Source organism: Palleronia marisminoris (genome assembly GCF_900172315.1).
Taxonomy (GTDB): domain Bacteria; phylum Pseudomonadota; class Alphaproteobacteria; order Rhodobacterales; family Rhodobacteraceae; genus Palleronia; species Palleronia marisminoris.
In genome coordinates this window covers 54918-110359 of record NZ_FWFV01000009.1, presented here as the reverse complement: position 1 = coordinate 110359, position 55442 = coordinate 54918, and the positions used below count along the sequence as shown (strand labels likewise).

At 67.2% G+C, this 55442-nt stretch carries 53 protein-coding genes and 1 tRNA gene (2 of these 54 cut by a window edge); 30 read left to right on the top strand and 24 right to left on the bottom strand.

Annotated elements, in window-relative coordinates; genetic code table 11:
- The 3 genes in view from PAM7066_RS14780 to PAM7066_RS14770 are tightly spaced (at most 43 nt apart) and all read right to left on the bottom strand, a layout consistent with a single transcriptional unit that may run on beyond the window.
- Positions 1-2382, bottom strand: the 5' portion of a protein-coding gene (locus PAM7066_RS14780) for a sarcosine oxidase subunit alpha family protein (RefSeq protein WP_085855005.1). It extends 570 nt beyond the left edge of the window; 2382 of the gene's 2952 nt are visible here — the first part of the coding sequence; the start codon lies at positions 2380-2382; its stop codon lies beyond the left edge, outside the window.
- Positions 2379-2726, bottom strand: coding sequence for a sarcosine oxidase subunit delta (locus PAM7066_RS14775; RefSeq protein ID WP_085855004.1), 348 nt, complete (start codon positions 2724-2726; stop codon positions 2379-2381). The genes PAM7066_RS14780 and PAM7066_RS14775 overlap by 4 nt, the downstream gene beginning before the upstream one ends.
- A gap of 43 nt (positions 2727-2769) precedes the next feature.
- Complete coding sequence (locus PAM7066_RS14770; RefSeq protein WP_085855067.1) at positions 2770-4014, bottom strand: sarcosine oxidase subunit beta family protein; 1245 nt, start codon at positions 4012-4014, stop codon at positions 2770-2772.
- 176 nt (positions 4015-4190) lie between these two features.
- On the opposite strand from PAM7066_RS14770, the gene ccmI reads away from it, so the two are divergent.
- From ccmI to PAM7066_RS14755, 3 genes are read left to right on the top strand one after another with little or no spacing between them, the layout of a single operon-like run.
- Positions 4191-5408 (top strand): c-type cytochrome biogenesis protein CcmI, encoded by a 1218-nt coding sequence (ccmI, locus tag PAM7066_RS14765; RefSeq protein ID WP_090929467.1) that lies wholly within the window; start codon positions 4191-4193, stop codon positions 5406-5408.
- Positions 5405-5872: a Holliday junction resolvase RuvX gene (ruvX, locus tag PAM7066_RS14760; RefSeq protein WP_085855002.1), complete on the top strand. Its 468-nt coding sequence runs from the start codon at positions 5405-5407 to the stop codon at positions 5870-5872. Before ccmI ends, ruvX begins: the two co-directional genes overlap by 4 nt.
- Positions 5869-6096, top strand: coding sequence for a DUF1289 domain-containing protein (locus PAM7066_RS14755; RefSeq protein WP_085855001.1), 228 nt, complete (start codon positions 5869-5871; stop codon positions 6094-6096). Before ruvX ends, PAM7066_RS14755 begins: the two co-directional genes overlap by 4 nt.
- Positions 6097-6100: 4 nt before the next feature.
- Here PAM7066_RS14755 and dusA read toward each other — a convergent pair whose 3' ends face one another.
- From dusA to PAM7066_RS14740, 3 genes are all read right to left on the bottom strand, one after another.
- Positions 6101-7102 carry a tRNA dihydrouridine(20/20a) synthase DusA gene (dusA, locus tag PAM7066_RS14750; RefSeq protein ID WP_085855000.1) on the bottom strand — a complete coding sequence of 334 codons (1002 nt, stop codon included), beginning with the start codon at positions 7100-7102 and terminating at the stop codon, positions 6101-6103.
- Positions 7103-7180: 78 nt separating this feature from the next.
- Positions 7181-8203 (bottom strand): patatin-like phospholipase family protein, encoded by a 1023-nt coding sequence (locus PAM7066_RS14745; RefSeq protein ID WP_085854999.1) that lies wholly within the window; start codon positions 8201-8203, stop codon positions 7181-7183.
- A gap of 39 nt (positions 8204-8242) precedes the next feature.
- Positions 8243-9016 (bottom strand): 3-hydroxybutyrate dehydrogenase, encoded by a 774-nt coding sequence (locus tag PAM7066_RS14740; protein ID WP_085854998.1) that lies wholly within the window; start codon positions 9014-9016, stop codon positions 8243-8245.
- Positions 9017-9333: 317 nt separating this feature from the next.
- Between PAM7066_RS14740 and PAM7066_RS14735 the strand changes: the two genes are divergently transcribed.
- From PAM7066_RS14735 to PAM7066_RS14725, 4 genes are all read left to right on the top strand, one after another.
- Entirely contained in the window at positions 9334-11166 is a 1833-nt protein-coding gene (locus PAM7066_RS14735) for an extracellular solute-binding protein (RefSeq protein WP_085854997.1), read from the top strand.
- Entirely contained in the window at positions 11153-11317 is a 165-nt protein-coding gene (locus PAM7066_RS19030) for a hypothetical protein (protein ID WP_175484684.1), read from the top strand. The genes PAM7066_RS14735 and PAM7066_RS19030 overlap by 14 nt, the downstream gene beginning before the upstream one ends.
- A 58-nt stretch (positions 11318-11375) precedes the next feature.
- On the top strand, positions 11376-11729 hold the full coding sequence (locus tag PAM7066_RS14730; RefSeq protein WP_085854996.1) for a CsbD family protein: 354 nt from the start codon (positions 11376-11378) through the stop codon (positions 11727-11729).
- 135 nt (positions 11730-11864) lie between these two features.
- Positions 11865-12491, top strand: a complete 627-nt coding sequence (locus tag PAM7066_RS14725) for a DsbA family oxidoreductase (RefSeq protein WP_085854995.1) — start codon at positions 11865-11867, stop codon at positions 12489-12491.
- Positions 12492-12494: 3 nt separating this feature from the next.
- Here PAM7066_RS14725 and PAM7066_RS19375 read toward each other — a convergent pair whose 3' ends face one another.
- Together PAM7066_RS19375 and mfd are read right to left on the bottom strand one after the other, a co-directional pair.
- Positions 12495-12740, bottom strand: a complete 246-nt coding sequence (locus PAM7066_RS19375) for an excalibur calcium-binding domain-containing protein (RefSeq protein ID WP_085854994.1) — start codon at positions 12738-12740, stop codon at positions 12495-12497.
- 89 nt (positions 12741-12829) lie between these two features.
- Positions 12830-16312 carry a transcription-repair coupling factor gene (gene mfd / locus PAM7066_RS14715; RefSeq protein WP_085854993.1) on the bottom strand — a complete coding sequence of 1161 codons (3483 nt, stop codon included), beginning with the start codon at positions 16310-16312 and terminating at the stop codon, positions 12830-12832.
- 137 nt (positions 16313-16449) lie between these two features.
- On the opposite strand from mfd, the gene PAM7066_RS14710 reads away from it, so the two are divergent.
- From PAM7066_RS14710 to PAM7066_RS14690, 5 genes are read left to right on the top strand one after another with little or no spacing between them, the layout of a single operon-like run.
- Positions 16450-17028 carry a YqaA family protein gene (locus tag PAM7066_RS14710; RefSeq protein ID WP_085854992.1) on the top strand — a complete coding sequence of 193 codons (579 nt, stop codon included), beginning with the start codon at positions 16450-16452 and terminating at the stop codon, positions 17026-17028.
- The gene (locus PAM7066_RS14705) at positions 17025-17489 is read left to right on the top strand and encodes a disulfide bond formation protein B (RefSeq protein WP_085854991.1); all 465 of its coding nucleotides are present in this window, start codon (positions 17025-17027) and stop codon (positions 17487-17489) included. Before PAM7066_RS14710 ends, PAM7066_RS14705 begins: the two co-directional genes overlap by 4 nt.
- A 38-nt stretch (positions 17490-17527) precedes the next feature.
- On the top strand, positions 17528-18472 hold the full coding sequence (rocF, locus tag PAM7066_RS14700; protein ID WP_085854990.1) for an arginase: 945 nt from the start codon (positions 17528-17530) through the stop codon (positions 18470-18472).
- 28 nt (positions 18473-18500) lie between these two features.
- Entirely contained in the window at positions 18501-19151 is a 651-nt protein-coding gene (locus tag PAM7066_RS14695; protein ID WP_175484685.1) for an HAD family hydrolase, read from the top strand.
- A gap of 9 nt (positions 19152-19160) precedes the next feature.
- Positions 19161-19568 carry a PaaI family thioesterase gene (locus PAM7066_RS14690; protein WP_085854988.1) on the top strand — a complete coding sequence of 136 codons (408 nt, stop codon included), beginning with the start codon at positions 19161-19163 and terminating at the stop codon, positions 19566-19568.
- Between the two features lie 60 nt (positions 19569-19628).
- Here PAM7066_RS14690 and lipA read toward each other — a convergent pair whose 3' ends face one another.
- The 3 genes from lipA to PAM7066_RS14675 all read right to left on the bottom strand — a co-directional run bounded on the left by lipA (position 19629) and on the right by PAM7066_RS14675 (position 22712).
- Complete coding sequence (gene lipA / locus PAM7066_RS14685; protein WP_085854987.1) at positions 19629-20579, bottom strand: lipoyl synthase; 951 nt, start codon at positions 20577-20579, stop codon at positions 19629-19631.
- Positions 20580-20669: 90 nt separating this feature from the next.
- Positions 20670-21734, bottom strand: coding sequence for a sensor histidine kinase (locus tag PAM7066_RS14680; protein WP_175484686.1), 1065 nt, complete (start codon positions 21732-21734; stop codon positions 20670-20672).
- Positions 21735-21926: 192 nt separating this feature from the next.
- On the bottom strand, positions 21927-22712 hold the full coding sequence (locus PAM7066_RS14675; RefSeq protein WP_306456081.1) for a DUF6456 domain-containing protein: 786 nt from the start codon (positions 22710-22712) through the stop codon (positions 21927-21929).
- A 487-nt stretch (positions 22713-23199) separates the two neighbouring features.
- Here PAM7066_RS14675 and PAM7066_RS14670 point away from each other — a divergent pair, with 487 nt between their 5' ends.
- On the top strand, positions 23200-23493 hold the full coding sequence (locus PAM7066_RS14670) for a DUF6477 family protein (RefSeq protein WP_085854984.1): 294 nt from the start codon (positions 23200-23202) through the stop codon (positions 23491-23493).
- Here PAM7066_RS14670 and PAM7066_RS14665 read toward each other — a convergent pair.
- The gene (locus PAM7066_RS14665; RefSeq protein ID WP_085854983.1) at positions 23486-25033 is read right to left on the bottom strand and encodes a trimethylamine methyltransferase family protein; all 1548 of its coding nucleotides are present in this window, start codon (positions 25031-25033) and stop codon (positions 23486-23488) included. The genes PAM7066_RS14670 and PAM7066_RS14665 overlap by 8 nt on opposite strands.
- Before the next feature lie 215 nt (positions 25034-25248).
- Between PAM7066_RS14665 and PAM7066_RS14660 the strand changes: the two genes are divergently transcribed.
- Positions 25249-25659: a DoxX family protein gene (locus tag PAM7066_RS14660; RefSeq protein ID WP_085854982.1), complete on the top strand. Its 411-nt coding sequence runs from the start codon at positions 25249-25251 to the stop codon at positions 25657-25659.
- Between the two features lie 39 nt (positions 25660-25698).
- On the opposite strand, the gene PAM7066_RS14655 is transcribed toward PAM7066_RS14660, so the two are convergent.
- On the bottom strand, positions 25699-26136 hold the full coding sequence (locus PAM7066_RS14655) for a hypothetical protein (RefSeq protein WP_085854981.1): 438 nt from the start codon (positions 26134-26136) through the stop codon (positions 25699-25701).
- 84 nt (positions 26137-26220) lie between these two features.
- On the opposite strand from PAM7066_RS14655, the gene moaA reads away from it, so the two are divergent.
- The 3 genes from moaA to PAM7066_RS14640 are packed head-to-tail and all read left to right on the top strand — an operon-like array spanning position 26221 to position 29576.
- Positions 26221-27225 (top strand): GTP 3',8-cyclase MoaA, encoded by a 1005-nt coding sequence (moaA, locus tag PAM7066_RS14650; RefSeq protein ID WP_085854980.1) that lies wholly within the window; start codon positions 26221-26223, stop codon positions 27223-27225.
- A gap of 7 nt (positions 27226-27232) precedes the next feature.
- The gene (locus PAM7066_RS14645; RefSeq protein WP_085854979.1) at positions 27233-28462 is read left to right on the top strand and encodes a 3-deoxy-D-manno-octulosonic acid transferase; all 1230 of its coding nucleotides are present in this window, start codon (positions 27233-27235) and stop codon (positions 28460-28462) included.
- Between the two features lie 40 nt (positions 28463-28502).
- Complete coding sequence (locus tag PAM7066_RS14640) at positions 28503-29576, top strand: glycosyltransferase family 4 protein (RefSeq protein ID WP_085854978.1); 1074 nt, start codon at positions 28503-28505, stop codon at positions 29574-29576.
- On the opposite strand, the gene PAM7066_RS14635 is transcribed toward PAM7066_RS14640, so the two are convergent.
- Together PAM7066_RS14635 and PAM7066_RS14630 are read right to left on the bottom strand one after the other, a co-directional pair.
- Positions 29573-30733, bottom strand: a complete 1161-nt coding sequence (locus PAM7066_RS14635; protein WP_085854977.1) for a M20 aminoacylase family protein — start codon at positions 30731-30733, stop codon at positions 29573-29575. The two genes, PAM7066_RS14640 and PAM7066_RS14635, sit on opposite strands and share 4 nt — an antisense overlap.
- Positions 30734-30744: 11 nt before the next feature.
- Positions 30745-32091, bottom strand: a complete 1347-nt coding sequence (locus PAM7066_RS14630) for an NAD(P)/FAD-dependent oxidoreductase (protein ID WP_085854976.1) — start codon at positions 32089-32091, stop codon at positions 30745-30747.
- Between the two features lie 76 nt (positions 32092-32167).
- On the opposite strand from PAM7066_RS14630, the gene PAM7066_RS14625 reads away from it, so the two are divergent.
- Positions 32168-33541 (top strand): MATE family efflux transporter, encoded by a 1374-nt coding sequence (locus tag PAM7066_RS14625; protein WP_085854975.1) that lies wholly within the window; start codon positions 32168-32170, stop codon positions 33539-33541.
- 13 nt (positions 33542-33554) lie between these two features.
- Here the strand turns inward: PAM7066_RS14625 and PAM7066_RS14620 are convergent, their stop codons facing one another.
- From PAM7066_RS14620 to aceE, 4 genes are all read right to left on the bottom strand, one after another.
- Positions 33555-34049 carry a phasin family protein gene (locus PAM7066_RS14620; protein ID WP_085854974.1) on the bottom strand — a complete coding sequence of 165 codons (495 nt, stop codon included), beginning with the start codon at positions 34047-34049 and terminating at the stop codon, positions 33555-33557.
- A gap of 106 nt (positions 34050-34155) precedes the next feature.
- Complete coding sequence (gene lpdA / locus PAM7066_RS14615) at positions 34156-35898, bottom strand: dihydrolipoyl dehydrogenase (RefSeq protein WP_085854973.1); 1743 nt, start codon at positions 35896-35898, stop codon at positions 34156-34158.
- Between the two features lie 10 nt (positions 35899-35908).
- Positions 35909-37237 (bottom strand): 2-oxo acid dehydrogenase subunit E2, encoded by a 1329-nt coding sequence (locus PAM7066_RS14610; protein ID WP_085854972.1) that lies wholly within the window; start codon positions 37235-37237, stop codon positions 35909-35911.
- A gap of 33 nt (positions 37238-37270) precedes the next feature.
- Entirely contained in the window at positions 37271-39925 is a 2655-nt protein-coding gene (aceE, locus tag PAM7066_RS14605; RefSeq protein WP_085854971.1) for a pyruvate dehydrogenase (acetyl-transferring), homodimeric type, read from the bottom strand.
- 309 nt (positions 39926-40234) lie between these two features.
- Between aceE and hisB the strand changes: the two genes are divergently transcribed.
- The 3 genes from hisB to PAM7066_RS14590 are packed head-to-tail and all read left to right on the top strand — an operon-like array spanning position 40235 to position 41894.
- Complete coding sequence (gene hisB, locus PAM7066_RS14600) at positions 40235-40822, top strand: imidazoleglycerol-phosphate dehydratase HisB (RefSeq protein ID WP_085854970.1); 588 nt, start codon at positions 40235-40237, stop codon at positions 40820-40822.
- Complete coding sequence (hisH, locus tag PAM7066_RS14595; RefSeq protein ID WP_085854969.1) at positions 40823-41464, top strand: imidazole glycerol phosphate synthase subunit HisH; 642 nt, start codon at positions 40823-40825, stop codon at positions 41462-41464. It abuts the gene before it with no gap.
- A 52-nt stretch (positions 41465-41516) separates the two neighbouring features.
- Positions 41517-41894 (top strand): HesB/IscA family protein, encoded by a 378-nt coding sequence (locus PAM7066_RS14590; protein ID WP_085854968.1) that lies wholly within the window; start codon positions 41517-41519, stop codon positions 41892-41894.
- Positions 41895-41931: 37 nt separating this feature from the next.
- On the opposite strand, the gene PAM7066_RS14585 is transcribed toward PAM7066_RS14590, so the two are convergent.
- Positions 41932-42015, bottom strand: a tRNA-Leu gene (locus PAM7066_RS14585).
- A 74-nt stretch (positions 42016-42089) separates the two neighbouring features.
- Here PAM7066_RS14585 and PAM7066_RS14580 point away from each other — a divergent pair.
- The gene (locus PAM7066_RS14580; protein WP_085854967.1) at positions 42090-42491 is read left to right on the top strand and encodes an NUDIX hydrolase; all 402 of its coding nucleotides are present in this window, start codon (positions 42090-42092) and stop codon (positions 42489-42491) included.
- Here the strand turns inward: PAM7066_RS14580 and PAM7066_RS14575 are convergent.
- Entirely contained in the window at positions 42485-43012 is a 528-nt protein-coding gene (locus tag PAM7066_RS14575) for a component of SufBCD complex (protein ID WP_085854966.1), read from the bottom strand. The genes PAM7066_RS14580 and PAM7066_RS14575 overlap by 7 nt on opposite strands.
- Before the next feature lie 101 nt (positions 43013-43113).
- Here PAM7066_RS14575 and hemB point away from each other — a divergent pair, with 101 nt between their 5' ends.
- The 4 genes from hemB (at position 43114) to trpE (ending at position 48255) form a co-directional block, all read left to right on the top strand.
- A complete protein-coding gene (hemB, locus tag PAM7066_RS14570; RefSeq protein ID WP_090929469.1) occupies positions 43114-44103 on the top strand; it encodes a porphobilinogen synthase in 990 nt (329 codons plus the stop codon).
- Positions 44104-44245: 142 nt separating this feature from the next.
- A complete protein-coding gene (locus PAM7066_RS14565; protein ID WP_085854964.1) occupies positions 44246-44809 on the top strand; it encodes a lipid-binding SYLF domain-containing protein in 564 nt (187 codons plus the stop codon).
- A 78-nt stretch (positions 44810-44887) separates the two neighbouring features.
- Positions 44888-46741 carry a SurA N-terminal domain-containing protein gene (locus PAM7066_RS14560; RefSeq protein WP_085854963.1) on the top strand — a complete coding sequence of 618 codons (1854 nt, stop codon included), beginning with the start codon at positions 44888-44890 and terminating at the stop codon, positions 46739-46741.
- Complete coding sequence (trpE, locus tag PAM7066_RS14555; protein WP_085854962.1) at positions 46741-48255, top strand: anthranilate synthase component I; 1515 nt, start codon at positions 46741-46743, stop codon at positions 48253-48255. Before PAM7066_RS14560 ends, trpE begins: the two co-directional genes overlap by 1 nt.
- Here the strand turns inward: trpE and PAM7066_RS14550 are convergent.
- Positions 48252-48515 carry an usg protein gene (locus PAM7066_RS14550; RefSeq protein ID WP_085854961.1) on the bottom strand — a complete coding sequence of 88 codons (264 nt, stop codon included), beginning with the start codon at positions 48513-48515 and terminating at the stop codon, positions 48252-48254. The two genes, trpE and PAM7066_RS14550, sit on opposite strands and share 4 nt — an antisense overlap.
- A gap of 184 nt (positions 48516-48699) precedes the next feature.
- Here PAM7066_RS14550 and gyrA point away from each other — a divergent pair, with 184 nt between their 5' ends.
- The 3 genes from gyrA (at position 48700) to gluQRS (ending at position 53697) form a co-directional block, all read left to right on the top strand.
- Positions 48700-51438, top strand: a complete 2739-nt coding sequence (gene gyrA / locus PAM7066_RS14545; RefSeq protein WP_085854960.1) for a DNA gyrase subunit A — start codon at positions 48700-48702, stop codon at positions 51436-51438.
- 64 nt (positions 51439-51502) lie between these two features.
- Positions 51503-52858 carry a methylenetetrahydrofolate--tRNA-(uracil(54)-C(5))-methyltransferase (FADH(2)-oxidizing) TrmFO gene (trmFO, locus tag PAM7066_RS14540; RefSeq protein WP_085854959.1) on the top strand — a complete coding sequence of 452 codons (1356 nt, stop codon included), beginning with the start codon at positions 51503-51505 and terminating at the stop codon, positions 52856-52858.
- Positions 52855-53697, top strand: coding sequence for a tRNA glutamyl-Q(34) synthetase GluQRS (gluQRS, locus tag PAM7066_RS14535; protein WP_085854958.1), 843 nt, complete (start codon positions 52855-52857; stop codon positions 53695-53697). Before trmFO ends, gluQRS begins: the two co-directional genes overlap by 4 nt.
- Here the strand turns inward: gluQRS and hisI are convergent.
- On the bottom strand, positions 53681-54034 hold the full coding sequence (gene hisI / locus PAM7066_RS14530; RefSeq protein WP_085854957.1) for a phosphoribosyl-AMP cyclohydrolase: 354 nt from the start codon (positions 54032-54034) through the stop codon (positions 53681-53683). The genes gluQRS and hisI overlap by 17 nt on opposite strands.
- A gap of 72 nt (positions 54035-54106) precedes the next feature.
- Between hisI and PAM7066_RS14525 the strand changes: the two genes are divergently transcribed.
- A complete protein-coding gene (locus PAM7066_RS14525) occupies positions 54107-54556 on the top strand; it encodes an iron-sulfur cluster assembly scaffold protein (protein WP_085854956.1) in 450 nt (149 codons plus the stop codon).
- Positions 54557-54916: 360 nt separating this feature from the next.
- Here the strand turns inward: PAM7066_RS14525 and recG are convergent, their stop codons facing one another.
- Positions 54917-55442, bottom strand: partial view of an ATP-dependent DNA helicase RecG gene (gene recG, locus PAM7066_RS14520; protein WP_085854955.1) — the 3' end only. Its footprint extends 1559 nt past the window's final position; only the last 526 of its 2085 coding nucleotides appear in the window; its start codon lies off the right edge, out of view; its stop codon occupies positions 54917-54919.

Below are 55442 nucleotides of genomic sequence, written 5' to 3'. Positions count from 1 at the left end.
CGAGATGCGGAAGACTCGCGCCGGAAGCCCGGCGATCTCGCCCTCGGCCCAGGCCATGAAGGGCAGCGCATCCCTTGAAAGGTCCATTCCTCCCAGCTTTTCCAGCACCTTGCGGGCATTTGGCCCCACGACGGCGATCTGCGCCCATTGCTCGGTGATGTTGGCGACATAGACCTGCATGTCCCACCATTCGGTCTGCAGCCATTCCTCCATATGCGCGTGGATGCGGTCCGCCCCGCCGCTGGTCGTGTGGCACAGGAAGGTGTCCTCGGTCAGGCGGGCAACCACGCCGTCATCCATCAGGAAGCCGTTTTCCGAGCACATGAGCCCGTAGCGACAGCGGCCGACCTTCAGGGTACTCATCATGTTCGTGTAGAGCAGATCGAGGAACCGACCCGCATCCGGGCCCTTCACTACGATCTTTCCCAGCGTGGAAGCATCCAGCAATCCAAGGGTTTGCCTTGCGTTCTTCACCTCGCGCATCACCGCCGCGTGGGGATCTTCGCCGGCCCGCGGATAGCAGAAGGGGCGCCGCCAGTGGCCGACCGGTTCCCACCGGGTGCCGCGCGCTTCGTGCCAGTCGTGCAGCGGCGTTCGACGGAGGGGCTGGAAGATGTCGCCGCGGGCCGCTCCCGCGATCGATCCCATCGATATCGGGACGTAGGGAGGCCGGAAGGTGGTGGTCCCGACCTGCGGGATCGAGTTGCCGACTTGTGCCGAAAGCACAGCCAGTCCGTTGATGTTGCTGAGCTTACCCTGATCCGTCGCCATGCCGAGCGTCGTGTAGCGCTTTGCATGCTCCACGCTGACGAAGCCTTCGCGTGCCGCGAGCTGCACGTCAGTGACCTTCACGTCGTTCTGGTAGTCGAGGAACATCTTCGCCCGCAGATCCGGGCCAGCACCCTCCGGCATCACCCAGACGGGCCGCGTCGGCTGTTCCGTGAGGGAGCCCTTGGAGTCCTGTCGAAGACCGGCACGGGAAAGCGTCAGATCCCCCGCAGCCGCCCCCACCGCCGAGACCATGCCCATCCCGTCAGCGCCAAGCGGCGGACGGTCGGGATCGGGGTAGAAGAAGCCTTGCGCGTCATCCCACAGAAGCTTGCCGCCGCAATGGGACCACAGGTGCGGAACCGGCGACCAGCCGCCCGACATGGCGATCGCGTCGCAGCGGACCAGCCGACCGCCCGAGCCGTTCCCGGCGATGTCGACCACCCGGACGCCTGTAACCTCCTTGCCGCCTTCGGCAGTGATGCCGGACGCGGTCGCTATCTCGACGCCGCGGTCCCGGACCTGCCGGGCCAGTTCGCCAGCAGCCTCGTGGCGGGCGTCGACGACAAGCGGGACCGTCACGCCGGCGTCGAGAAGCGCCAGCGCGGTGCGGTAGGCGTCGTCATTGTTCGTGACGATGATCACCCGGCGGCCGGGCGTCACCGCGTAGTCGCTGACATAGTCGCGCACGGCCGAGGCGAGCATGACCCCCGGTATGTCGTTGCCGGCGAACGGCAACGGACGCTCGATCGCGCCGGTGGCGGTGATGATGTGGCCGGCTCGGATGCGCCAGAGGCGGTGACGGGGGGCGTCGGCGCCGGGGCGATCCTCGGCCACCCACTCGTAGGCCGTCAGGTAGCCATGGTCGTAGACGCCCGAGCCCTGCAGGTTCAGGCGCAGGGTGACGTTCTCCATCCCCTCGAGCTCGGCGATGCGTGCGGCGGTCCAGTCGGCGGGCGCCTCGCCTTCCATCATGGTGCCGTCCGTGATGCTGCGCCCGCCCCAGAGCGTGTCCTGCTCCAACAACAGGACACGCTTGCCCTCGCGCGCCGCCTTCAGCGCGGCGGCGATCCCCGCGACACCGCCACCGACGACGGCCAGGTCGCAATGGGCATAGAAGTGCTCGTAGCGGTCCGCGTCCGGCCCTTCGGGCGGGCGGCCGAGGCCGGCGGAGCGACGGATGATGGGCTCGTAGACTTTCTCCCAGAAGGCGGCGGGCCAGGTGAAGGTCTTGTAGTAGAACCCGGCGGGCAGAAAGCGCGAGAGCCGCGAGTTGATCGCGCCGATGTCGTGATCGAGCGTCGGCCAGCGGTTCTGCGAGGTGGCGCGCAGTCCTTCGTGGAGGCGCGTGGTGGTGGCGCGCTGGTTGGGCTCGAACCGGGATCCGGTGCCGGTGCCGACGAGGGCGTTCGGCTCTTCGTGGCCGGCGGTGACGGGGCCGCGGGGGCGGTGGTACTTGAATGACCGACCCATCAGGGTGCGACCGCCCGCCATCAGCGCCGAGGCGATCGTGTCGCCATGCAGCCCCTCGTGCGGCTTGCCGTCGAAGGTGAAGTTCAGGCGGCGGCCGCGCACGATGCGGCGGCCAGGGGTCGTCAGGCGATAGCTGGTCATGCGCGCTGTCCTTCGTCGCCCAGATCGCGCCAGCGCCAACCGGGTTGGGCGGCCGAAATCCGGTCGAGGATCTCCTGCGGGGGCCTCTGGGTCTGCGCGGGATAGGTGCCGAAGACCTGCATGGTGACCGTGTGGCGGGCGGCGTGGAACCACTTGCCGCAGCCCATGGCGTGGCGCCACCGCTCGAATTGGGGACCCTTTGGGTTCTCGCGCATGAAGAGGTAGCTTTCGAAATCGGTGTCGTCCGAGCCCGGTCCGTGGCGCGTCAGGTGCGCCTCGCCGCCGGGGGAAAGCTCGGTCTCGTCGGCATCGACGCCGCAATAGGGGCAGTGGAGGATCAGCATGGAAACCCCTTGGTGGTGAGGCCGTCTTTCGGGCGCAGGGCAGTCAATGCGCCACCCCCGCCGCGACGCTCTCGTCGATGAAGCGGCCTTCGCGGAAGCGGTCCAGCGAGAAGGCGTCGGTCAGGGGGCTTTTCCCGGTGGCCATCAGTTCGGCGAAGGCGAAGCCCGAGCCGGGGGTGGCCTTGAAGCCGCCCGTGCCCCAGCCGCAGTTGATGAAGATGCCGTCCACGGGCGTCTTCGACAGGATGGGCGAGCGGTCGCCGGTCATGTCCACGATGCCGCCCCACTGGCGCAGCATCTTCAGACGCGAGATCATGGGGAAGATCTCGATCAGCGAGCGCACGGTTTCCTCGATATGGTGGAAGCTGCCGCGCTGGGTGTAGGCGTTGTAGGCATCGGTGCCCCCGCCGATCACCATCTCGCCCTTGTCGGACTGGCTGAGATAGCCGTGGACGGTGTTGGCCATCACGACGATATCCATGCAGGGCTTGATCGGCTCGGAGACCAACGCCTGCAGCGGCACGGATTCGATGGGAAGGCGGAAGCCGGCCATTTCGGCCAGGCGACCCGAATGCCCCGCGACGACGATGCCCATCTTGTCGGTGGCGATCCGGCCGCGCGTGGTGTCGACGCCGGTGACCTTGCCGCCGTCGCGGGTGACGCCCGTCACCTCGCACTGTTCGATGATGTCCATGCCCATGTCCGAGCAGGCGCGCGCATAGCCCCAGGCGACGGCGTCGTGGCGGGCGGTGCCGGCGCGCTTTTGCCACAAACCGCCTAGGACCGGATAGCGCGGCCCTTCGGTGTTCATGATCGGGCAGATCTCCTTGACCTCTTTCGGCCCGATGAAACGCGTGTCGATACCCTGCAGCGCGTTGGCGTGGGCGGTGCGCAGGTAGCCGCGCTTTTCATGCTCGGTCTGGGCCAGCATCAGCACGCCACGGGGCGAGAACATGACGTTGTAATTCAGGTCCTGGCTCATCGTCTCGAAGAGGCTGCGCGACTTTTCGTACAGCGCGGCCGACGGGTCCTGCAGATAGTTCGAGCGGATGATCGTGGTGTTGCGGCCCGTGTTGCCGCCACCGAGCCAACCTTTTTCCAGCACCGCCACGTTGGTGATGCCGTGGTTCTTGCCCAGCCAGTAGGCGGTGGCGAGGCCGTGGCCGCCCGCGCCGACGATGACGACGTCGTAGCGCGACTTCGGCGCGGGGCTGCGCCAGGCGCGCGTCCAGCCGGTATGGTGGCGAAACGCCTCGCGGGCGATGGCGAAGGCAGAATAGCGTTTCATCGGCGTCCCTTCCGTCCGGCCCGTGGTACGGCCCGGTGCGTCCGAGTAGATGCGCCGCAGCGGCATGTTCAACGATATTTGCGACATGACCGGCGCGGCGCGATGTCCCATGCGCTTTCCGCCGGGCCGCGATGGGTCTAGAGAGGACGCCGGACCCGCTTTGGGGAAGGACCGAAATGCTGTTCTGGATCGCCGCCGTGCTGATCGCCGCCCTGGGCACCCTGCCCGTCCTGGCGGCGCTGTTCCGATCGGACGGGTCGCGCGAACCGGCGCAGGACATGGCGATCTACCGCGACCAGCTGGCCGAGATCGATCGGGACCTGGCACGCGGTGTCCTGACCGGAGACGAGGCCGAGCGCACGCGCGCCGAAGTCGCGCGCCGCCTGCTTGAGGCGGACCGTCGCGGCGTGCGCCAGGCCCACCAGGCACCCCGCAAAGTGCGGCTCGTGGCCGCGGGCCTCGTCGCGCTGGCAGTTATGGTGGGTGGGGTAGCGATCTACTGGAACCAGGGCGCGCCGGGCTATCCCGACCTGCCGCTGCGCGCTCGGCTGGCCGATGCCGACGCCGCCCGGGCCGAGCGCTTGAGCCAGGCCGACGCCGAGGCGCGCGCGCAAGAGATCGGCGCCCTGCCCGACCCCGTGGAGCCTGCTCCCGAATTCGCGTTGCTGATCGACCGTCTGCGCAGCACCATGCAAGACCGGCCCGACGATCCGCAAGGCCTGCGGCTTCTGGCCGTGAACGAGGCGCGGCTGGGCAATTTCGCCGCGGCCCGCGACGCACAGGAACGGCTCGTGGCGCTTCTGGGCGAGGAGACCACCGCCGAGACCCACGCCTTCCTGGGAGAGTTGATGGTGATGAACGCCGGTGGCTACGTCTCGCCCGAGGCCGAGGCACAGTTCGATGCCGCCCTCGCAATCGACCGGAGTGACACCCGCGCGCTCTATTTCAAGGGGCTGAGCTACCTGCAGACCGGCCGCCCGGACCGCGCCTTCGCCATCTGGCGCCCGCTGCTCGAGACTGCCCCGGCCGACGCGGCCTGGGTCTCGGCGGCCCGCGCCCAGATTGGCGAGGTCGCCGCGCGCGCCGGAATCGACTACCAGGCTCCGTCCGTGGCGCCCGGCCCTACGGCCGAGGACATGGCCGCCGCGGCCGAGATGTCCCCCGAGGCGCGGCAGGAGATGATCGTGGGCATGGTCGCGCGCCTCACCGAGCGCCTTGCCACCGAGGGCGGGCCGGCGCCGGACTGGGCGCGGCTGATCTCGGCGCTGGGGGTGATGGGCGACACCGAGCGCGCGGCGGCCATCTATGGCGAGGCGCAGCAGGTGTTCGGCAACCAGCCCGCCGACCTTGCCCTGATCGAGGAGGCCGCCGCGCAGGCGGGTGTCGCGCGATGATCCATGACCGGATGGAAGAGTTCGCCGCCGACCTGCCGCCCATGCGCGCGCTGATGGGACTCGATTTCGGCACCAAGACGATCGGGGTGGCGGTGTCGGACCGGATGCGGTCCGTGGCGAGCGGGATCGAGACGGTGCGCCGCAAGAAGTTCACGCAGGATGCCGGGCGGCTTGTCGAGATTGCCGAGGGCCGCGAGATCGGCGGCATTGTCATGGGCCTGCCGCGCAACATGGACGGCAGCGAGGGGCCGCGCGCTCAATCCACCCGCGCCTTCGCCCGCAACCTGTCGCGGCTGCTGGACCTGCCGATCGGCTTCTGGGACGAGCGGCTGTCGACGGTGGCGGCCGAGCGTGCGCTGCTCGAAGCCGATACCAGCCGCGCCCGCCGGGCCGAGGTGGTGGACCAGGTCGCGGCCGCCTACATCCTGCAGGGTGCATTGGACAGGCTGACGAGGATCGGATGAGCGACGACGTCTGGAAACGCGACGAGGTTCAGAGCCCGTGCATCAAGGTCTGCGTGATCCATCCTCAGTCCCGGCTGTGCACCGGTTGCCTGCGCTCGATCAACGAGATCTCGGGCTGGAGCATGATGTCCGACGACGAGCGGCGCGAGGTGCTGGCCGAACTGCCGAGCCGTCAGGGCCTGATCGCCCGCCGTCGGGGTGGGCGGGCGCGGACGCGGGAGTAGCGGGTCAGGCAACCTCGCGCGTGACGGCCGACAGCGCCTCTTCGACGAGGCGACCGTCGGCGCCGGGGCGGTTCGCGCCTTCGGACAGGATGCGCCGCCAGTGCCGCGCGCCGGGGCGGCCCGTGAAGAGGCCCAGCATGTGGCGCGTGACCTGGTGCAGGCGACCGCCGGTGACGATGTGCGCCTCGGCGTAGGGGATCATCTCAAGTGCGACATCCTCGGCCGTGGGGCGCGGCGCGTCGTCGCCGAAGATGCGGCGGTCGGCGTCGAGCAGGATATCGGCGGGGCGCTGGTAGGCGGCGCGTCCGATCATCACACCGTCGAGCGCATCCAGATGCGCGGACGCCGCGTCGAGGCTGTCGATCCCCCCGTTTATCGAGATGTGGAGATCGGGGAACGCCGCCTTCATCCGGTGGACGAGCGGGTAGTCGAGCGGCGGGACGTCGCGATTCTCCTTCGGGCTGAGGCCCTGGAGCCAGGCCTTGCGGGCGTGGATCGTCACGCGCCGGACGCCCGCGGCAGAGATCTTCTGCAGGAAGTCGGGCAAGACGGCCTCGGGCTCTTGCTCGTCCACCCCGATGCGGCATTTCACGGTGACCTCGCGCCCTTGGGCGTGGATCATCTCGGCCGCACAGTCGGCAACGAGGTCGGAGTGGCGCATGAGCACCGCGCCGAACGTGCCGGACTGGACGCGGTCGGACGGGCAGCCGCAGTTCAGGTCGATCTGGTCGTAGCCCTCCTCGGCCCCGATCTTGGCGGCCTCGGCCAGCTCGCGCGGGTCGGAGCCGCCCAGTTGCAGGGCGACCGGGTGCTCGCTGTCGTCGAAGGCAATCAGGTGCCGGGCCCCGCCCCGGACCAGCGCGGGGGCGGTGATCATCTCGGTATAGAGTAGCGCATGGCGCGACATCTTGCGGTGGAACACGCGGCAATGCCGGTCCGTCCAGTCCATCATCGGGGCGACGGACAGGCGAGCGGCGGTGTCGAGATCTGCGGGTCGTTCCGTCATCGGTGGCCTGGGCTTCTTCCTGCGCGATCCGTTCAGGTAAAGGCTCCGGCGGCGAATGCCAAGTTGCCCGGGGCCGCGTCAGTCGTACATCTCGGCCAGGTCGACGGTCGAGCGGTGGCCCAGATCCTCGAGATGCGCGTCGAGGAATCGCTCGGCGGCCAAGCGGCCGGCGCGGAACAGGCGGTCGGCCAGAACGGCCGAAGGGATCATCTTCGTCGCGACCGACAGGTCCCGCATGAGCTCGTCATCCGCGATCATGTGCACGAAGACGTATTTCATCGCGCCCTCGGGCATCGTCCCCTCTTCGAGCAGACGTTGCACGAACCGGATGGCCCGCAGGTCGCGCAGGAGCGAGCTGTTGAAGGAGATCTCGTTGATCCGGTTGTGGATTTCTTGGGCGGTATAGGGCAGGTCGTCGCGCAGCAGCGGGTTGATGTTCACGATCACCACGTCGCCCGGCAGCGCGGGGTCATAAAGGGGAAAGAGCGCGGGATTCCCGGTATAGCCGCCGTCCCAATAGGCCTCGCCGTCGATCTCGACCGCCTGGAACATAGAGGGAAGGCAGGACGAGGCCAGAAGCGCCGAAGGGCTCAGCTCGGCCCCCGAGAAGACCCGGATCTTGCCGGTGCGGACATTCGTGGCGCAAACGTGAAGCTCGGGACCCGCCGGGGAACAGATGTCTTCGAAGCGCATGTCCGAGACGATGGGGGCCAGCGGATTGCGGTAGAACGGCCCCAGCGCATAGGGAGAGGTCGCCTGCCCGAGGATGTCCCCCACCGTGTAGAGCGTCGAATACTCGATCGCGCGCGAGATCGCGCCGGTCGCCGGCGCCATCGGTGACAGCCAGGTGGCGAGCTTCAGGTCCCTGACCCTGAGGATTCGCGCCCAAAGCCAGCCGAGCGTCTCGCGCGCAGCGTCCGGTCCGCCCCGCGCAAGCCCCGCCTTCAGCGCCGCCCCGTTCAACGCACCGGCCGATGTCCCCGAGATCGCCGCGATCTCGACCCGGTCGCTTTCCAGGATCCGGTCGAGCACACCCCAGGTGAACGCCCCGTGGGCACCGCCACCTTGCAGCGCGATGTTGATCCGCTTCACGTCGGGCATCCGTTCGCCTTCCTTGGTGTCGCCGCCAGGCGCCGCGCCCTACCGCGCGGTCCAGCCTCCATCGACCGAAATCGTCGTGCCGGTGATCTGCGCCGCCGCGGCCGAGCACAGGAAGGTCGCGACCCCGCCGATCTGTTCGACGGTCGCGAAATCCTTCGAGGGCTGGCGTTCGAGGATGACCTCCTTGATCGCCGTCTCGCGGTCCATGTCGTATTTCTTCATGGTGTCGGGGATCTGGTCCTCGACCAGCGGCGTCATCACGTAGCCGGGGCAGATCGCGTTGGCGGTGATCGGGTCCTGCGCGGTTTCCAGCGCGATCACCTTGGTCAGGCCCACCACCCCGTGCTTGGCCGCGACATATGCGGACTTGTAGGGGGAGGCGCGCAGCCCGTGCGCCGAGGCAAGGTTGATGATCCGGCCCCAGCCCTGCTCGCGCATCATCGGGACCGCCACGGCTGCCGTGTGGAAGGCCGAGGACAGCATGATGGCGATGATCGCGTCCCATCTTTCGGTCGGGAAATCCTCGATGCCGGCGACGTGCTGGATGCCGGCGTTGTTCATCAGGATGTCGCAGCGCCCGGAATCCTCGATCAGCTTGCGAGCCTCGTCCCCCTTCGACAGGTCAGCGCGGATGTAGCGCGCGGTCACGCCGAACTCGTCCCCGATCGCGCGGGCGAGGTCGTGATCCTCGTCGCGGTCGGTGAACGAGTTCAGCACGACGTCGGCACCGGCGCGCGCAAGTTCGCGCACCACGCCAAGCCCGATTCCCGAGTTCGAGCCGGTGACGATGGCGGTCTTGCCCTTGAGATCCATGATGCACTCCCTTCGCGCGGAACGGCCGCGGTTTCACGGCGCAGATAGCTCTCACACCGGCGTGATCCATCGCAAAACGGGGTTGAGCGTCCGGCCCGGATCGCCGATGCGGGTGACCTGTTCCGCGGGCCCAAAAAAAACGCCCGCACGAGGCGGGCGTTAAGTCATTGAGGCAGGTTTCATACAGGCAAGAAACCTATCGAGCAGTGCCCCCTATATACGCCGATTCCCCGGGAAGGCAAAAGGAAAAGCTATATCTCGGGGAGTTACTCCCATAAGTTGATCCTCGATCCGCACCGTCTGGAGTCCCACCCGATATGAGATCGATCGTCCGTTCCGCCCGTCAAATCTGTCGTCTTGCCGCCGTCGGCGCCGCCCTGCTCGGGAGCGCTGCCGTGGCCGAGCCGCAACACGGTGTCGCCATGTTCGGCGAACCCGCCCTGCCGCCGGACTATGCGCACCTTCCCTATGCAAACCCGGACGCACCCAAGGGCGGGCGGCTCGTGACCGGCGAAGTTGGATCATACGACTCTCTCAACCCCATGATCCTGAAGGGCAATCCGCCTTGGCAGCTGCGCTCGCTCGCCTACGAATCGCTGATGGGTCGGTCATATGACGAGCCGTTCACCCTGTACGGACTTCTGGCTGAATCGATCGACGTCGCCGATGATGGCAGCTGGGTGGAGTTCACCCTGCGCCCCGAGGCCAAGTTCTCGGATGGCACGCCGGTCACGGTCGAGGACGTTCTGTGGAGCTACGAGACCCTCGGGACCGAGGGGAACCCCCGCTACCGCGGCGCGTGGTTGAAGGTCGCCGATGCCCGGGCCGTGAACGACCGGACGGTGCGGTTCGAATTCAACGAGAACGATCGTGAACTCGCGCTCATCATGGGGATGCGGCCGATCCTGAAGAAGGCCCAGTGGGAAGGCAAGGATTTCGCCGATTCGAGCCTCGAAACCATCCCGATCACGACCGCGCCCTACGTGATTTCTGACTATGAACCCGGCCGCTACGTCACCCTGGCGCGCGATCCCGATTATTGGGGCAACGACCTGCCGTTCATGGCCGGGCAAGCGAACCTCGACGAGATCCGGATGGAGTTCTACGGCGACCAGGCCGTGATGTTCGAGGCGTTCAAGTCCGGCGCCCTGTCGATCAACCGCGAGACGGACGCGCAGCGGTGGGAGACTCAATACGCCTTCCCGCGCATCGAGTCCGGCGAGGTGGTCAAGTCCGACATCCCGCACGAGCGCCCCTCGGGGATCACCGGCTTCGTGATGAACACCCGCGAGGCGCCCTTCGACGACTGGCGCGTGCGCGAGGCGCTGATCCAGGCGTTCAACTTCGAGTTCGTGAACCAGGTCCTGAACGGCAGCACCCTGCCCCGAATCGAGTCCTACTTCTCGAATTCGCAGCTCGGCATGGATCACGGCCCCGCCGAAGGGCGCGTGGCCGAACTGCTGGCGAAGTACGAGGACGACCTGCTTCCCGGCGCGATGGAGGGGTATTCGCTGCCCGAAAGCGACGGCTCCGAGCGGAACCGCGCCAACACCCGCGCGGCGCTTGGGCTTCTGCAAGAGGCCGGCTGGACCATCGGCGACGGCGGCGCCCTGCGCAACGAGGCGGGCGAGCCGTTCGAGATCGAGATCCTGCTCAGCCAGGGCGGCTACGAGCCCCAGGTGGCGCAGCGGACGGCGGATCTTTACGTCGCGGCGCTCGATCGGCTGGGCATCTCGCCCACGATCACGCTGGTCGACCAGGCCCAGTTCACCGAGCGGACGAACGCCTTCGACTTCGACATGGCGTGGTACACCCGCGGCATGAGCCTGAGCCCCGGCAACGAGCAATACCTCTATTGGGGCAAGGACGCGGCCGACCAGGAGGGCAGCTCGAACTGGATGGGCGTGAAGTCGGACGCCATCGACGGGCTGATCAACGAGATGCTGACCTCGGAAAGCCGCGAGGATTACGTGGCGGCGGTCAAGGCGCTGGACCGGGTGCTGACGACCGGGCGCTACGTTGTGCCGGTGTGGTACAACCCGGTCTCGCACGTGGCCCACGACTCCAACCTGCACTACCCCGAGACGCTGCCGATCTATGGCGACTGGCTCGGCTTCCTGCCGGAAGTGTGGTGGTATGAGGAAGGCTGAGATCGCGCTGGCCTGCGCCCTGCTGGCTCTTGGCGGATGTTCGATCGCGAAGGTGCCGGTCAAGGTGGCCGGCACGGCGGCGGGCGCGACGATGCATGCGGCCGGCAGCGCCGTGATGATCGTCACCCGCGATCGCCACGACCTTCCCTGAGGCGGAACCGCCCCGCGCGGCCCGCATTGGCCTGAGAAAGCACACGAGGAGGACACCGATGCAGTGGACCGCCATCCAGAGAAACTGGCCCGCCTTCACCGAAGCGCTGATGCAGCGTTTCCCCGAGACCGAAGAGAACGATCTTCTGGGGCTCGAAGGGGATCGCGCCGCGCTGGTGAGCTACGTGGCCGAGCGCCAGACCCTCTCCGCCGCAGAAGCCGAACGCCAGGTCAAGGAGTGGGAACAGGGTGCCGTCCCGGCCGACGTGGCGATGGACGAGACCCGTGACGGCGAGAACATCCGCGCCTCGGCCGCACATATCGGCGTGGGCGAAGACGTTTATGCCGATGACAGGAATTTCGGCGACGACATCGAGGCGGACCACCCCGTGGGCCGCAAGCCGTCCTCCTGACGCCAGGGCGTCATTCTGACCGACGGCGAAGGCGCGGCCCGGAAGGGTTCGCGCCTTCTCTGCGTCCGGATCAAGCTTGCGACGCAGCCTTGGCCGGGTAAAAGCGGCCGCACGCCATCAGCGCGAGGAGGCACCATGAAACTCGACATCCTCTCCGACCCGATCTGCCCCTGGTGCTATATCGGCAAGGCTAACCTCGACCGCGCGCTGTCTCGCCGGCCGGACCACCCCTTCGTGATCGAATGGCACCCCTTCCAGCTGAACTACGACATGCCAGCCGAAGGGATCGACCGGCAGACATACCTCGAGGCGAAGTTCGGCGGGCGGGACGGCGCGCTGGCGGCCTATGCCCCCGTGCTCGAAGCCGCGGAAGCGGCAGGCGTGGAAATCGCGTGGGACAAGATGACCCGCGTGCCGAATACCCTGTCGGCGCATTGCCTGATCCACTGGGCGGGGCTGGAGGGGCGGCAGACCGCCGCCGTCTCGGCGTTGTTCGACGCCTATTTCAAGCGCGGCGAGGATATCGGCGCGCCCGAGGTGCTTGTCGAGATCGCCGGGCGGATCGAGATGGACCGGGACCTGGTCGCGCGCCTGCTGGCGGCGGGCGCGGATCGCGACGAGGTGGCCGCGCGCGATTCCCATGCGCGCGAACGAGGTGTCACCGCCGTGCCGACGTTCATCGTAGGCGAGCGGCATGCCGTGCCCGGCGCGCAACCGCCAGAGCTGTGGGACCGGGTGCTGGACGAGGTGATCGGCAGCTAGCGATCAGCAGCGCGCAGAGCAGAGGCTCTCGCAGGGGATGCCGTCATTGTCCCTGTCGCGCGCGCGCTCCCCGCACACCAGGAGGGCGTGACAGGCTTCGGCGCAGGACCCCATCTGGCCGCACGTCTTGCCGCTGCAGGTGAAGGTTTGCGCGATCAGGAACGGCGCGAAGGGCGAATCCCTCACGCTCGGCAGCGGCTCGGCCAGAGCGGGTGATGCGGCGAGAAGGAAGATGAAGACCCGAAGCATGAAAGGCAGCTTACAGCGGCCGGGGCGAAGCGCAATCGCACGTGTCGGTTAACGGGCGACCCGCCCGGTGGAGCGAGTCGCGCGCTTCATCACTTTTCGGCCTCGGCCGCCTTTTTGCCGGCGGCCTTGGCATGGCGCGCCAGATCCTGTGCGACGGCAAAGCTGCCCTTGATCTTCTCGCTGTCCTTGGACCAGTCGCGGCGAATGACGATCTTGTTGTCCTTCACCTTTGCCTGACCGTCTTGATCCTTGATGAAGGATACCAACCCCTCGGGCGAGGCGAACTTGTCGTTGTGGAACTGGACCGTTACGCCCTTTGGACCCGCGTCGAGCTTGGCGATCCCGGCCCGCTTGCACTCGGCCTTGATGCGCACGACCAGAAGCAGGGTGTTCACTTCCTTGGGCAGCTTGCCGAACCGGTCGATCAGCTCGGCCGCGAAGCCTTCGAGTTCGACCTTCGTGGTCAGGTCCGAGAGGCGGCGGTAGAGGCCGAGGCGCACGTCGAGGTCCGGCACGTAATCGTCGGGGATCAGCACGGGGACGCCCATGTTGATCTGGGGCGACCAATCGCTGTCGCCCAGTTCGACGATGCCTTCCAGCTCGCCGGTCTTGAGCTTGGCGATCGTCTCTTCCAGCATCGACTGGTAAAGTTCGTAGCCGACCTCCTTGATCTGGCCGGACTGCTCTTCGCCGACAAGGTTGCCAGCACCCCGGATGTCGAGGTCCTGGCTGGCAAGGTTGAAGCCCGCCCCGAGCGTGTCGAGCGAGCCCAGCACGCGCAGACGCTTCTCGGCCGTGGCGGTCAGCTTCCCGCGCGGTTTCGTCGTCAGGTAGGCGTAGGCGCGGGTCTTGGCGCGGCCGACCCGCCCCCGGATCTGGTAGAGCTGCGCGAGGCCGAACATGTCGGCGCGCCAGACGACCATCGTGTTCGCGGTCGGGATATCGAGGCCGGATTCCACGATCGAGGTGGCCAGCAGCACGTCGTACTTGCCGTCGTAGAAGGCGTTCATCCGGTCGTCTAGTTCGCCCGCCGCCATCTGGCCGGTGGCGGTGACGTACTTGATCTCGGGGACCTCGGTCTTCAGGAACTCCTCCAGCTCGGGCAGGTCCTTGATCCGGGGGGCCACGATGAAGGACTGGCCGCCGCGATAGAATTCGCGCAGCAGCGCCTCGCGTACCGTGATCGCGTCGAACTCCGAGACATAGGTGCGGATCGCGAGGCGATCGACGGGGGGTGTCCCGATGATCGACAGGTCGCGCACGCCGGTCAGCGACAGTTGCAGGGTCCGCGGGATCGGCGTCGCGGTCAGGGTCAGGACGTGGACATCCGTCCGAAGGGACTTCAGCCGTTCCTTGTGGGACACACCGAAATGCTGCTCTTCGTCGATGACGAGCAGGCCCAGGTTCTTGAACTTCACGCTTTTGGCCAGCAGCGCGTGGGTGCCGATGACGATGTCGCAGGTGCCCTCGGCGATGCGCTCGCGCGCCAATTTCGCGTCCCGGTCCGAGACGAAGCGCGACAGCTGGCGCACCTCGATCGGGAAGCCGCGGAAGCGGTCGGCGAAGGACTTGTAGTGCTGGCGGGCCAGCAGCGTGGTGGGGGCGATCACGGCGACCTGCACGCCCGACATGGCGGCGATGAAGGCCGCGCGCATGGCGACCTCGGTCTTGCCGAAGCCCACGTCGCCGACGATGAGGCGGTCCATGGGGACGCCCTTTTCGAGGTCCTCCATCACGTCCTCGATGGCTTTCAGCTGATCCTCGGTCTCTTCGTAGGGGAAGCGGGCGCTGAAATCCTCCCACGCGTGTTCGGGGGGTTCGAGGATCGGGGCGCTGCGGACGAGGCGTTCGGCGGCGATCCGGATCAGGCGGTCCGCGATCTCGCGGATCCGCTCTTTCATGCGGGCCTTCTTGGCCTGCCACGCGCCGCCGCCCAGCTTGTCGAGGATGCCTTCCTCGTGGCCGTAGCGGCTGAGCAGTTCGATGTTCTCGACCGGCAGGTAAAGGCGGTCGCCGCCCTGGTATTCGAGCAGCGCGCATTCGTGCGGCGAGCCTGCGGCGGTGACGACTTCGAGACCCTGGAACCGGCCGACGCCGTGATCCACGTGGACGACGAGGTCGCCCACGCTGAGGGACTGCGCGTCGCTCAGGAAGTTCTCGGCGCGGCGCTTCTTCGGGCCCTTGCGGACGAGGCGGTCGCCCAGCACGTCCTGTTCCGAGATGACGGTCAGGCGGTCCTTGCCGTGGGGGCCTTCGAAGCCGTGTTCGAGCGACCAGACGGCAAGGTAGAGGCCGCCCTTGCTGTCGGGCACGTCGCGGAAGTCGCGAATCTCGGTCGCGCCCTTGACGTCCTCGTCGTCCAGCAGGCCGCGGAGGCGTTCACGCGCGCCCTCGGAATAGCTGGCGACAACCACCGGCCCCTCGCGGCGGCGCTTGCCGATGTGATCGGCCAGCGCCCCGAAGAGGCTGACGCCTTCCTGCTGACGCTCGGGCGAGAAGTTGCGGCCGATCCGTCCGCCGGCATCCGCAACGCCGGGGCCGGAGGCCTGTGCGAGCGGGTGGAACTGGACGATCCGGCGGTCGGCGGTCGTAGCCTCCCACGCTTTGTCCGACAGGTAGAGCAGGTCCGGCGGCGCGGGCTTGTAGACGGTGTCCACGCGCCCCTTCTTCTGCATCGCCTCGCGGCGGTTGTCGTACTGGTCGGCGATGGTCTCCCACCGCGCCAGCCGCGCGGGGGTGGACTGGTCATCCAGCGTGACGGTCACACCCGGAAGGTAGTCGAACACGGTCTCGAGCTTGTCATGGAAGAAGCCAAGCCAATGCTCCGCGCCCTGGTGCTTCTTGCCGGCGCTGACCGCTTCGTAGAGCGGGTCGTCGGTGCCGGCCGCGCCGAACTCGATCCGGTAGCTTTGGCGGAAGCGGGTGATCGCGCCGTCGTCGAGGATGACCTCGGACACGGGGGCAAGCTCGACCTCGGACAGCTTCTCGGTCGTGCGCTGGTTCATCGGGTCGAACCGGCGCGCGCCGTCCAGCGTGTCGCCGAACAGGTCGAGGCGGACGGGTCCCTCGTGACCCGGGGGCCAGACGTCGATGATGCCGCCGCGGACCGCGTAGTCGCCCGGCTCCATCACCGTGGGCGCCTGGGTGAAGCCCATGCGGACGAGGAACTTGCGCAGCCCCTCTTCGTCGATCCGGTTGCCGACGCGGGCGGTGAACGAGCTTTCGCGCACCGTCTCGCGCGGGGGGACCTTTTGCGTCGCGCCGTTGATCGTCGTCAGCAGCGCGAACCGCTTGGGCATCGCGTGGGTCAGCGCGGCGAGCGTGGCCATGCGCGCCGCCGAGATGTCGGCGTTCGGCGAGACGCGGTCGAACGGCAGGCAGTCCCATGCCGGGAACGTGAAGATCGGCAGCGCGGGATCGTAGAAGGCCAGCGCGGCCTGCATCGCCGCAAGCCGCTTGTCGTCGCGGGCCACGTGAAGGACGGCACCGCTCTTGCCGATCTCGTCGAGAACGAGACGGGCGTCGAACCCTTCGGGCGCGCCGCCGAGGGAAATTTTCCGGGGATCAGCCATGGTGCGCGTCGTTAACGGCACCACCGGCGGTGTCAATGGGCCCGGACGCGCGGGTGCGCGGGACGCAATGCGCGGGAAAGCCTGAGCGGCCTTTCATCGGCCCTTGACCGGACCAGCGTGGTGCGAGATGGCAAGCCATGCTGCGCCGCATCTATAACTGGACATTGTCCCTCTCCGCTCATCCGCAGGCCCTCTGGGCGCTTGCAGTGGTGTCTTTCCTCGAAAGTTCGATCTTCCCGATCCCGCCGGACGTGCTGATGATCCCGATGATCATCGCTGCACCGCGGCGGGCGTGGCTGATCGCCGGCGTGGCGACGGTGTCGTCCGTACTGGGGGGGCTTGCGGGATACTGGATCGGCTCGGCCCTGTTCGAGCAGGTCGGGCGACCCATCCTCGAGCTTTACGGCAAGGGCGACAAGTTCGGCGAGTTCAGCGACTGGTACAACCAGTTCGGCGCCTGGGCGGTCCTGGTGGCCGGTGTGACGCCGTTCCCCTTCAAGGTCATCACGATCCTGTCGGGCACCACCGGGCTGTCACTGCCGATCTTCATCGTGGCCTCGATCGCTGCGCGCGGCTTGCGGTTCTTCCTTGTCGCGGGTCTTCTGCGGGCCTTCGGCGAGCCGATCCGGGAATTCATCGAACGCCGGCTCGGCCTCGTGTTCACGCTGTTTTGCGTGGCCCTGATCGGCGGTTTCGTGGTGCTCCACTACTTATGACAGCGCGTTCCCTCATGATCCTCGCCGCCGCCGGTTCGGCGGCCCTTCTGCTCGGGGCCTACACGTTTCAGGCGCTCGGCTACGCGCCCTGCAAGCTTTGCCTTTGGCAGCGTTGGCCGCACGGCGTCGCGATCCTGGTGGGCGTCGTCGCGATCTTCTACGCGCGCGCGGTCACGGCGGTCGTGGGCGCGCTGGCTGCCTTGACCACGGCCGGGTTCGGCATCTACCACACCGGCGTCGAGCGCGGCTGGTGGGAGGGGCCAAGCTCCTGTTCGGGCGGCGGCGATCTGTCGGGGTTGAGCGGGGCGGACATGCTGTCCACCGAAACCCTGGACAAGGTCGTGATGTGCGACGAGGTCGCGTGGGCCTTCGCCGGCCTGTCGATGGCATCGTGGAACGCGGTGGCGTCGTTCGCGCTGGCGTGCATCTGGGCTGCCGCACTGGTCCGGACGTTGCGCTGACGGCTTGCCGCGAGCGCGCGGAGCCCCACCTGTCGGGCATGACAGAGATCACCCTCATTGGTGTGCCGCTGGATAGCGGCCAGACGCGGCCCGGTTGCTTGATGGGGCCGGACGCCTATCGCGTAGCGGGCATCGTCCCCACCCTCACCGGCCTGGGCCACACGGTCCGCGACATCGGCAATGTGTCCCATGGCCCCGTGCCCGAGATGCCGGGGCCCGCGCATCTCGTCCGGCCGGGGGAGGTCGCGGCCTGGACCGAAGCCCTGATCGACGCAGGGCGAAGCGTCGAGGGCATGCCGGTTTTCATGGGCGGTGACCACGCGCTTGCACTTGGCTCGGTCGCCGGGATGGCAGCGCGCGCGGCGGACCGGGATCGGCCGCTATTCGTCCTGTGGCTCGACGCGCATAGCGATTTCCACACGCCGCTGACGACCGAAAGCGGCAATCTGCACGGGACGCCAGTGGCCTACTACACCGGTCAGGACGGGTTCGAGGGCTTCCCGCCCCTGCCCGGCCCGCCGGTTCCGTTCGACAACCTGTGCATGATGGGCCTGCGCTCGGTCGATCCCGGAGAGCGTGACCGCCTGGCCGCCACCGATGCGCAGCTTCACGACATGCGCGCGATCGACGAGACCGGCTTTGCGGCACCCTTGCGAGACTTCCTGGCCAAGGTCGCGGCGGCCGGCGAGGCCGATCTGCATGTCTCGCTGGACGTGGATTTCCTCGACCCCTCGATCGCGCCCGCTGTGGGCACGACGGTTCCCGGTGGCGCCACCTTCCGCGAGGCGCATCTTGTGATGGAGATGCTGTCGGAATCGGAACTCGTGACCTCGTTGGACCTGGTCGAGCTGAACCCGGCAATGGACGAGCGCAGCAGGACCGCCCGTCTGATGGTGGAACTGACGGCCTCGCTGATGGGCAAGCGGATCTTCGACCGTCCGACGCGGGGGTTCGGCTATGGTGTCGGACGCACCGGCGGCTAACCTGTCGCAGGCAGCAAGGAGACCGCCAATGCCAGCCCCCCGCGCCATCGCCTTCGACGTCATCGAAACGCTGTTCCCGCTCGACCCGCTGCGCCCCCTGTTCCCGCGCATCGGCCTGCAGGAAAGCGACCTCGAGCCGTTTTTCGCAAGCCTCCTGCGCGATGCCTTCGCTCTCGATACCTGCGGGTTCTTCAAACCCTTCGCCGAGGTCGCGCGCTCGAGCCTCGCGCAGATGGGTGTGGCCCCCGACGCGGCAGAGACGATCCTCGACGGGTTCACCAACCTCTCCGCGCATCCCGACGTGAGACCCGCCTTCGATCGGCTGGCGGCCGAGGAGGTTCCGGTCATCGCGCTGACGAACGGCAATCCCGACGTGACCCGCACGCTGATGGAGCGGAACGGCCTCGCCGAGCTGGTCTCGCGCGTGATCTCGATCGAGGAGATCGGCATCTGGAAGCCGCGCGCCGGTGTCTATACCCATGCTGCCGAAGCCGCGGGCGTCGCACCGGCCGAAATGGCGCTGGTGGCCTGCCACCCGTGGGACTGCCAGGGCGCCATGAGCGCGGGATTGACCGCCGGTTTCGTCCGGCGCACCCGCCCCTACGGCAGCGCGATGTCCGCGCCACAGGTCACCGGCGAGTCGCTGCCGGCCGTCGTTGCCGACCTGCTGGCCCTCTGAACGGCCGTCATGGACATCCGTGCCCTTCAAAGCTTCCTGGCCGACGCGTTCCCCCAGGTGGCCGAAGATTTCATCGTCGAGGACTTATCCGAAGATGGAATGCGCGTCCGTTTGCACGTGGGCGATCGGCATCTGCGTCCGGGCGGCACGGTGTCGGGGCCATCGATCTTTGCCCTGGCGGATGTAGGGGTCTACCTGATGATCCTGTCCCGCCTCGGGCCGGTCGCGCTGGCGGTGACCACGAATTGTTCCATCGACTTCATGCGCAAACCCGCCGCAGGCGTGGACCTGACCGCCGAGGTGCGGCTGCTGAAGCTCGGTCGGGTTCTCGCCGTGGGGGATGTGTTGATCTACTCGGACGGTGCCGAGGCGCCCGTGGCGCGGGCGTCGGTGACCTACTCGATCCCGCCGCGGTAGCCGCGGGTCTCTGCTACGGCCCCGGAGTATCTTTGGCAGGATGAAGCGAGGGCGCCGGAATCAGGAGGCGAATTTCGCGTCGCGGGCAGCCTTGAGGCGCGCAAAGTCGTCGCCGGCGTGGTAGCTCGACCGGGTCAGGGGCGTGGCCGAGACCATCAGGAAGCCCTTGCCCCAGGCCGCCTTTTCGTAGGCCGCGAATTCCTCGGGGGTGATGTAGCGGTCGACGGCGTGGTGGCGTGAGGTGGGCTGCAGGTACTGCCCTATGGTGATGAAATCGATGTCGGCCGCGCGCATGTCGTCCATGACCTGATGCACCGACTGGCGATCTTCGCCCAGGCCCACCATGATTCCCGACTTGGTGAACATGGTCGGATCGAGTTCTTTCACGCGCTGCAAGAGGCGCAGCGAATGGAAGTAGCGCGCGCCAGGGCGAACCTCGGGATAGAGGCCCGGCACGGTTTCCAGGTTGTGGTTGAAGACATCCGGGCGCGCCTCGACGACCGCTTCGAGGGCCTCGGGACCGCAGCGCAGGAAATCGGGAGTCAGCACCTCGATCGTGGTCCCGGGCGAGCGGTGCCGGGTGGCGCGGATCGTCTGAGCGATGTGATAGGCGCCGCCATCCTCGACATCGTCGCGGTCGACGCTGGTGATGACCACGTGGTTCAGGCCCAGCTTCTTCACCGCATCCGCCACGCGGCCCGGTTCGAACACGTCGAGCGCATCGGGCCGTCCGGTCGCCACGTTGCAGAAGGTGCAGCCGCGGGTGCAGATCTCGCCCATGATCATCATGGTGGCATGACCCTGCGACCAGCACTCGCCCACGTTCGGGCAACCGGCTTCCTCGCACACGGTGGTGAGCTCATGGGTCCGCATGATCTCGCGCGTGGCCTGGTAGCCCTCGCCCGATGGCGCCTTCACCCGGATCCAGTCCGGCTTCTTCAGGCGGGGCGTGACGGGCCGATGCGCCTTTTCAGGGTGGCGTTCGGCGGGAATCTTCAGATCGCGCGGCATGGGGCCCCTCCTCTAGGTCCGAGATAGGCAAACCTGCGCCGGAAGTCCACGGAGAGCCGCCATGCGCCAGCGGCAACCCCCGCGTCTCGTTCAGATGCCGAACTCCACAGCGATGGCGTAGCCCGGACCTTGGATATCCCGCTCGATCTCGCCCGAGAGGCTTTCGACGGCGCTGTCGATGATCGCGATACCCAGGCCCGCGCCCGGGTTCGCGACGCCGACTCCGTCGTCCCGGCAGGTCAGGCTGAAGGTTCCGGGCTCGGTCTGGCGGCCCACGATTTCGATGTGGCCATCGCGGTCGTCGGGGAAAGCGTGCTTGAAACTGTTGGTCGTGAACTCGTTGACCACGATGGCGAGGCTGCCGGCATGCTGAGCCGAGATGTTCACATCCGCGCAGTCGAGCGAGATCGTCACCCTCTCGGGCGCCGAGGCACGGATCAGGTCGATGACCGAGGACAGGAAGCTCTTGAGGCCGATCTTGCGGTCGGTGCCGGTCCGGTAGAGTTCCGAGTTCAGCGCCGCCACCGTGTCGATCCGCCGCGACACCACCTCGAGCGCCTCGCGCGCTTCGGGCGTCTCGACCCGGCGCGATTGCAGGCGGGTCAGCGAGGCGACCGATTGCAGCGAGTTCTTCACCCGGTGATCGACCTCGCGGCGCATCACGTCGGCCCGGCGCAACGCCCGGCGCAGCTCGAGCTGCGCCATGACCTGGCGAGACATGACCCCCAGCATCGTGATCTGGTCTTCCGTCAGGCTGCGCGGCGTGCGGTCCATCACCGACAGGGTGCCGAAGACTCGCCCGCTTCCGGTCAACAGCGGTGCCGCGGCGTAAAAACCCACGGTCCCCTCCACGCAGATCCGAAGCCCGGCGGTGCGGGGGTCGGCACGGGTATCTTCAACGACGGCGACACCCGAGCCGGAGATCACGCGCATGCAGATCGTCTCGTCCAGCGGAAGCTCTTCGACCTCCATGCCCTCGCGGACGACGAACCATTGGCGCTGTTCGTCGAAGAGCGAGATGTTGCCCTGCCCGACACCGCACAGGCGCATCGCCAGCACGACGATTTCACGCATCGAGGTCAGGTCCGAGTCCTTGGACAACCCGTAAGAACGGAGGGTGGCGCGGCGGGCGCGGCGGTGTTCGTGGGTGAGCATTTGCGATGGACCGGTCATTTGTCTTGCGGCGTTAGCAAGAAAGCGCGCGCCCCTCCACCCTTCGTTTCGGAGTTTCGTCACCTCATACGCCACGCTCCGGTCGGGCTGCTGCATGACGCGGACCGTGACACTTCCACAAAAAGGGCCGCCGGGATCACCGGCGGCCGCATTGGTTCGGGAAACTGTGGGTGGTCAGCCGATCAGGCCGCCGCCCTTCACGCCATGTTCGGCATAGTGCCGCTCGAGCCGCTGGAGGCCGATGCGCAGAACGATCTTGCCCGATCTTGCCGCCCAGCCCATGCGCTGTTCGACCGTCTCGAGCCCTTCGAGCTTGCAACAGACCCGCAGCACCACGTCGCCCAGGCCGGGGCCAAGATCCGCAAGCGCCGCGGACACTCGAGCCAAGGCGCCCTCGGAGCCTCGCGCGGTCACGTCGCCCGTGGGCGTGACGACCAGAAGGCTCTCCCATCCGCCCTCGGGAATCCCGGCCATCGCGGCGATCTCGAAATCCTCGCGCAGCCGCTCTCCGGCGCGGACCTGGGCATCTTCCAGGAAACGTTCGCCCGACTTGTCCTTGCGCCGGGCCAGCATCACGAGCGGGCTTTCCGCGGCATAGCGGGTCCGGCGGTCGGGGGTGTCGTCATCATGCGCCGCGCGGGCGGTCGCGTTCTCCGTATGGGCCAAGTATGCCTTCAGCGCCGCACGCCCCGGTCCCGTGATCCGGTAGCGCAGCACGCGGCCTGACGTGCCCGAGGCGATCCAGTCGCGCAGGGCCATCGCCTCGGCCACGGCGCTTTCCACCGTGCCGGTCCGCAGCGTCTCGCCGCCCGCGACTTCGCGGACGATCACCGCCATTTCCATGCCCTCGGCAACCGCGAGGCAGGCGCCTTGCTCGCTCAGGCGACGCAAGACGCGCTCGGCCTCGCGGTCGAATTTCTCTGATGACGGAAAGGCGTCCGCGTGAGTCATCGCATTCATGTCCCGTTTCCCTTCGAGCCGTCCAGCGATCCGCGGAGCGGTTCGGATATGCCCGAGCCGCGTCAGCGCCCTGTCGATCAGAGGATCGTCCCGCCGCGCTTCACAGCGCCTCACCTGCCGCAGGACGGTCGAGGCATGGCATCCTGCGTGTCGCGCCAGGGACCGGATCGACCGGCCCTCTACGACATGCGCGAGGTATGTCTGCACATGGTCGGGGATCCAGGCGTCCGGGCAAGCATCTGCCGAGTTCTGCGCGTGCGCTGCCATGTCTGTCCGGCCTCCGATCAAGTTCACCTCTGACTGTCAGAAGAATCGTTGCGACTATCCTTGTTCACTGTTGACGTTTTGTTAACGACGATAACCGTCACACCCCTTCTGCATGCGGTTTACTAAACTGTAACTGCGCCTGCGCGCGCTACTTGTTCCGAACGCGCAACAATAAGTTGTCTCATGGCAGACACATTCCCGCCAGATTCGGGAGTTACACATGTCGATCTTCGAACGAACCCTCGCTCAGCTCCGCCGTCCGCGCCTGCTCGTGCAGGCCGCGCGCCACGGGTTGACGGGCTATGACCGCGAAGCGGTCCTGTCGCGCATCCTGAAGGGCGTCGCCCCCGATCCGGGAACGACGAGCTTCGATCAACTGACGCGGACGGAGCGCGCGCTGGACGATGCGCGCAGGCGGGGCGACGCCGGATACAGCGTCGCCGGCCATGTCGAGGCGCTGACGGCGCTGTTGGCCGAAGCGCGCCTGCTACTTGGTGTCGGACGCCTCAGTTGAAGGCGTCGGGCATCTCGGCCTTGCGGCGCGCGACGTAATCTTCAAGGCCGTCGGCGATCCCCGGGTCGAGATCGGGCGGCTGATACTCGGCCAGCAGCTTTTCGACCCGCGCTTCACCCAGCGCGGCCGTATCGCGGCCGCCCTCGTCGGCCCAGGTCTCGAACGGCTTGTAGTCCAGGACCTGGGACCGCCAGAACGCCGTCTTGAAGTTGGCTTGCGTATGCGCGCAGCCAAGGAAATGGCCGCCCGGCCCGACCTCGCGCAGGGCGTCCATCGCCTGCCCGGTCTCGCTCATGTCGACTCCACCGGCCAGCGTATGCAGCACGCCGAGCTGGTCCGCATCGGTCACGAACTTCTCCAGCGAGGCCACCAGCCCGCCTTCAAGCCAGCCGGCGGCGTGGAGCATGAAGTTCACGCCCGACAGCAGCCCCATGTTCAAGGAGTTCGACGTCTCGTAGGCCGACTGCGCGTCGGGTAGCTTGGAACCTGTGAATGACCCCGCCGAGCGGTACGGCAGCCCCAGCCGCCGCACGAGTTGCCCGGCCCCGTAGGTGATCAGCGCCGCCTCGGGCGTGCCGAAGGTCGGGGCGCCCGAATTCATGTCGATCGACGTCACGAAGGCCCCGGCAATCACCGGCGCGCCCTTGCGGCAGAGCTGGCTGTAGGCCACCCCCGCCATGACCTCGGCCAGCACCTGCGTCAGCGTGCCGGCCACGGTCACCGGCGCCATCGCACCGCCCACGATGAACGGCGAGACGATGCACGCCTGGTTCGCCTGCGCGTAGACCTCGAGCGCGCCCATCATCGTCGCGTCGAACGTCAACGGAGAGTTGATGTTGATGAGCGACGTCATCACCGTGTTCTCGGCGACGAACTCCTTGCCGAAGAGGATCTCGCACATCTCCACCGAATCGGCGGCGCGGCTGGGCTCGGTCACAGATCCCATGAACGGCTTGTCCGACAGCGTCATATGCGCCATCAGCATGTCGAAATGCCGCTTGTTCACGGGGATGTCGGTCGGCTCGCACACTGTCCCGCCCGAGTGGTGCATCCATTTCGACATGTAGGCGAGCTTCACGAAGCTGCGAAAATCCTCGATCGTGGCGTATCGCCGCCCGAGTTGGCGGTCGCGCACGAAGGGCGGTCCGTAGACCGGCGCGAAGACCAGATTGCGCCCGCCGATCTCGACCGAACGTTCGGGATTGCGCGCGTGCTGCGTGAACTGCGCAGGCGCCGTGGAACAAAGCTTGCGGGCCAGCCCCTTGGGGATGCGGACGCGGTCCCCCTGCACATCGGCGCCCGCCTCGCGCCAGCGATCCAAAGCGGCGGGATTCTCGGAAAACACGACGCCGATTTCCTCGAGCACCGTCTCGGCATTCGCCTCGATGAGCTCGAGCGCCGCGTCGTCGAGCATCTCGAGGTTCGGGATGTTGCGCTCGATATACCGCGCCGCCTCGATGCGTACGGCGGTGCGTTCGGCCCGCCGCGCGGCGCCACCTCCCGTGCCCCTGCCGCGCTTGCGTGTCGCCGTGTCGGACATGATCGCACCCCTGAAGTTCGCTTCCGGCCTGTCTAGCGCGCGAATCGACCCGTCCGCGGCCCATTTGCGCCGCCTGACGACGAAAACCGACACGAGGCCGCCCGGTCTCCACACCTGCGCACAGGACGCGTTCGCCCACCCCGAATTCCCACGGCGCCGGGATGTGATATTCGCACCGCGTGACTTACCCGGCGTCAACAAAACAGGAGTGCCCCATGACGACCCTCGATCGCTATGCCCCGCAAGTGCTGAGCGTGCTGCGAATTGTCTCCGCGCTGATCTTTTTCGTGCACGGGACGCAGAAAATCCTCGGCTTTCCCGCGTCGGACATGAATCCCGCCGCCTTCAGCATGCCCTGGATCGCGGGGATCCTCGAACTCGTCGGTGGAGCACTTCTGATCCTCGGCCTCTTCACCCGGCCGGTCGCCTTCGTGCTGTCGGGGCTGATGGCCTTCGCCTACTGGATCGCGCACGCGCCGCAATCGCTCTATCCCGCCCTGAACGGCGGCGATGCGGCGATCCTCTTCTGCTTCGTCTTCCTCTACTTCGTCTTCGCTGGTCCCGGACCGTGGAGCCTCGACGCTGCGCGCGGCAACACGCACAGGACCACGCACCGCACGGCCTGATCCGATGGCGCTCCGCCGGCCTCGCGGCCGGCGGAGGTCTCAGCGCGTGTAGACGGCGACCGTCGGAATATCCGCAAGCCCAAGGCCGAGCGCCTGCATTGCCGATAGCGACAGCGTCGCCCCGCCTTGCGCCGGACGCAGTTCGACATCGGCGCTCTGGCCGGTCGAGGCGATCTCGGCCCGGCCCGGCTGCACCGACGACACGAGCGACGTTGCCAGCCAGGTGCCCCCCTCGCTCGGGTCACCCAGCGATGCCGTCACCTCCCCGAGACGCTGACCGCCACCCGTTGCGGCAGGTGCCGGTGCACTCTCGTCGGCCTCGGCTGCGGCGACCGCCGGGTCGGCTACGGTCGTATCCGCTGGCTGCACCGCCGGCACGGGTGCGACTGTGGCCGGCTCGGAACCACGGGAGATCTGCGAACAGGCACCGAGAAGGCTCAATGCGGCGACGGCGGAAAGGGGCATGTTGAGATTCATGAAATGATCCTGCCCCATCCCGGCCCGCGTCACAACGACGGAGTGCCCCTTGTTGCCCCCCGAGGCGCGCCATAGGTTGAACCCATGACCGAACCTCTCATCGACCCGTTCCAGCGCGCGATCTCTTACCTGCGTGTCTCAGTCACGGACCGCTGCGATTTCCGCTGCGTCTATTGCATGGCCGAGAACATGCAGTTCCTGCCCAAGAAAGAGCTGCTGACGCTCGAAGAGCTCGACCGCATGTGCTCGACCTTCGTGGGCTTGGGCGTGCGCAAGCTCAGGATCACCGGCGGCGAACCGCTCGTCCGGCGGGACATCATGACCTTCTTCCGCGCGATGGGCCGTCACCTTGAATCGGGCGCGCTGCAAGAGCTGACGCTGACCACGAACGGCTCACAACTGTCGCGCTTCGCCGACGATCTCTATGCCGCGGGAGTCCGGCGGGTGAATGTCTCGCTCGACACCCTGGACGAGGAGAAGTTCGGACGCGTCACCCGTTGGGGTCGCCTGCCGCAGGTGCTGAAGGGCATCGACGCGGCGCAGGCTGCCGGGTTGCGGGTCAAGATCAACACCGTCGCGCTCAAGGGCTTCAACGAGGACGAGCTTCACACGCTGGTGGACTGGTGCGCCGAACGCGACATGGACCTGACCTTCATCGAGGTCATGCCCATGGGCGATCTGGGCGGCGAGGATCGTGTCGGGCAGTTCTGGTCGCTGAAAGACGTCCGCGCTCGCCTGGCCGAACGCTTCACGGTCACCGAGCTGACCAAGCGCACCGGCGGTCCCGCCCGCTATGTTCGCCTCGGCGAGACCGGGCAGGAGATCGGCTTCATCACGCCGCTGAGCCACAATTTCTGCGAAAGCTGCAACCGGGTCCGCCTGACCTGCACCGGTGAACTCTACATGTGCCTCGGGCAGGAGGACATGGCCGACCTGCGCACGCCCCTCCGGGCATCCGAGGATGACCGCGTGCTGGAACAGGCGATCCGCGCCGCGATCTCGCTCAAGCCCAAGGGTCACGATTTCGACTATTCCCGGCAGGAGGCCGGCGGCCAGATGACCCGCCACATGAGCCACACGGGCGGCTGACGGTCCGATGGCTGGACGGTCGATCTGGCTGAGCCTCGTGGGCCTCGGCGAACGGGCGGTCTGGCCACTGATCCGCCGGCGGACCGAGCGGCGCTACGTCGATAAGGGCGGTGATCCGGAGCGCTGGCCCGAGCGGTTGGGCCGGTCCGACGCAGTGCCCGATGGCCCGGTGATCTGGGTCCATGCGGTCAGCGTGGGCGAGATGATGTCGGCCCTGCCCCTCGTCGAAGCCCTGCTCGCCGCACGCCCCGAGGCGCGGGTGCTGCTGACGACGACCACGGTGTCCTCCGCCTCGCTGGCCTCGATGCGCATGCCCGAGCGGGCGATCCATCGTTTCGCGCCGGTGGACGACCCTGCCGCGGTCGCGCGGTTCCTCACCCAGTGGAAGCCCGAACGCGCGATCTTCCTCGAAAGCGAGCTCTGGCCCAGCCAGATCGCGGCGCTCGACCGGCGGCGCATCCCGCTTGCGGTGGTATCGGCGCGCCTGACCGAGGAGTCCGCGCGGAAATGGGGCCGTGCCCCCGGCCTCGCCCGCGCCGTGTTCGGGCGGATCACGCTGCTTCTCGCCCAGGACGCTGCCACGGCCGAGCGCGCCCGGGCCCTGGGCGCCCCTCGCGTCGAAGTCGCCGGATCGCTGAAAGCTGCGTCCGCGCCCCTGCCGGTGGACGAGGCCGAGCGCGCCGCCTTCGCCGAACGGATCGGCGACCGACCGCTCTGGGTCGCCGCATCGACTCACCCCGGAGAGGAGAAGCTCGTCACCGATGCGCATGCCCTCCTGCGCAAGACGCATCCCGATGCCCTTCTGATCATCGCCCCCCGCCATGCCGAACGCGGCGCGGAACTGGCCGAGAAATTCGCCCGCTGGCAGCCCCGGTTGCGCAGCCGCGGCGCCCGGCCGGTCGGTGGCCTCTATATCGCCGACACCTACGGAGAGCTTGGGCTCTGGTTCTCGCTCTCGCGCACGGTCTTCCTCGGAGGGTCGCTGGTCGAGGGGATCGGCGGGCACAACCCGCTCGAGCCCGCCGCCTTCGCCTGCCACATCCTGACCGGCCCTCACACGGCCAATGCCGAGACGGACTTCACTGCCCTTGGCCCTGTCGTCACCCGCGTCCGCACCGCCGCGGAAATCGCGACGGCCGCAGCCGAAAGTCTCGGGCCGCCACGCACCGAAAGCAACGGGAAGGGTCCGACGGCCGACTTGGCGCGCGCTATCGCCGGGGCCTGCCTGGCGTTGTGATCCCCTCGACAAGCGGCTCCGAGCCGGGCACATCAACACCATGCCCGAGCTTTTCGTCACCAACTACAACGCGCGCTTTACCGGCGTTTCCTCGACCGCGCAGCGCATGGCGGTGCACCACCTGCAGCGCCACGACCTCGCGCTCGTCGGCCAGCCGCTGCCCGGCCTGCCTGACCCGATCACGCCCCGTGCCGCGCGCCAGCTCAGCCGCACGCCGCCGAAGGGCCGGCCCTTCGCGATCTGGCACGTCCGCCGCGATCCCGAGATGATCTCGGCCCTCTACGCGCGCGACATCCTCCGCCTGCCGATCCGAACCGTTTTCACCTCGGCGGCGAAACATCGGCACGGCGCGCTTCCACGCTGGCTGATCGGCCGTATGGATGCGGTGATCGCCACGTCCCCCGATGCCGCGTCGTTTTTCCCGGACGTGGCCGCGACCCTGCCGCACGGGGTCGACGTCGACGCCTACCAGCCCGCCGCCAACCGGTGCGCCGCGTGGGAGAGCCTCGGCTACGGCGGCACCCACGGCGTCGCCATCATCGGCCGGGTGCGGTCGTCGAAGGGAACGGACGTCTTCGTGGACGCGATGATCCGCGTCATGGCGACGGACCCGGGCGTTCATGCGCTGATCGTCGGACTCGCCAAGCCGTCCGAGGATGCCTTCGTTTCCGATCTCCACGCCCGGATCGCGGCCGCAGGTCTGGGCGGGCGCTTCCACTTCACTGGCGCCCTGCCGCTCGACCATCTGCGAACCGAGGTTCTGCCCGCCCTGTCGCTCGTGGTTAACGTCGCGCGATACGAGCCGTTCGGCGTCGTCCCGATCGAGGGCATGGCCGCGGGCACTCCGTTCGTCTGTTCCGATACCGGCCATTACCGCGCCTTCTCGGACGGCGGCCGCACCGGCCTGATCGTCCCGACCGACGACGCCGAAGCCACCGCCGCTGCCGTCGGCGAACTGCTGTCCGACCCCGACCGGATCGAGAGCATGGGCCGCGCCGCCCGCGACAAGGCCGTCGCCGACCATTCCATCGCGCGCGAGGCGGACGGGGCGGCCGAAATCTACGAACGCCTGTGGGCAGGCGAGGATCTGGCCGTCCACCGCCCCCCGCTCTAGGCGGCGGGCAGGCGCTGTTCGACCAGCGTGGCCCAGTAGCTGACGCCAGCGGGAATTGCGTTATCGTCGAAGTCGAACTTCGCGGAATGCAACGGAGCTGTATCGCCGTTGCCGACTAGAATATAAGCCCCCGGCCGCGCCTCGAGCATGTACGCGAAATCCTCGCCGCCCATCACCAGGTCCGCCGCGGCGCAGTCGCCGGCCACCGCGCGCGCGGCCTCGGCGGCGTAGGCGGTTTCGGTGTGATGGTTCGCCATCACCGGATAATTGCGCTCGTACCGCACCTGCGCTTCAGCCCCGTGAGCCCCCGCGATGCCTTCTGCGATCCGGGCGATCCGCGCCTCGGCCATGTCCTGCACCTCGGGTTCCAGCGTGCGGACCGTGCCCTTCATGTGGACGCGCCCGGGGATCACGTTGAACGCGGTCGAGGACGTCTCGAACGAGGTCACCGACACCACCACCTGCTTCGTCGGGTCGGCGACGCGCGAGGCGATGGTCTGCAGCGCGCCCACGATTTCCGCCGCGACCACGGTGGCGTCGATCGTTTCGTGCGGCTTGGCAGCGTGGCCGCCCTGCCCGATCACGTCGATCTCGAACACGTCCGTCGCCGCGAAGAACGCGCCCGCGCGGATCGCGAAACTGCCCAGCGGCAGGCCCGGCCAGTTGTGCATGCCGTAGACCTCTTCGATGCCGAAGCGATCCATCATGCCGTCCTGAACCATGACCTCGCCGCCGCCGCCGCCCTCTTCGGCGGGCTGGAAGATCACCGCGACCGTTCCGCCGAACGCGCGCGTCTCGGCCAGGTAGCGCGCCGCGCCTAGCAGCATCGCGGTGTGCCCGTCATGGCCGCAGGCATGCATCTTTCCGCGCACTTCGCTGGCATACGCGGCGCCCGTCGCCTCGGTGATCGGCAGCGCGTCCATGTCTGCGCGCAGGCCCACGCAGCGGCCGGGGCCGCCCTTGCCGTGGATCAGCCCGACCACGCCCGTGCGCCCGATGCCGGTCACGACGTCGTCGCAGCCGATTTCCCGAAGCTTGTCGGCCACGAAAGCCGATGTTTCGTGCGTGTCGAACCCCAGCTCGGGCCGGCGGTGCAGGTGCTGGCGCCATGCGGCGATCTCGGGGGCCATGTCGGCGATGCGGTTGCGGATGGGCATTGGTCGGCCTCTTACAGGTGGAATGCCGCGCGTCGGGAGCCATCCCGGAAGCGCGCGAAACGGAAGGGGGTCAGGTCGGTTCCGGGGTCGCGCCCCAGCGCAAGATCGGCGGCAGCGCGTCCTACACCGGGACCGATGCCGAAGCCATGCCCCGAGAGGCCCGTCAGCAGGGTCAGGCCGGGCAGGTCCGGGACGTTGTCGATCACCGGGATCATGTCGGGCAGGCTGTCGATCATCCCCGCCCAGGCTTTGCGCATGCGAACCGGACCCAGCGAGGGGAAGGCCTCCGCGAAGTGCCGGGCCATCCGCGCGACGAAACGCCGGTTCGGCGTGGGATCGAGGACCCGCAACCGCTCGAACGGGCTTGCCTCGTCCTCGCCCCAGCACGTCGTTCGGCGCCAGGCGTCGGGGTAGCCGGCGGGCGAGGCCGGGCGCAGGTTGGTAGACAGCATGTCGCGCCGGAACTCCGGGAAGAAGGCGCGGGAGTGGCGGACGGCATCGGGACCAATGAAGAAGTCGTGGTCGAAGGACGGGGCGAGCGAGTAGCCCCCGTCGACGCGACGACGGAAGGCAAAATGATTGTCCACGCCCTGCCCCGCGAAGATCTCGGGCAACGGCTCGGTCTGAGCAACCGTCCCACGGACCGAAAGCTGCGGCAGCGCGACCCTGTGCCGCCGCAGCAGCGTCGAGGACCACGCACCGCCCGCCAGCACGACGCTTGGTGCGCGCACCCGCCCGGCCTCGGTCACCACGCCGGTGACGCGGCCGCCTTCGATGTCCAAGGCCCGCGCGGCGCAGTTCTCGCGGATCGTGACGCCGAGACGGGCGGCGAGCCGTGCAAGGGCCGGCACCGCCAGCCACGGCTCGGCCCGGCAATCGGACGGTGTCCACAGCGCCCCGATCCAGCCCGCACGCGCCTCGGGCAGCATCCGCGACAGTTCCGCCCTGTCGATCACCCGGCTGTCCAGCCCGTGCCCCGCCGCGATCCCAGCCCAGTTTCGGTAGCGCTCCAGCGTTGCATCGTCCTCTGCAAAGTAGAGCGTCCCGGTCTGTCGCAGGCCCAAATCTTCGTTGGTTTCCGACTGGAGGTCGTGCCAGTTGCGCACCGCCTCCATCACCAACGGCAGCTCGTCGGGATCGCGGCCTTGCTGCCGTATCCAGCCCCAGTTGCGCGAAGATTGCTCGCCCGCGATCCGCCCCTTCTCGACCAGCACGACCCGCGCGCCGGCTTTCGCGGCATAGATCGCGGTGCTGACGCCCGCGACGCCGCCGCCGATCACCACGAGGTCGGCCTCGGGCGGCAGATCAGCGTCGTGGGCGATGGGGGTCGAAAGGGTAACGGGGCCGTCCTGGAGCATGGCGCCACGCTCTGCCCACCCCATGGAAAGGTCAAGGCGCCTTGGCGGAGACGTTGCGCTCGCTACATCGGGCGGAATGTCAGACCGTTCGCTCACCGACGGCTCGATCAGCCGCGCGGTTCTTTCCGTGTCCGCCCCGATGGTTCTGGGCATCTTCGGCGTTCTGGCCGTGGGGCTGGCCGACGCCTACTTCCTGGCCCGTGTCGGGCAGACGCAGCTTGCCGCCGTGGGCTACATCTATCCGGTGACGGTGTCGGTCACGTCCCTGTCCATCGGCCTCGCCGCCGGCGCGAATGCGGCGCTCAGCCAGTCGATCGGCGCCGGCACCTCCGAGGACGAGACCCACCGCATGGGGCTGCACGCCCTCGGACTGGGCCTCGTCGTCGGCGTCGTCGTGGGCACCGCGTTGTGGGCGCTTCAGGGGCCCATCTTCGGGCTGATCGGCGCCAAGGGACCCGTGACGGACGAGATCGCCGACTATGTCTTCTGGTGGGCGATGAGCTTTCCGTTCCTCGTCCTGTCGATGCTGGTGGGCGCAATGTTCCGCGCCCGTGGAGACGGCGTCACCGCCTCGATCATCATGGCCAACCAGGCGGCGACGAACATCGCGCTCGACCCGCTGCTGATCTTCGGGCTCGGTCCCTTTCCCGAGATGTCCACGGGCGGCGCCGGGCTCGCCACATTCCTCGTGCGCGTGGGCGCCACGGTTGGCGGGATCTGGTGGGCGTGGCGCAAGGGGCATCTGTCGACCGCTCGCAACCCCTTCGAACAGATCGGCCGCTCGGTCCGCAGGATCGGCGAGGTCGGGCTGCCCGCGGCGATCTCGAACGCGATCAACCCGGCCGGGATGGCCATGGTGACCGCCGCCGTCGCCACGCTGGGGGAAGCGGCCGTCGCCGGGTTCGGCGCGGCCACGCGGGTGCAGTCGCTGGCCATCGTGCCGCTTCTGGCGTTGTCGTCGGGGATCGGGCCGGTGGTCGGCCAGAACTGGGGCGCGCAGAGGACGGACCGGGCGCGCGGGGCCGTGCGCGTCACGTTCCTGATGTGTGGCGGCTACGGCGCCTGCGTAGGGACGGTGTTGATGCTGTTCGGCGGCCCCATCGCGAGCGCCGTCGCTTCGGGCCCCGACGATGCCGCGGTCGCCGCAGTCTACCTGCGCATCGTGGGGCTGTCGCTCTTCGGCTACGGCGTGCTCGTGACGGGCAACGCCGCGATGAACGCCCGGTCGAAGGCGATGTGGTCCATGGGACTGTCCGCGGCCCGCATCTTCGCGGTCTACCTGCCGCTGGCCTGGCTGCTCGTGGGGCTCTTCGGCTTTGCCGGTATCGCGGCCGCCGCAGCGACAGCCAACGTCGCCGCGGCCCTCGCCATGGTGTGGGCGACGCGGACAACCGGCCTGTCGCCGCTTGCCGATCGTTCCGAGCTACAGGCCCGCAGCGCCCGCCAGTAACGACCCCGAAGGATCAGGTGGACTTCGACGCCGCCTTCTTGGCCGACTGCTCGACCTTGGCGACGGACTCGTCCACCTGGTTCTGCATCGAGCGATAGGCCTGCTCGTTCGCCTCGCGGGCGTTGTCGGCCATCTTGCGCATCAGCTTCAGCGCCTCTTCCACACCGTCGTTCATCGCGTTGGTGCGGGCCTTCAGCGCATCTGGGCCGGCATTCTCTTCGGCCCATTCGTATTGCTGGCGCGCGGCATGGGTCAGCTTCTCGAAGATCTCCATCTGCTTGTCGAGGAGGTCCTTGTACGCCTCGGCGGCGGCCTTGTTGGCCTCGGACATGGCTTCGAAGTTCCGCTGGTTGGCGCGGATCACCTGCTCCATGTCGAACATCTGCGCCTGAGGCTGCTGGAACGCCTGCATCATCGTCTGCGGGTTCCACATCTTGGCGATGCGATCTGGGTCGAACGCATCCATGAAGGCGCTCATGTCAAAGGGATTGTTCGGATTTCGGGCCATGCGCGTCTCCTCCTCGGGCGTGTTGCCTACCCCCCGAACCTTAACCCTTCCGCCCTTACTATCAAGCGCGGCGGTCAGGGGGCGACTTGCGCCGCCCCTTGGCCCGTCACTTCTTCTTCGGCGGCATCAGGTCGGTGATCGTGCCCTCGAACATTTCGGCGGCGAAGTTCACCGTTTCCGACAGGGTCGGGTGCGGGTGAATGGTATGACCCAGGTCCACCGCGTCCGCGCCCATCTCGATGGCCAGCGCAACCTCGGCGATCAGCTCGCCCGCGTTGGTGCCGACGATGGCGCCGCCGATCACGCGGTCGTCCTCGGGGTCGAAGATCAGCTTCGTCATCCCCTCGCTGCGCGCGTTCGACAGCGCCCGCCCCGAGGCTTGCCACGGGAAGACGCCCTTCGCGATCTTCAGCCCCTGCTCTTTTGCCTGAGCCTCGGTCACGCCGCACCAGGCGACCTCGGGGTCGGTATAGGCGACCGAGGGGATCACGCGGGCATCGAAGGCGCGCTTCTCGCCGGCGCAGACTTCCGCCGCGACCTTGCCCTCGTGCACCGCCTTGTGGGCGAGCATCGGCTGGCCCACCGTGTCGCCGATGGCGAAGATGTGGGGCACGTTGGTCCGCTGCTGGTGGTCGACCTCGATGAAACCGCGATCCGTCACGGCCACGCCCGCCTTGTCGGCGCCGATCTTGCCGCCGTTGGGGCTGCGCCCGACCGAGACGAGGAGCTTGTCGAACACCTCGGTCTGGCTGTTGCCGTCGGGGCCTTCATAGGTGACGTGGAGGCCATCATCCTTGGCCTCGACCCCGGTGCATTTGGTCTTGGTATGGATCGCCTTCAGCCGGCCTTCCATCCGTTTCGCCAGCGGCTTGACCATGTCCTTGTCCGCACCGGGCAGGATCTGGTCCATCATCTCGATCACCGTCACGTCCGACCCCAGCGCGTCGTAGACGGTCGCCATCTCGAACCCGATGATCCCGCCGCCCAGGACGCACATGCGCTCGGGGATGGGGTCGAGTTCCAGTGCGCCGGTCGAGCTGACCACGCGCGGGTCGTCATGGGGAATGAAGGGCAGCTTCACGGGCTCGGAGCCGGCGGCGATGATGCACTGGTCGAAGGTGACCGTCTTCTTCCCGTCGGACGTCTCGACCTCGATCGAGTGCGCGCCGGTGAAGGTGCCGTAGCCTTCGACCACCGTGACCTTGCGCTGCTTGGCGAGGCCCTTGAGGCCGCCCGTCAGTTGCTGGACGACCGAGTCCTTCCACTTGCGCAAGGTCTCGCCGTCGATGTCGGGCTTGCCGAAGTTCAGGCCGTGCTCGGACATCTCCTCGGCCTCGGTGACGACCTTGGCCGCGTGCAGAAGCGCCTTCGACGGGATGCAGCCGACGTTGAGACAGACCCCGCCGAGCGAGGAATACCGCTCGATCAGCACGACCTTCTTGCCGAGATCCGCCGCCCGAAACGCCGCCGAATAGCCGCCGGGGCCAGAGCCCAGCACGACCACCTCGCCATGTACGTCGCCGGAACCCGCCTTGGAGCCCTCGGCCGCCTTGGGTGCGGGCTTGTCCTCGGTCTTGGCCTCGGATTTCTTCGCGCCCTCGTCGGGCGTGTCGCCGTCCTCGGCCGCTTCGAAGATCATGATGACATCGCCTTGGGTGACAGTGTCGCCCTCTTTGACGCGGATCTCCTTCACCGTCCCCGCATTCGGGGACGGCACCTCCATCGTGGCCTTGTCGGATTCCAGCTCGATGAGCGGATCTTCCTTCTCGACCTTGTCGCCGACGGACACGAGCACCGACACGACGGGCACATCGGAGAAGTCTCCGATATCGGGAACCTTGATTTCCATGCTCATCCCCTCACAGCATCAGACGCCGGGGATCGCCCAGCAGATACGCCAGTTGGGCGCAGAACTTCGCCGCGAGCGCCCCGTCGATGGCGCGGTGGTCGTAGGACAGGCTCATCGGCAGCGTCTTTTGCGGCACGAATTCCTGTCCGTTCCAGATCGGCTTCATCCAGTATTTCGTCAGTCCCAGGATCGCGACCTCGGGGGCGTTGACGATGGGGGTGAAGCTGGTCCCGCCGATGCCACCCAGGGACGAGATCGTGAAGGTCGCGCCCTTCATGTCGTCGCCCTTGAGCTTGCCATCACGCGCCTGCGCGCTCAGATCGCCCAGTTCCTTCGAGATCTCGACGATTCCCTTGCGGTCCGCATCCTTGATCACCGGCACCACCAGACCGTTCGGCGTGTCCGCCGCGAAGCCGATATTGTAGAAGTGCTTGCGGATCAGCTTGTCGCCATCCGGGTGGATCGAGGAATTGAGCTGCCAGTGCTGCTTCAGCGCCGAGACGCTGGCCTTCACCACGAAGGACAGCAGAGTGACGCGGTAGCCCTCGTCCTTGGCCTTGGTGTCCAGCTCCTTGCGGTAGGCGTCGACCTCGTCGATCGCCGCGTCCTCGTTATGCGTGACATGCGGGATGTTGAGCCAAGACCGATGCAGCGCAGGGCCCGAAATCTTCTGGATCCGCGACATGTCGACGTCTTCCACGGGCCCGAACTTCGAGAAGTCGACAGCCGGGATCGGTGGAATGCCCATGCCACCCTGCGCCTTGCCCTGCGGCGCGGCCGGTCCGGCCTGGCCTTTCAGCGCCTTTTCGACATCTTCGCGCAGGATCCGGCCCTTGCGGCCCGACCCGTTCACCTGCCGCAGGTCCACGTCCACCCGCCGCGCGAACGACCGGACGGAAGGCGAGGCGTGGAACTTCGACGACCCGGTATCCACCACAGCGTTCGAGGCCGGCGCATCGCCGCCCCTGTTGCCGTAGCCCTCGGCCGAAGGCTTGCTCTCAGAACCCTTGCCGCCCGATTTCTCCTCGTCGTCGGCCGCGGCCTTCTCGTCGACCTTCGGCTCGGCCGCCTTTTCTTCCTTCGGCTCGTCCGAAGCGCCTTCCTCCTCGTCCTCGAGGATCAGGATCACCGTGCCCTCGGCGGCGCTGTCGCCTTCCTTGAGCTTGACCTCCTTCACGACGCCGGCGTGGGAGGACGGGACCTCCATCGTCGCCTTGTCGCTTTCCAGCTCGATCAGGGCGTCTTCCTTCTCGATCCGGTCTCCGACCGAGACCAGGACCGACACGACCGGAACTTCGTCGAAATCGCCGATATCCGGAACTTTGACTTCGGTTGCCATCTGTAGTTTTCCCTCGTTCTTTTCCGGTCCGGCTCAGCTCAGCCGCGGGTTGGGCTTCTCGCCCTCGATCTCGTACTTCTGCACGGCTTTCTCCATGTCCTCCTTCGACACGGTTCCGGCCTTGTAGAGCTCGTGCATCGCGGCGGCCGCGATGTGATTGGCGTCGACCTCGAAGAAGCGGCGCAGGTTCGCGCGGCTGTCCGACCGGCCGTAACCGTCCGTCCCCAGCACCGTGTAGGGCTGATCGACGAAAGCGCGAATCTGGTCAGCATAGGCCTTGATGTAATCCGTCGCCGCGATCACCGGACCCTTGGCGTTCGCCAGCGTCTGCGTGACGTAAGGCACCTTCGGTTCCGACAGCGGGTTGAGCCGGTTCCACCGCAGCGCATCCTGCCCATCGCGGGCCAGTTCGTTGAACGACGTCGCCGACCAGACATCCGAGGTCACGCCGAAATCTTCCTTCAGCAGCTCGGCGGCCCGGATCACCTGCATCAGGATCGTCCCTGACCCCATGAGATTCACGTGCTTCTTTGCGGGCTTGTCGGTCTTGGAGAGGCGGTAGAGGCCCTTGATGATCCCCTCTTCGGCACCCATCGGCATCTCGGGGTGTTTGTAGTTCTCGTTCATCAGGGTGATGTAATAGTAGACATCCTCCTGGTCCGCGAACATGCGCTGCATGCCGGACTGCACGATCACCGCGACCTCGTAGCTGAAGGTCGGGTCGTAGCTGATGCAGTTCGGGATGGTCGCGGCAAGGACAAGGCTGTGCCCGTCCTCGTGCTGCAGCCCCTCGCCATTCAGCGTGGTGCGCCCGGCGGTACCTCCCAGCAGGAAGCCCCGCGCCCGGCTGTCGCCCGCGGCCCAGCACAGGTCGCCGACACGCTGGAACCCGAACATCGAGTAGTAGATGTAGAACGGGATCATCGGGACCCCGTGGTTCGAATAGGACGTCGCGGCGGCGATCCAGTCGGCCATGGCGCCGGCCTCGTTGATCCCCTCCTGCAGGACCTGGCCGTCCTTCGATTCCTTGTAGTAGGCCATCTGGTCGGCGTCGGCGGGCGTGTATTGCTGGCCCAGCGGATTGTAGATCCCGACCGAGCGGAACAGCCCCTCCATCCCGAAGGTGCGCGACTCGTCCGGCACAATCGGCACGACGCGCTCGCCGATCTTCTTGTCGCGCAGCAGCGTCGTCAGGATCCGCACGAACGCCATCGTGGTCGAGAATTCACGGTCGCCACTGGCCTGCAACTCGCGCTTGAACGCTTCGAGCGCCGGAACCTCCAGCGCCGGGGCGCCGGTGTAGCGGGACGGGAACGAGCCGCCCAGTTCCTTGCGCCGGTCGGCCAGATAGGCCTTCTGCGCGTTGTTCAGGCTGACGAAGGGGACCTTCTCGATCTCGGAATCATCCACGGGAATCTTGAAGCGGTCCCGCATGGCCTTCAACTGGTCGGTGTCCATCTTCTTGGACTGGTGGGCGGTGTTCGCGCCCTCGCCGGCCTTGCCCATGCCATAGCCCTTGACCGTCTTGATCAGCAGGCAGGACGGGCGGTCCTTGGTCTCGGTCGCGCGCTTGTAGGCCGTATAGACCTTCTGCGCATCGTGACCGCCGCGACGAAGGGCGAAGACCTCTTCGTCGGTCCAGTCCTCGACCAGGGCGGCGGTTTCGGGATATTTCCCGAAGAAATGCTCGCGGATATAGGCACCGTCCTTCGACTTGAAGGTCTGGTAGTCGCCGTCCACCGTCTCGTCCATCAACTGGCGCAGCTTGCCGGACGTGTCACGTTCCAGCAGGTCATCCCAACCCTTGCCCCAGAGCACCTTGATGACGTTCCAGCCCGATCCGCGGAACGAACCTTCCAGTTCCTGCACGATCTTGCTGTTGCCGCGCACCGGCCCGTCGAGGCGCTGGAGATTGCAGTTCACCACGAAGATCAGGTTGTCGAGCTTCTCTCGCGCCGCGATGTTGATGGCGCCCAGCGATTCCGGCTCGTCCATCTCGCCGTCGCCGAGGAAGGCCCAGACCTTGCGGTCCGACTTCTCGATCAGGCCGCGGTTCTCCATGTATTTCATGAACCGTGCCTGGTAGACCGCCATCAGCGGCCCCAGCCCCATCGAGACGGTCGGAAACTGCCAGTAGTCGGGCATCAGCCACGGGTGCGGGTAGGACGACAGGCCCTTGCCGCCCGTTTCCATCCGGAAGCCCTTCAGGTCGTCTTCGGAAATGCGCCCCTCCATGAAGGAGCGCGCGTAGATCCCCGGGATCACGTGGCCCTGGAAGAACACCAGGTCGCCGCCATGCGTTGCCGACCGCGCGCGCCAGAAATGGTTGAGGCCGATGTCGTACATTACCGCCGACGACGCGAACGAGGCGATGTGCCCGCCGATCCCGTCCTCGGCCTTGTTCGCCTTCACCACCGTCGCCGCCGCGTTCCAGCGGTTGATCGACCGGATGCGCTTTTCCATCTCGGCGTCGCCGGGAATCTCGATCAGGTCATCGGCGGGGATGGTGTTCTGGTAGGGCGTGGTCGAGCTGAACGGCAGCACCGCGCCCGCCGCCCGTGCCTGGCTGACCGCCTTGTCGAGCAGGAAATGCGCCCGGTCCGGCCCGTCGCGGGCGATGACATCCTCGATCGCCTCCTGCCATTCCTGGCTTTCCACCGGATCGATGTCGTCCTGGCCGTCTTTCATGGCGCTCTCCCTCTCATGGCGAAGGAGGCGGGGCGCAAGCCGTGCGCCGTCAGTCCGCCTCCCTCGGACTGCTGAATTGACGTAGACCATAGACTGCCCTTCGCCATAGCGTCAGCCACCCTGCGCGAAGATCTGCTATGCACGTGGCGCAACTGCCATGCAAATGCTGCATAGCAGCGTAACGAAGTGTCGGTGCAGACGCCACGGATTTGCTGTTCCTGCGCGCAGGATCCTTGCGCGCCGGCCCCGGCCCTTTTCATGGCCGCCTCGCCCGGCTAACAGGCGGTGAACAGCACGAAAGGCAGCCCGATGCGCAGCGCCTCGATCACCCGCAAGACCGCCGAGACCGACATCACCGTCATGGTCGACCTCGACGGCACCGGCACGTCCGAGATCCAGACCGGCGTGGGGTTCTTCGACCACATGCTCGACCAGCTTGCGCGTCACTCGCTGATCGACATGCATGTGCGCGCCACCGGCGACCTCCACATCGACGACCACCACACGGTCGAGGATACCGGCATCGCCATCGGCCAGGCGCTCCGCCAGGCGCTCGGTGAAAAGCGCGGCATCCAGCGCTACGGCCAGTGCGCCCTGCCGATGGACGACACGCTGGTGACGGCGGCGCTCGACCTGTCGGGGCGGCCGTGGCTGGCCTGGAACCTGCCGATGACGGCCGAAAGGATCGGCACCTTCGACACCGAACTGGTGCGCGAGTTCTTCCAGGCGCTGTCGACCCATGGCGGCATCACGCTCCACGTGGACCTCGTACGCGGAGTGAATAGCCACCACATCGCTGAAGCCGCTTTCAAGGGCGTCGCCCGCGCCCTGCGCCAGGCGGTCGAGGCTGACCCGCGCAAGGGCCACGCGGTGCCGTCGACCAAGGGCACTCTCTAAATGACGACCGTCCTCATCGACACCGACAGCGGCAACCTGCACTCGGCGGAAAAAGCGTTCCAGCGCATGGCCCGCGAGGCCGACGCGGGCGAGGTGATCGTGACCGCCGATCCCGACGCTGTCGCCCGTGCCACGCGCGTCGTCCTGCCCGGCGACGGGGCTTTCCCCGCCTGCGCCCGCGCCCTGATGCGCGACCGCGCCGCCCTGCACGAGGCGCTACTGGATGCGGTAGAGCGCCAGGGACGCCCCTTCCTCGGCATTTGCGTCGGCATGCAGCTGATGGCCAAGCGGGGGCTCGAGTATCACGAGACCGACGGCCTCGGCTGGATCGACGGAGAGGTCGTGCCGATCACCCCCGCCGATCCCGCGCTGAAGGTGCCCCACATGGGCTGGAACGACCTCGTGATCGACCACCCCCATCCGGTGCTCGACGGAATCGCAACCGGCGACCACGCCTATTTCGTCCACTCCTTCCACATGAAGCTTACTGTGCCCGACCAGCGCCTCGCCCATTGCGATTACGGCGAGGCGGTCACGGCCATCGTCGCCAACGGCAACCGAATCGGCGCCCAGTTCCACCCCGAGAAAAGCCAGGCGACCGGCCTGCGCCTCATTCGGAACTTCCTCGGCTGGACGCCTTGAGCGAAACCAGCCTTCCCCCTACATTGGGCTAGACCTGACAGGAGAGGCCACGATGTTCGGCATTCCGGGCAAGCAAGCCGTCACGATGAGCCCCACGGCCGCCACGCAGATCCTCAAGCTGATGAACGCAAAGGGCCACAAGGGCCTGCGCATCGGCGTGAAGAAGGGCGGCTGCGCGGGCATGGAGTACACCATGGACTACGTTGACGAGGTCGATCCGCATGACGAGGTCGTCGAACAGGACGGCGCGCGGGTGATGATCGCCCCCATGGCGCAGATGTTCCTGTTCGGGACCGAGATCGACTACGAGACGTCGCTGCTGGAATCGGCCTTCAAGTTCCGCAACCCGAACGTGGTGGACGCCTGCGGCTGCGGCGAGTCGATCAAGTTCAAGGACGTCGAAGAGCTGTCCGCCGAACAGGAGGGCTGAGGCCTTACCCTCGGCTCGACTTCCCGGGAAATTGCGATGGTACCCGCGGCCGGACTCGAACCGGCAAGCCTTGCGGCGGGGGATTTTGAATCCCCTGCGTCTACCATTCCGCCACGCGGGCCCGACTTCGCCGGGGCCTTGCGACCATCGCGGCCCCGCGTGTAGCGGAAAATGGTAGCGAAGGGAAAGCGGGAAATGCAGGTGGAACGTCATGGCGCCGCCGCCGTGGTCCTGTGGCGCGGTCATGTCCTCCTGGCTCGGCGCATCAATCCGCCCGATGCAGGGCTCTGGGGCTATCCCGGCGGCCATGTCGAGCCCGGCGAAACCGCCTTCCAGGCCGCTATCCGCGAGTTGCATGAGGAAACCTCGGTCGTCGCGGCACCGGTTGCGCTGCTCGACACGCTTCATGTCGGGGGCGCCGATTCCCCGCGCTTCCGGTTGGACATGGTGCTCTGCCGCTATGTCTCAGGCGATCCGGTCGCCGCCGACGACATCAGCGCCGCCGCCTGGATCCCCTTCACCGAGGTCGAGACCGCCGCCCGCCGCATGAGCCGCGACGTCGACACAATCCTCGTTCGCGCCCGCGCGTATCAGTAGCCGGGCAGCGCCACGCCGAAATTCTGGTACATGCCCCACATCGCGGTCACGAAGATCGCGACCATGCCGATCCCCTGCACCACCGCGCGCTGGCGCCGCAGCCGATCCCGCAGTGCCTCGCCATGCAGGCCGCTCCGGGCGATTTCACGGGCGCAGCGGATGCTCAGCCAGCCCACCAGCGACATCGGCGCCGCGATCAGGAACACGGCCTGGGCGAACTCCACCGCGTAGACGAACCCCAGCAGCGCCAGCGTCGTCAGAACCGCCGCGCCAAGACCCACCAGAACCAGCCCCGAGACATCCTCGACATAGAGCAGCCGAGCCACGCGGATGCGAACGACATCGTGCAGGTCAGCCTCGGCCTGCCCGCCCTGCCGTTCGGCCCGCGTCACCATGTCGTAGGGCACGCCCAGAACGTAATGCGACGCAGTGGACCACGCCGTCGCGAGTGCGATCCAGTACCACAGGTTCGAGAACGAACGCATGTCGATCAGCTCGAATACCGTCTCGTACCAGTCCACGTCGCGCTCCGCCGGTCATGCACCCTTGCGCTTACACTTGAGGCCGGCAGAGTTCCATGCGACCCCTTCCACGATTTTTATACGTTGCAGAGGGACCACCCATGGCGCCCCACTTTCCCGCCACCCGCCTGCGCCGGATGCGCCGCACGCCGCAGCTTCGGGCGCTGATGCGCGAGACGCAGCTGACGCCGTCGGACCTGATCTGGCCGCTCTTCGTGCGCGAGGGGAAGGCCGAGCGCGAGCCGGTCGCGTCGATGCCGGGGGTCGAGCGTCTGTCGATCGACCTGATCGTCGCCGCCGCGAAAGAGGCCGCGAGCCTCGGTATCCCGGCGATCTGCCTCTTTCCCTACACGGACCCCGCGCTCAAGACCGAACGCTGCGAAGAGGCGTGGAACCCCGACAACCTGTCGAACCGCGCGACCCGCGCCATCAAGGATGCGGTGCCCGACATCGCGGTGATGACGGACGTGGCGCTCGATCCCTACAACGCGAACGGCCATGACGGGATCGTCCGGAACGGCGAGATCGTGAACGACGAAAGCGTCGAGGCGCTGGTGAAGATGGCGCTCGCGCAGGCCGCCGCCGGGGCCGACATCCTCGGGCCTTCGGACATGATGGACGGCCGCATCGGCGCCATGCGCGCGGCGCTCGAGGGCGACGGCTTCACCAACACCACGATCATGTCCTACGCGGCCAAATATGCCAGCGGCTTCTACGGCCCGTTCCGCGACGCGGTCGGCGCCTCGGGGGCGTTGAAGGGCGACAAGAAGACCTACCAGATGGACCCCGCCAATTCGGACGAGGCGCTGCGACTCGTGGCGCGCGACCTCGGCGAGGGCGCCGACATGGTGATGGTCAAGCCCGGGATGCCCTATCTCGACATCTGCCGGCGGGTGAAGGACACCTTCGCCGTGCCGACCTACGCCTACCAGGTCTCGGGCGAATACGCGATGCTGTCGGCCGCCTTCCAGAACGGTTGGCTGGCGCGCGAGGCCGTGATGATGGAGAGCCTCCTGGCCTTCAAGCGCGCCGGCTGCGACGGGATCCTGACCTATTTCGCCCCCGAAGCCGCGAGAATCCTGAACGAATGAGCGAGTCGCCGCCGCTTTGCCCCGCATTGTGACCGACCCGGTGACCGGGGGATGACAGGGCGCCAACCCGTGATATGCTGAATCGGCGAGCAGCCGATACAAGGTTGCCGCTGAGGCAACGAAAGCAGCAAGGGACACACACATGACCACCCTGACACGGCGCGCGGCCATGGCCGGCGCGCTCGCGGCCACCGGCTTTGCCGCGGCGGGCTGCAACAACTCGGTCGGCTCGGCTGGTGCAGCGACCATCGACGCGCGGGTTGCCAGCACCATGAACTACCTGTCGACCAACTTCCCCGGAACCGACCAGCTGCGCAACAAGGCGACGGGCGTGCTGGTCATGCCCCTGATGACCAAGGCCGCGCTCGGCGCCGGCGGGGCCTATGGCCGTGGCGCGCTTCTGGTGAACGGGGCGACGGTGGACTACTACTCTGCCGCGCAGGCGAGCCTCGGGTTCCAGATCGGTGCGCAGCAATACGCCCACGTCCTGTTTTTCATGACCAATGACGCGCTCTACCAGTTCCGCACCTCGCCGGGCTGGGAGGCGGGCGGCGACATCGAATACGCCCTGCGCGACCGCGGCGGCAATCTCAGCGCGACGACCACGACCTCGACCGCGCCGGTGATCGGGCTGGTCTTCGGGCAGGCCGGGCTGATGGCAGGCGCCTCTCTCGAAGGCACCAAGTACACCCGCATCATTCCCTAGGACGTTGGCCCCTTGAGGGCCGACGGACCATCGCCTACACCCCTGCGGACCGCATCGCGCGCGACCAGGAGGTGACCCATGGCCAAGAAGAAGAACCCGATCGCGAAGGGCCTCGTCTGGTTCGTCCTTCTGCTGCTGATCGTGGGCCTCGCGGGCTTCGGCGCGACCAGTTTCGGCGGCTCCACCCAGAACGTGGGCGAGGTCGGCGACACCGAGATCGGCATCGACCGCTACGCCCGCGCGCTCCAGCAGGAGATCCGCGGGTTCGAGCAGCAGACTGGGCAGAACCTCACCATCACCGAGGCGCGTGAATTCGGCCTCGATCAGATCGTCCTGCAACGCCTGATCGCCACCGCCGCCCTCGAGGACGAGGCCGACGAGCTTGGCCTGTCCGTCGGCGATACCGAGGTCGCCGAGTCGATCCAGGACATCCAGGCCTTTCAGGGCATGGACGGCAATTTCGACGCCGAGGCCTACCGCTTCGCCCTCGAACAATCCGGCCTGACCGTGACCGAGTTCGAATCCCAGCTTCGGGACGAAACCGCCCGCTCGATCCTGCAAGGCGCCGTGATCGCCGGCATCCAGCCCCCCGCCGCTTTCGTCGACGCCCTGTATCAATATGCCCGCGAGACCCGCGACCTCACCCTCGTCCGGTTCGCCGAGCCCACGCAGCCCGTGCCCGAGCCGACCGAGGACGACCTGCGCGCCTATCACGCCGCGAACGAGGACACCTACACCCTGCCCCGCCGCAAAGAGATCACCTATGCCTGGGTCACGCCCGAGATGATGGCGGGCGAGGTCGAGGTTGGCGAGGACGCCGTGCGCGCGCTCTACGACGAACGCTCCGCCCAGTATAACCAGCCCGAGCGTCGCCTCGTCGAACGCCTCGTCTTCGCGGACGAGGCCGCCGCGCAAGAGGCGCTCGCTGCTATCGAGGCCGGCGACACCACCTTCGGGGACCTGGTGGACCAGCGCGGCCTGACCCTGTCGGACGTGGATCTGGGCGAAGTCGCCCGCGATGATCTCGGCGCCGCGTCCGAGGCCGTATTCGCGCTGCAAGAGCCCGGCATCGTCGGCCCCGCCCCCACGCCGCTCGGCCCCGCGCTGTTCCGCGTCAACGCCATCCTTTCGGCGCAGGAGACCCCGTTCGAAGAGGTCGCCGCCGAATTGCAGGCCGAGGCTTCCCTTTCGGCCGCCCGCCGCGCCCTCGAATCCGAGATCGAACCGGCCGAGGATCTCCTCGCCGGCGGCGCGACCCTCGAAGAGCTGGCCGAGGAAACCCCGTTCGAGCTGAACGAAACCGTCTGGTCCCCCGGCGACGCCAGCGAGGACGGCGCCTCGATCGACGCCTACGACACCTTCCGCGAGGCCGCCGAGCAGACCGAGCCGGGCGACTTCCCCGAAATCGGCCAGCTCTCCGATGGCAGCCTCTTCGCGCTCCGCGTCGACGAGGTCCTCGACCCCTCCGTCCAACCCTTCGCAGAGGTCCGCGAGCAGGTCCGCGCCGACTGGGAAGCCGCCGCCCGCCGCGACCAACTGGTCGCGCAGGCCGAAGCTGCCCTGGAAACCCTGCAGAACAGCGCCGCCGTCTCTCTCGACACCCTCGGCGGCGAGGTCATGCGCCGCGCCGACGTGACCCGCGACGCCGTGATCGAATTCGCGCCCGAAGACTTCGTCGAAACGGCCTTCGCCCTCGACGAACGCGCCGCGACCGTGGTCCCCACGACCGACGGCGCCATCCTCGTCCGGGTCGACTCCGTGAACGCGCCAGACGCGGTCGAGGGCGACGAGGCCCGCGCAGGCCTGCGCCAGGCCGTCGGGCAAGGCGTCGCACAGGACCTGACCTCGTCCTTCACCTCGGCGATCGAGGCGCAGAAGGGCATTGCCCTCAACCAGTCGGCGATCAATGCCGTCCTGTCCCAGTTCAACTGATGCAGCTCAGCCCGGATTTCGACACCTTCGCGCGCGGCCATGCCGTGGGGAAAAACCAGGTCGTCTACGCCCGCATCGCCGCCGATCTCGACACGCCCGTCTCGCTGATGCTCAAGCTCGGGCAGGCCGGGCGCGACACGTTCATGCTTGAATCCGTGACCGGCGGCGAGGTGCGCGGCCGCTACTCGATCATCGGGATGAAGCCCGACCTCGTCTGGAAATGCACGGGCGAGACCAGCTGCGTGAACCGCCACGCCCGCTTCGACGACACCGCGTTCGAGAACATGGAGGGCCACCCCCTCGACACCCTGCGCGCGGTCCTCGCCGAAAGCCGCATCGACCTGCCGGACGAGCTTCCCGCCGCCTCGGCCGGCCTCTTCGGCTATCTCGGCTACGACATGATCCGCCTGGTCGAGAATCTGCCCAACGTGAACCCCGACCCGATCGGCCTGCCCGACGCGCTGATGCTGCGCCCCTCGGTCGTCGCGGTGCTCGACGGTGTGAAGGGCGAGGTCACCGTGGTGGCCCCCGCCTGGGCCGCCGACGGTCAAACCGCCCGCGCCGCCTACGCCCAGGCGGCCGAGCGTGTCATGGATGCCCTGCGCGACCTCGACCGGCCGACCGGCGCCAACGCCCGTGACCTCGGCGAAACCGGCACCCTGCCCGACCCCGTGTCGAACATCAGCCACGACGACTACCTGTCGATCGTAGAACGCGCGAAGGATTACATCCGCGCCGGCGACATCTTTCAGGTCGTGCCCTCGCAGCGCTGGACGCAGGAGTTTCCCCTGCCGCCCTTCGCGCTCTACCGCAGCTTGCGGCGCACGAACCCGTCGCCCTTCATGTTCTACTTCAACTTCGGCGGCTTTCAGGTCGTCGGCGCGTCCCCCGAGATCCTCGTGCGCGTCATGGACGGCGAAGTCACGATCCGCCCCATCGCCGGCACCCGCCCCCGCGGCGCCACCCCCGAAGAGGACCGCGCCAACGAAGAGGACCTGCTGGCCGACGCCAAGGAACGGGCCGAGCACCTGATGCTGCTCGACTTGGGACGCAACGACGTCGGCCGCGTGGCAAAGATCGGCACGGTCCACCCCACCGAAGAGTTCATCATCGAGCGTTACTCGCACGTCATGCACATCGTCTCGAACGTGGTGGGCGAGCTGCGCGACGATCAGGACGCGCTCTCGGCCTTGCTGGCGGGCCTCCCCGCCGGCACCGTCTCGGGCGCGCCCAAGGTCCGCGCGATGGAGATCATCGACGAGTTGGAGCCCGAAAAGCGCGGCATCTACGGCGGCGGCCTCGGCTATTTCAGCGCCGGAGGCGACATGGACATGTGCATCGCCCTGCGTACGGCGGTGGTGCAGGACGACAAGCTCTACATCCAGTCCGGCGGCGGCGTCGTCTTCGACAGCGACCCCGAGGCCGAATACCAGGAGACCGTCAACAAGGCCCGCGCCCTGCGCCGCGCCGCCGAGGATGCTGGCCGCTTCGCGGGGCTTCGCGGCAACACTTAATGCAGCGGGAACTCCCCCGTGACGTGACGCCACTCACCCGGAGCGATCAGCTTGCGGTGGGTGAAGCGCACGGAATGAAGCGGCCCCTCGATCTCGCGCTGCCAATATTCGACGAACTCGAACAGCCGCTCGTGATCGGGCGCCCGATCGTAGTCCTGCCACACGAAGCTATTGAGAACGTTGATATAATCCGGCATCCGGTAGAACATCTCAGCCGTCGTGACGCCGTAACCCTTCAGAAGCATCTCGCCTTCGGTCATGCCTTTTCTCCATGCTGATCCCACCAGCCTGCCACGACCGCGTTAAAAATCAACAAAAACAGTATGTTGGCACTCACGACCAATGGCTGCCAAAGGGGAGGTTCCGATTGCCCCCCAACCCGATGTGCTGGTATAGTGAAACCCAACAAAATCTGGGATCAACCGAGCAGAAAGGCGCCCCCTTTTGAGCGACACGCCCGAGCCCCCCGAACTGGCCGACGAAGGCCCGCGTCACACCGGCCCGACGATCAACATCGCGGACGAGATGCGCTCGTCCTTCCTCGACTATGCCATGTCGGTCATCGTCAGCCGCGCGATCCCCGATCTGCGCGACGGGCTGAAGCCTGTCCACCGCCGCATCCTCTACGCGATGCACGAGACCGGCAACACGCATGACAAGCCCTACCGCAAGTCCGCGCGCCCCGTCGGCGACGTGATGGGCAAGTACCACCCGCACGGCGACTCGGCGATCTACGAGGCGCTGGTGCGGATGGCGCAGGACTTTTCCATGTCGCTGCCGCTGCTCGACGGCCAGGGCAACTTCGGCTCCATGGACGGCGACAACGCCGCGGCCATGCGCTACACCGAAGTTCGGATGGACAAGCCCGCCCAGTCCCTTCTCGCCGATATCGAGAAGGACACGGTGGACTTCCAGGACAATTACGACGGCAAGGACCTCGAACCCACCGTCCTGCCCGCGCGCTTCCCGAACATGCTGGTCAACGGCGCCGGCGGCATCGCGGTCGGCATGGCCACAAACATTCCGCCCCACAACCTGGGCGAAGTCATCGACGGCACCCTCGCGCTGATCGAGGATCCCGACCTCTCGACCGAACGCCTGATCGAGATCATCCCGGCCCCCGACTTTCCCACGGGCGCCCAGATCCTCGGCCGCTCGGGCGCGCGCAAGGCCTATCTCGAAGGGCGCGGCTCGGTCATCATCCGCGCCAGGTCCCATATCGAGGAGATCTCGAAGGGGCGCGAGGCCATCGTCTTCGACGAGATCCCCTACCAGGTGAACAAGGCCGCGCTGATCGAGCGGATCGCGGATCTGGCGAAGGAAAAGCGCCTCGAAGGCATCTCGGCCGTTCAGGACGAATCCGACCGGGTCGGTGTGCGCGTGGTGGTCGAGCTGAAGAAGGACGCCACCGCCGACGTCGTCCTGAACCAGCTCTACCGGTTCACGCCGCTTCAGACCTCGTTCGGCTGCAACATGCTGGCGCTGCACGGCGGCCGCCCCGAGCAGCTGACCCTGCGCGAGTTCCTCACCCACTTCATCACTTTCCGCGAGGAAGTCGTCGCCCGCCGCACCGCCTACGAGCTGCGCAAGGCGCGCGAACGGGCGCATATCCTCTGCGGCCTCGCCGTCGCGGTGTCGAACGTGGACGAGGTCGTGCAGACGATCCGGTCCTCGCAGGACGCTGCCGAGGCGCGCGTCCGCCTGATGGAGCGCCGCTGGCCCGCGATGGAGATCGCGCCCTTCATCCGGCTGATCGACGATCCCGGCCACACCGTGAACGAGGACGGCACCTACAACCTTTCCGAACGCCAGGCCCGCGCCATCCTCGACCTGCGCCTCCAGCGCCTGACCCAGATCGGCGTGCAGGAAGTCACCGACGAGCTCGAAGAACTGGCCGGAAAGATCAAGGACTACCTCGACATCCTGCGCTCGCGCGAGCGGATCATGGCGATCATCTCGGACGAGCTGCGCGAGGTGCGCGAGCAGTTCGCCGTGCCCCGACGGTCCGAGATCATCGAATGGTCCGGCGACATGGAGGACGAGGACCTTATCGAGCGTGAGGACATGGTCGTCACCGTCACCGCCGGCGGCTACATCAAGCGCACGCCGCTGGTCGAATTCCGCTCGCAGCGGCGCGGCGGCAAGGGCCTGTCGGGCGGCGCGCTCAAAGATGACGACGTCGTCACGACCCTGTTCGTCGCCAACACCCACACGCCGCTGCTGGTCTTCACGACCACCGGCATGGTCTACAAGCTCAAGACCTGGCAGCTTCCGGCCGGCTCGCGCGGCGCGCGCGGACGCTATCTCAGCAACATCCTGCAGAACCTCGACGAGGGCACCGGCATCGCCGCGATCATGCCCGTGGACCGGGACGAAAAGGATTGGGACGAGCTGCAGATCGTCTTTGCCACCAACGCCGGAAGCGTCCGGCGCAACGCCCTGTCCGATTTCACGAACGTGAACCGCGCCGGCAAGATCGCCATGAAGTTCGAGGACGAGCGCATGCGCCTCATCGACGCGCGCATCGCCTCCCCGGAAGAGGACGTGATGCTCGTGACAGCCGGGGGACGCGCGATCCGCTTCCCCTCGACGGACGTGCGGGTGTTCAACTCGCGGGCTTCCGTCGGCGTGCGCGGCATTCGGCTTGGAAAGGACGACGAGGTCGTCTCGATGTCGGTGATCCGCCACTTCGAGGCGACCCCGGAAGAGCGTCAGACCTACCTCAAGATGCGCCGCGCCATGGCCGGCGTCACGGAAGAGCCCGAGGCCGACGAAGACGAGGCCACGACCGAGGCACAGGACTTCAGCCAGGAGCGCTATGCCGAGATGTCGGCGGCCGAAGACCTGATCCTGACCGTCACCTCCCAAGGCTACGGCAAGCTCTCGTCGTCCCACGACTACCCCGTCCGCGGTCGCGGCGGTCAGGGCGTCTCGGCGATGGATCGCGCCATGCGCGGCGGCCCGCTGGTCGCTTCGTTCCCGGTCGAGATGGACAACCAGATCATGCTGGCCACCTCTCGCGGCCAGTCGATCCGCGTGCCCATCGAAGGCATCTCGTTCCGCTCGCGCGGTGCGGGCGGTGTCCGGGTCTTCAACACCGGCGCCGGCGAAGAGGTCGTCTCGGTCGCCTGGATCGCCGAGCAGCCGGACGAGGACATTGTCGACGGCGACGAATCCGAGTAATCCTGCGCTCCTTCCCGTCGGAGGTTTCCTCCGACGGGACTCCTGCACTGCATCGAGGCCCGACATGACCGACACTCTGCACATCGTTGGCGGCGGCATGGCCGGCTCGGAAGCCGCGTGGCAAGCCGCGAACATGGGCGTCGACGTGGTGATCCACGAGATGCGCCCGCAGGTGAAGACCTTCGCGCACCAGACTGGAAACCTTGCGGAAATGGTGTGCTCCAACTCGTTCCGCTCGGACGATTCCGAGCAGAACGCCGTCGGTCTGCTCCACTGGGAGATGCGCCAGGCCGGCGGCCTCATCATGGAAATGGGAGATCTCCACCGTCTTCCCGCCGGTGGTGCGCTGGCCGTAGACCGTGACGCCTTCTCCGAAGCGGTCACGGCGAAGCTGAAGGCCCACCCGAAGATCACGGTTCAAGGCGCTGAAATCGCAGAGGTTCCCGAAGACGGTCATTGGATCATCGCCACCGGCCCGCTGACATCCGGAGCATTGGCAGAAGCGATCCGTTCTAAAACAAGCGCCGACCAGCTCGCCTTCTTCGACGCCATCGCCCCCATCGTCCATGCCGAGTCCATCGACATGGACATCGCCTGGCGCCAATCCCGCTATGACAAGGGCGAGACCGAGGACGAGCGGACCGCCTACATCAACTGCCCGATGACCAAGGAGCAGTACGAGGCCTTCATCGACGCCCTCCTCGCGGCGGAAAAAACCGAGTTCAAGGAAGGCGAAACGGCCAACTACTTCGACGGCTGCCTACCGATCGAGGTCATGGCCGAACGCGGCCGCGAGACCCTCCGCCACGGCCCGATGAAGCCCGTCGGCCTGACCAACGCGCATGATCCGCAGACCAAGGCCCATGCCGTGGTGCAACTGCGTCGCGACAACAAGCTGGGCACGCTCTACAACATCGTCGGCTTCCAGACGAAGATGAAGTACGGTGCGCAAACCGATGTTTTCCGGATGATTCCCGGCCTTCAGGACGCGCGCTTCGCACGGCTCGGCGGCATCCATCGCAATACGTTCATCCATTCGCCGACGCTTCTGGACCCGACCCTGAGGTTGCGCAGCCAGCCGAACATCCGCTTCGCTGGCCAGATCACCGGTGTTGAAGGCTATGTCGAAAGCGCCGCCATGGGCCTACTCGCCGGCCGCCTCGCCGCCAGCGAGATCATGGGTCTGAGCGTCGCTGATGTCCCGCCGACGACGGCGACCGGTGCCCTTGTGACCCACATCACCGGCGGTGCCGAGGCCAAGACATTCCAACCCATGAACGTCAATTTCGGGCTCTTTCCCCCGGTCGACCTGAAGGGCGGCCGCAAGAACCGCCAGGCGCGCTACAAGGCCTATACCGACCGCGCCAAGGCCGACTGGACCGCCTGGCTGGCGACGCAGGACGGCCGCGTTCCTGCGTGATCACGCGCTTCGCTCCCTCTCCCACGGGGCCGCTTCACCTTGGCCACGCCTTCTCGGCCATGATGGCGCACGACATGGCGAAGGACGCCGGCGGCACTTTCCTCCTGCGGATCGAAGATATCGACCATAGCCGCGCGCGCCCCGAATGGGAGGCGCAGATCGAGGATGATCTGCACTGGCTCGGCCTCGACTGGCCCCGCCCTGTGATGCGCCAATCCGAGCGGATACCGGCTTATCGCGACGCCCTGAACCGGCTGAGCGCCATGGGGCTGATCTATGCCTGCACCTGCAACCGCCGCGATATTCGCGAGGCGGCCTCGGCGCCGCAAGAAGGCGCGATTCCGACGGGGCCGGATGGCATCGTCTATCCCGGCACCTGCAAGCGCGCTGGCAACGAGCCCGAAGGCGCCGCGATGCGCCTGCACATGGACCGGGCGCTGGACCGGGCAAGCCCGCTCTGGTTCGAGGAAACTGGACCCGACGGCGGACGGCAGGAGATCACCCGGCAGGCGATGATCGAGAAGGTCGGCGACGTGGTGCTCGCCCGCCGCGAAATGGGGACGAGCTACCACCTTTCGGTCGTCGTGGACGATGCCGCGCAAGGCGTTACTCATGTGGTTCGAGGGCTCGATCTGTTCGAAGCCACGCCGATCCACGTGCTCTTGCAGCGCCTCCTGGACCTGCCGACGCCGATTTACCACCACCACCGGCTGATCCGGGATGAGCACGGAAAGCGCCTGGCGAAGCGCGACGACGCCCGCGCCATCGCCGCCTACCGTGCCGAGGGCCACTCGCCCGCTGATCTTCGAGCTCGGCTAGGGCTTACTCCGGCGCCATGATCTCGACCTCGTCGCCGTCGCGCACCGAGGTATAGAAGCAACTTCGACGCCCGGTGTGACAGGCCGGCCCCTCCTGGCGCACCAGGACCAGCAGGCAGTCACGGTCGCAATCCACACGCATCTCGACGAGGTGCTGCAGGTGGCCGCTCGTCTCGCCCTTCACCCAGAAGGCCTGGCGCGAGCGGCTCCAATAGGTGACGCGGCCGGTGTCGAGCGTCTTCGCGACGGCCTCGGCATTCATCCAGGCGAGCATCAGGACTTCGCCACTGGAATGATCCTGCGCGATCGCAGGCACGAGTCCCGCCGCGTCGAATTTAAGGGTAGCCGGATCGAACATGTGCCACCTTTCGAAGGAGATTGCGAAACGGATAGAACCGCTTATCTATCACGGACCAAGCAAGGGAAAGTCATGTCCGACAGCGATCTCATCAAGCTCTATTCGGGCCGCATCCTCGAGCTCGCGGCGGACATACCGCTGACCGAGCGGCTGGATCATCCGCATGCCACGGTGAAGAAGCGCTCACCGCTCTGCGGCTCGACAGTGACCGTGGACATCGCAGTCGCCGACGGACGCGTCGTCGCCTATGGGCAGGACGTGAAGGCCTGCGCTTTGGGACAGGCTTCGGCCGCCGTCGTAGGGAAATCGATCCTGGGTCGTGACCGTGCCGAGCTCGAGCAGGCGCGGGACGAGCTGCGCGCGATGCTGAAGCAGGACGGTCCGGCGCCCTCCGCCCCATTCGACGGGCTTGAGGTGCTGCGCCCGGCGCGAGACTACAAGAACCGCCACGCCTCGATCATGCTGGCGCTCGATGCCGCGACCGAAGCGTTTGCGACAGCCGAGGAAAACGCCACCGCCTGACGAAAAAACCGCCGCGCATCCGGGTGGATGGCGGCGGTGAGGATGCGCGTCCGGGTGGGTCGTGGATCGAGGCGGATCCGGCAGTGGCGTCGCGCATGTCGCTGGGGGCGGATCATGCACGGGACCCTGCCCGGGAGACGCAGGCAGAAACCTAAAGGAATGTCGGCAGATGGAGGCCGGCTACCAGGAACAGGGCCAGCGCCGCGCATCCCGCGAAATCCTCGACGAACGTGTCCGAGCGGCGGATCGTGTCTTTCAGCGTGCGAAGCATCGGGGGCCTCCATGTTCCTCTGATGCTTATTTGTTCTCATATCGTTCACGGTTTGTAAAGAACTTTAAGTGAACACCGTCGATTTGGGCCTAGCCGGCGCCGATCATCTGGATCGCCTTGTCTTGCTCCATCAGCCAGAGCAGGGTCCGCGCTGCCATCCCGCGGGGCGATGACAGGTCGGGATCAGCCTCGAGCAGTCGCTGCGCATCCCGCCGCGCCGTCGCCTGCAGCGCCGCCTGCCGTTCAAGGTCCGCGATCCGGAATCGCGGCAAGCCGGATTGCGCCTGGCCCAGCACGTCGCCCGCGCCGCGCATCGCCAGGTCGGCCTCGGCGATGTGGAACCCGTCCTCGGTGTCGCGCAGGATCTCGAGGCGCTTCCGGGCGGTCTCGCTCAACTCGGCGCCGAACATCAGAAGACAGGTCGAGGCCGCCGCACCGCGGCCGACCCGTCCGCGCAGCTGGTGGAGCTGTGCCAGGCCGAAGGTCTCGGCCCGCTCGATGACCATGATCGAGGCGTTCGGGACGTTGACGCCGACCTCGATGACCGTGGTTGCGACCAACACTCCCGTCTCGCCGGCGGCGAACTTCGCCATCGCGGCGTCTTTCTCGGTCGGC

Coding starts and splice junctions, on each gene's coding strand:
- hisH (WP_085854969.1), top strand. CDS start 40,823: ATGACGACCGTCCTCATCGACACCGACAGCGGCAACCTGCACTCGGCG.
- PAM7066_RS14635 (WP_085854977.1), bottom strand. CDS start 30,733: ATGCCCATCCGCAACCGCATCGCCGACATGGCCCCCGAGATCGCCGCA.
- hisI (WP_085854957.1), bottom strand. CDS start 54,034: ATGTTCGATCCGGCTACCCTTAAATTCGACGCGGCGGGACTCGTGCCT.
- PAM7066_RS14625 (WP_085854975.1), top strand. CDS start 32,168: ATGTCAGACCGTTCGCTCACCGACGGCTCGATCAGCCGCGCGGTTCTT.
- PAM7066_RS14580 (WP_085854967.1), top strand. CDS start 42,090: ATGCAGGTGGAACGTCATGGCGCCGCCGCCGTGGTCCTGTGGCGCGGT.
- PAM7066_RS14740 (WP_085854998.1), bottom strand. CDS start 9,016: ATGGATCTCAAGGGCAAGACCGCCATCGTCACCGGCTCGAACTCGGGA.
- PAM7066_RS14675 (WP_306456081.1), bottom strand. CDS start 22,712: ATGAATGCGATGACTCACGCGGACGCCTTTCCGTCATCAGAGAAATTC.
- PAM7066_RS14560 (WP_085854963.1), top strand. CDS start 44,888: ATGGCCAAGAAGAAGAACCCGATCGCGAAGGGCCTCGTCTGGTTCGTC.
- lipA (WP_085854987.1), bottom strand. CDS start 20,579: ATGCCGCGCGATCTGAAGATTCCCGCCGAACGCCACCCTGAAAAGGCG.
- rocF (WP_085854990.1), top strand. CDS start 17,528: ATGACAGAGATCACCCTCATTGGTGTGCCGCTGGATAGCGGCCAGACG.
- PAM7066_RS14775 (WP_085855004.1), bottom strand. CDS start 2,726: ATGCTGATCCTCCACTGCCCCTATTGCGGCGTCGATGCCGACGAGACC.
- PAM7066_RS14735 (WP_085854997.1), top strand. CDS start 9,334: ATGAGATCGATCGTCCGTTCCGCCCGTCAAATCTGTCGTCTTGCCGCC.
- ruvX (WP_085855002.1), top strand. CDS start 5,405: ATGATCCATGACCGGATGGAAGAGTTCGCCGCCGACCTGCCGCCCATG.
- moaA (WP_085854980.1), top strand. CDS start 26,221: ATGACCGAACCTCTCATCGACCCGTTCCAGCGCGCGATCTCTTACCTG.
- ccmI (WP_090929467.1), top strand. CDS start 4,191: ATGCTGTTCTGGATCGCCGCCGTGCTGATCGCCGCCCTGGGCACCCTG.
- PAM7066_RS14680 (WP_175484686.1), bottom strand. CDS start 21,734: ATGCTCACCCACGAACACCGCCGCGCCCGCCGCGCCACCCTCCGTTCT.
- trmFO (WP_085854959.1), top strand. CDS start 51,503: ATGACCGACACTCTGCACATCGTTGGCGGCGGCATGGCCGGCTCGGAA.
- PAM7066_RS14630 (WP_085854976.1), bottom strand. CDS start 32,091: ATGCTCCAGGACGGCCCCGTTACCCTTTCGACCCCCATCGCCCACGAC.
- mfd (WP_085854993.1), bottom strand. CDS start 16,312: ATGGCTGATCCCCGGAAAATTTCCCTCGGCGGCGCGCCCGAAGGGTTC.
- dusA (WP_085855000.1), bottom strand. CDS start 7,102: ATGACGGAACGACCCGCAGATCTCGACACCGCCGCTCGCCTGTCCGTC.
- trpE (WP_085854962.1), top strand. CDS start 46,741: ATGCAGCTCAGCCCGGATTTCGACACCTTCGCGCGCGGCCATGCCGTG.
- hemB (WP_090929469.1), top strand. CDS start 43,114: ATGGCGCCCCACTTTCCCGCCACCCGCCTGCGCCGGATGCGCCGCACG.
- hisB (WP_085854970.1), top strand. CDS start 40,235: ATGCGCAGCGCCTCGATCACCCGCAAGACCGCCGAGACCGACATCACC.
- PAM7066_RS14550 (WP_085854961.1), bottom strand. CDS start 48,515: ATGACCGAAGGCGAGATGCTTCTGAAGGGTTACGGCGTCACGACGGCT.
- PAM7066_RS19375 (WP_085854994.1), bottom strand. CDS start 12,740: ATGCTTCGGGTCTTCATCTTCCTTCTCGCCGCATCACCCGCTCTGGCC.
- PAM7066_RS14640 (WP_085854978.1), top strand. CDS start 28,503: ATGCCCGAGCTTTTCGTCACCAACTACAACGCGCGCTTTACCGGCGTT.
- PAM7066_RS14755 (WP_085855001.1), top strand. CDS start 5,869: ATGAGCGACGACGTCTGGAAACGCGACGAGGTTCAGAGCCCGTGCATC.
- PAM7066_RS14725 (WP_085854995.1), top strand. CDS start 11,865: ATGAAACTCGACATCCTCTCCGACCCGATCTGCCCCTGGTGCTATATC.
- PAM7066_RS14645 (WP_085854979.1), top strand. CDS start 27,233: ATGGCTGGACGGTCGATCTGGCTGAGCCTCGTGGGCCTCGGCGAACGG.
- PAM7066_RS14590 (WP_085854968.1), top strand. CDS start 41,517: ATGTTCGGCATTCCGGGCAAGCAAGCCGTCACGATGAGCCCCACGGCC.
- PAM7066_RS14525 (WP_085854956.1), top strand. CDS start 54,107: ATGTCCGACAGCGATCTCATCAAGCTCTATTCGGGCCGCATCCTCGAG.
- PAM7066_RS14710 (WP_085854992.1), top strand. CDS start 16,450: ATGCTGCGCCGCATCTATAACTGGACATTGTCCCTCTCCGCTCATCCG.
- PAM7066_RS14610 (WP_085854972.1), bottom strand. CDS start 37,237: ATGGCAACCGAAGTCAAAGTTCCGGATATCGGCGATTTCGACGAAGTT.
- PAM7066_RS14660 (WP_085854982.1), top strand. CDS start 25,249: ATGACGACCCTCGATCGCTATGCCCCGCAAGTGCTGAGCGTGCTGCGA.
- PAM7066_RS19030 (WP_175484684.1), top strand. CDS start 11,153: ATGAGGAAGGCTGAGATCGCGCTGGCCTGCGCCCTGCTGGCTCTTGGC.
- PAM7066_RS14690 (WP_085854988.1), top strand. CDS start 19,161: ATGGACATCCGTGCCCTTCAAAGCTTCCTGGCCGACGCGTTCCCCCAG.
- PAM7066_RS14665 (WP_085854983.1), bottom strand. CDS start 25,033: ATGTCCGACACGGCGACACGCAAGCGCGGCAGGGGCACGGGAGGTGGC.
- PAM7066_RS14730 (WP_085854996.1), top strand. CDS start 11,376: ATGCAGTGGACCGCCATCCAGAGAAACTGGCCCGCCTTCACCGAAGCG.
- aceE (WP_085854971.1), bottom strand. CDS start 39,925: ATGAAAGACGGCCAGGACGACATCGATCCGGTGGAAAGCCAGGAATGG.
- PAM7066_RS14745 (WP_085854999.1), bottom strand. CDS start 8,203: ATGCCCGACGTGAAGCGGATCAACATCGCGCTGCAAGGTGGCGGTGCC.
- lpdA (WP_085854973.1), bottom strand. CDS start 35,898: ATGGAAATCAAGGTTCCCGATATCGGAGACTTCTCCGATGTGCCCGTC.
- PAM7066_RS14670 (WP_085854984.1), top strand. CDS start 23,200: ATGTCGATCTTCGAACGAACCCTCGCTCAGCTCCGCCGTCCGCGCCTG.
- PAM7066_RS14695 (WP_175484685.1), top strand. CDS start 18,501: ATGCCAGCCCCCCGCGCCATCGCCTTCGACGTCATCGAAACGCTGTTC.
- PAM7066_RS14620 (WP_085854974.1), bottom strand. CDS start 34,049: ATGGCCCGAAATCCGAACAATCCCTTTGACATGAGCGCCTTCATGGAT.
- PAM7066_RS14655 (WP_085854981.1), bottom strand. CDS start 26,136: ATGAATCTCAACATGCCCCTTTCCGCCGTCGCCGCATTGAGCCTTCTC.
- PAM7066_RS14565 (WP_085854964.1), top strand. CDS start 44,246: ATGACCACCCTGACACGGCGCGCGGCCATGGCCGGCGCGCTCGCGGCC.
- PAM7066_RS14770 (WP_085855067.1), bottom strand. CDS start 4,014: ATGAAACGCTATTCTGCCTTCGCCATCGCCCGCGAGGCGTTTCGCCAC.
- PAM7066_RS14705 (WP_085854991.1), top strand. CDS start 17,025: ATGACAGCGCGTTCCCTCATGATCCTCGCCGCCGCCGGTTCGGCGGCC.